General features: G+C 70.4%; 54 protein-coding genes, 1 tRNA gene and 1 other RNA gene (1 of these 56 cut by a window edge). 33 read left to right on the plus strand and 23 right to left on the minus strand.

What is annotated here, in order from left to right:
* Positions 1-263: 263 nt before the first annotated feature.
* Genes ACJJVL_RS08015 through ACJJVL_RS08030 form a run of 4 tightly spaced genes read right to left on the minus strand, consistent with a single transcriptional unit; the run spans position 264 to position 3,378 of the window.
* Positions 264-1,199, minus strand: coding sequence for an ABC transporter substrate-binding protein (locus tag ACJJVL_RS08015; protein ID WP_405218016.1), 936 nt, complete (start codon positions 1,197-1,199; stop codon positions 264-266).
* Positions 1,196-1,894 carry an ABC transporter permease gene (locus ACJJVL_RS08020; RefSeq protein WP_405218017.1) on the minus strand — a complete coding sequence of 233 codons (699 nt, stop codon included), beginning with the start codon at positions 1,892-1,894 and terminating at the stop codon, positions 1,196-1,198. The genes ACJJVL_RS08015 and ACJJVL_RS08020 overlap by 4 nt, the downstream gene beginning before the upstream one ends.
* Positions 1,891-2,535, minus strand: a complete 645-nt coding sequence (locus ACJJVL_RS08025; protein ID WP_405218019.1) for an ABC transporter permease — start codon at positions 2,533-2,535, stop codon at positions 1,891-1,893. The genes ACJJVL_RS08020 and ACJJVL_RS08025 overlap by 4 nt, the downstream gene beginning before the upstream one ends.
* Before the next feature lie 30 nt (positions 2,536-2,565).
* Positions 2,566-3,378: an ABC transporter ATP-binding protein gene (locus ACJJVL_RS08030; protein WP_405218020.1), complete on the minus strand. Its 813-nt coding sequence runs from the start codon at positions 3,376-3,378 to the stop codon at positions 2,566-2,568.
* Between the two features lie 77 nt (positions 3,379-3,455).
* Between ACJJVL_RS08030 and murI the strand changes: the two genes are divergently transcribed.
* Genes murI through ACJJVL_RS08050 form a run of 4 tightly spaced genes read left to right on the plus strand, consistent with a single transcriptional unit; the run spans position 3,456 to position 6,378 of the window.
* Positions 3,456-4,292, plus strand: a complete 837-nt coding sequence (gene murI / locus ACJJVL_RS08035; protein ID WP_405218021.1) for a glutamate racemase — start codon at positions 3,456-3,458, stop codon at positions 4,290-4,292.
* 11 nt (positions 4,293-4,303) lie between these two features.
* Positions 4,304-5,050, plus strand: a complete 747-nt coding sequence (rph, locus tag ACJJVL_RS08040) for a ribonuclease PH (protein WP_405218022.1) — start codon at positions 4,304-4,306, stop codon at positions 5,048-5,050.
* The gene (gene rdgB / locus ACJJVL_RS08045) at positions 5,047-5,673 is read left to right on the plus strand and encodes an RdgB/HAM1 family non-canonical purine NTP pyrophosphatase (RefSeq protein ID WP_405218023.1); all 627 of its coding nucleotides are present in this window, start codon (positions 5,047-5,049) and stop codon (positions 5,671-5,673) included. The genes rph and rdgB overlap by 4 nt, the downstream gene beginning before the upstream one ends.
* Before the next feature lie 51 nt (positions 5,674-5,724).
* On the plus strand, positions 5,725-6,378 hold the full coding sequence (locus ACJJVL_RS08050; RefSeq protein ID WP_405218025.1) for a metal-dependent transcriptional regulator: 654 nt from the start codon (positions 5,725-5,727) through the stop codon (positions 6,376-6,378).
* Positions 6,379-6,517: 139 nt separating this feature from the next.
* Here the strand turns inward: ACJJVL_RS08050 and ACJJVL_RS08055 are convergent, their stop codons facing one another.
* Positions 6,518-7,240: a DedA family protein gene (locus ACJJVL_RS08055; protein ID WP_405218027.1), complete on the minus strand. Its 723-nt coding sequence runs from the start codon at positions 7,238-7,240 to the stop codon at positions 6,518-6,520.
* 30 nt (positions 7,241-7,270) lie between these two features.
* Positions 7,271-7,353 (minus strand) — tRNA-Leu (locus tag ACJJVL_RS08060).
* 64 nt (positions 7,354-7,417) lie between these two features.
* On the opposite strand from ACJJVL_RS08060, the gene ACJJVL_RS08065 reads away from it, so the two are divergent.
* Together ACJJVL_RS08065 and ACJJVL_RS08070 are read left to right on the plus strand one after the other, a co-directional pair.
* The gene (locus ACJJVL_RS08065) at positions 7,418-8,233 is read left to right on the plus strand and encodes an SDR family NAD(P)-dependent oxidoreductase (RefSeq protein ID WP_405218028.1); all 816 of its coding nucleotides are present in this window, start codon (positions 7,418-7,420) and stop codon (positions 8,231-8,233) included.
* On the plus strand, positions 8,230-9,078 hold the full coding sequence (locus tag ACJJVL_RS08070) for a 3-hydroxyacyl-CoA dehydrogenase family protein (protein WP_405218029.1): 849 nt from the start codon (positions 8,230-8,232) through the stop codon (positions 9,076-9,078). Before ACJJVL_RS08065 ends, ACJJVL_RS08070 begins: the two co-directional genes overlap by 4 nt.
* A gap of 45 nt (positions 9,079-9,123) precedes the next feature.
* On the opposite strand, the gene ACJJVL_RS08075 is transcribed toward ACJJVL_RS08070, so the two are convergent.
* Positions 9,124-9,930 carry an isocitrate lyase/phosphoenolpyruvate mutase family protein gene (locus tag ACJJVL_RS08075; RefSeq protein WP_405218131.1) on the minus strand — a complete coding sequence of 269 codons (807 nt, stop codon included), beginning with the start codon at positions 9,928-9,930 and terminating at the stop codon, positions 9,124-9,126.
* 128 nt (positions 9,931-10,058) lie between these two features.
* Between ACJJVL_RS08075 and ACJJVL_RS08080 the strand changes: the two genes are divergently transcribed.
* The 3 genes from ACJJVL_RS08080 to msrA all read left to right on the plus strand — a co-directional run bounded on the left by ACJJVL_RS08080 (position 10,059) and on the right by msrA (position 12,418).
* Positions 10,059-10,763: a flavodoxin family protein gene (locus ACJJVL_RS08080; protein ID WP_405218030.1), complete on the plus strand. Its 705-nt coding sequence runs from the start codon at positions 10,059-10,061 to the stop codon at positions 10,761-10,763.
* A gap of 47 nt (positions 10,764-10,810) precedes the next feature.
* On the plus strand, positions 10,811-11,755 hold the full coding sequence (locus ACJJVL_RS08085; protein ID WP_405218031.1) for a hypothetical protein: 945 nt from the start codon (positions 10,811-10,813) through the stop codon (positions 11,753-11,755).
* Positions 11,756-11,863: 108 nt separating this feature from the next.
* Positions 11,864-12,418, plus strand: a complete 555-nt coding sequence (gene msrA, locus ACJJVL_RS08090) for a peptide-methionine (S)-S-oxide reductase MsrA (protein WP_405218032.1) — start codon at positions 11,864-11,866, stop codon at positions 12,416-12,418.
* A 71-nt stretch (positions 12,419-12,489) separates the two neighbouring features.
* Here msrA and ACJJVL_RS08095 read toward each other — a convergent pair whose 3' ends face one another.
* Positions 12,490-13,677, minus strand: a complete 1,188-nt coding sequence (locus tag ACJJVL_RS08095) for an MFS transporter (protein ID WP_405218033.1) — start codon at positions 13,675-13,677, stop codon at positions 12,490-12,492.
* 116 nt (positions 13,678-13,793) lie between these two features.
* Here ACJJVL_RS08095 and ACJJVL_RS08100 point away from each other — a divergent pair, with 116 nt between their 5' ends.
* Genes ACJJVL_RS08100 through ACJJVL_RS08130 form a run of 7 tightly spaced genes read left to right on the plus strand, consistent with a single transcriptional unit; the run spans position 13,794 to position 18,304 of the window.
* The gene (locus tag ACJJVL_RS08100; protein ID WP_405218034.1) at positions 13,794-15,026 is read left to right on the plus strand and encodes a CpaF family protein; all 1,233 of its coding nucleotides are present in this window, start codon (positions 13,794-13,796) and stop codon (positions 15,024-15,026) included.
* A complete protein-coding gene (locus ACJJVL_RS08105) occupies positions 15,023-15,880 on the plus strand; it encodes a type II secretion system F family protein (RefSeq protein WP_405218035.1) in 858 nt (285 codons plus the stop codon). Before ACJJVL_RS08100 ends, ACJJVL_RS08105 begins: the two co-directional genes overlap by 4 nt.
* Positions 15,877-16,812 carry a type II secretion system F family protein gene (locus ACJJVL_RS08110; RefSeq protein WP_405218036.1) on the plus strand — a complete coding sequence of 312 codons (936 nt, stop codon included), beginning with the start codon at positions 15,877-15,879 and terminating at the stop codon, positions 16,810-16,812. Before ACJJVL_RS08105 ends, ACJJVL_RS08110 begins: the two co-directional genes overlap by 4 nt.
* A gap of 11 nt (positions 16,813-16,823) precedes the next feature.
* On the plus strand, positions 16,824-17,012 hold the full coding sequence (locus ACJJVL_RS08115) for a hypothetical protein (protein WP_405218037.1): 189 nt from the start codon (positions 16,824-16,826) through the stop codon (positions 17,010-17,012).
* Positions 17,012-17,392, plus strand: a complete 381-nt coding sequence (locus ACJJVL_RS08120) for a TadE/TadG family type IV pilus assembly protein (protein WP_405218038.1) — start codon at positions 17,012-17,014, stop codon at positions 17,390-17,392. The genes ACJJVL_RS08115 and ACJJVL_RS08120 overlap by 1 nt, the downstream gene beginning before the upstream one ends.
* Positions 17,367-17,861 carry a TadE/TadG family type IV pilus assembly protein gene (locus ACJJVL_RS08125; RefSeq protein WP_405218039.1) on the plus strand — a complete coding sequence of 165 codons (495 nt, stop codon included), beginning with the start codon at positions 17,367-17,369 and terminating at the stop codon, positions 17,859-17,861. The genes ACJJVL_RS08120 and ACJJVL_RS08125 overlap by 26 nt, the downstream gene beginning before the upstream one ends.
* Complete coding sequence (locus tag ACJJVL_RS08130) at positions 17,858-18,304, plus strand: pilus assembly protein TadG-related protein (RefSeq protein ID WP_405218040.1); 447 nt, start codon at positions 17,858-17,860, stop codon at positions 18,302-18,304. Before ACJJVL_RS08125 ends, ACJJVL_RS08130 begins: the two co-directional genes overlap by 4 nt.
* Positions 18,305-18,325: 21 nt before the next feature.
* Here the strand turns inward: ACJJVL_RS08130 and ACJJVL_RS08135 are convergent, their stop codons facing one another.
* On the minus strand, positions 18,326-20,917 hold the full coding sequence (locus ACJJVL_RS08135; RefSeq protein WP_405218042.1) for a PKD domain-containing protein: 2,592 nt from the start codon (positions 20,915-20,917) through the stop codon (positions 18,326-18,328).
* A 195-nt stretch (positions 20,918-21,112) separates the two neighbouring features.
* Positions 21,113-22,342, minus strand: coding sequence for an MFS transporter (locus tag ACJJVL_RS08140; RefSeq protein ID WP_405218043.1), 1,230 nt, complete (start codon positions 22,340-22,342; stop codon positions 21,113-21,115).
* Between the two features lie 69 nt (positions 22,343-22,411).
* Here ACJJVL_RS08140 and prfB point away from each other — a divergent pair, with 69 nt between their 5' ends.
* Entirely contained in the window at positions 22,412-23,530 is a 1,119-nt protein-coding gene (prfB, locus tag ACJJVL_RS08145; RefSeq protein WP_405218045.1) for a peptide chain release factor 2, read from the plus strand.
* A gap of 10 nt (positions 23,531-23,540) precedes the next feature.
* On the plus strand, positions 23,541-24,965 hold the full coding sequence (locus ACJJVL_RS08150) for a 4-hydroxyphenylacetate 3-hydroxylase N-terminal domain-containing protein (RefSeq protein WP_405218047.1): 1,425 nt from the start codon (positions 23,541-23,543) through the stop codon (positions 24,963-24,965).
* A gap of 54 nt (positions 24,966-25,019) precedes the next feature.
* Here the strand turns inward: ACJJVL_RS08150 and ACJJVL_RS08155 are convergent, their stop codons facing one another.
* The gene (locus ACJJVL_RS08155) at positions 25,020-26,627 is read right to left on the minus strand and encodes a right-handed parallel beta-helix repeat-containing protein (RefSeq protein ID WP_405218049.1); all 1,608 of its coding nucleotides are present in this window, start codon (positions 26,625-26,627) and stop codon (positions 25,020-25,022) included.
* A 462-nt stretch (positions 26,628-27,089) separates the two neighbouring features.
* On the opposite strand from ACJJVL_RS08155, the gene ftsE reads away from it, so the two are divergent.
* From ftsE to ACJJVL_RS08175, 4 genes are all read left to right on the plus strand, one after another.
* Positions 27,090-27,821, plus strand: a complete 732-nt coding sequence (gene ftsE / locus ACJJVL_RS08160) for a cell division ATP-binding protein FtsE (RefSeq protein WP_405218051.1) — start codon at positions 27,090-27,092, stop codon at positions 27,819-27,821.
* A complete protein-coding gene (ftsX, locus tag ACJJVL_RS08165) occupies positions 27,818-28,732 on the plus strand; it encodes a permease-like cell division protein FtsX (protein ID WP_405218052.1) in 915 nt (304 codons plus the stop codon). The genes ftsE and ftsX overlap by 4 nt, the downstream gene beginning before the upstream one ends.
* Positions 28,733-28,836: 104 nt before the next feature.
* Positions 28,837-29,313, plus strand: coding sequence for an SsrA-binding protein SmpB (gene smpB / locus ACJJVL_RS08170; RefSeq protein WP_405218054.1), 477 nt, complete (start codon positions 28,837-28,839; stop codon positions 29,311-29,313).
* Between the two features lie 84 nt (positions 29,314-29,397).
* Positions 29,398-30,426, plus strand: a complete 1,029-nt coding sequence (locus tag ACJJVL_RS08175) for a 6-phosphofructokinase (protein ID WP_405218056.1) — start codon at positions 29,398-29,400, stop codon at positions 30,424-30,426.
* A 132-nt stretch (positions 30,427-30,558) separates the two neighbouring features.
* On the opposite strand, the gene ACJJVL_RS08180 is transcribed toward ACJJVL_RS08175, so the two are convergent.
* Complete coding sequence (locus tag ACJJVL_RS08180; protein ID WP_405218057.1) at positions 30,559-32,253, minus strand: DUF222 domain-containing protein; 1,695 nt, start codon at positions 32,251-32,253, stop codon at positions 30,559-30,561.
* A 181-nt stretch (positions 32,254-32,434) separates the two neighbouring features.
* Between ACJJVL_RS08180 and ssrA the strand changes: the two genes are divergently transcribed.
* Positions 32,435-32,805, plus strand: a transfer-messenger RNA (tmRNA) gene (gene ssrA / locus ACJJVL_RS08185).
* Positions 32,806-32,889: 84 nt separating this feature from the next.
* Positions 32,890-34,260, plus strand: coding sequence for an NAD-dependent succinate-semialdehyde dehydrogenase (locus ACJJVL_RS08190; RefSeq protein WP_405218058.1), 1,371 nt, complete (start codon positions 32,890-32,892; stop codon positions 34,258-34,260).
* Between the two features lie 150 nt (positions 34,261-34,410).
* Here the strand turns inward: ACJJVL_RS08190 and ACJJVL_RS08195 are convergent, their stop codons facing one another.
* On the minus strand, positions 34,411-34,701 hold the full coding sequence (locus ACJJVL_RS08195; protein ID WP_405218059.1) for a rhodanese-like domain-containing protein: 291 nt from the start codon (positions 34,699-34,701) through the stop codon (positions 34,411-34,413).
* Between the two features lie 47 nt (positions 34,702-34,748).
* Here ACJJVL_RS08195 and ACJJVL_RS08200 point away from each other — a divergent pair, with 47 nt between their 5' ends.
* Positions 34,749-35,228 carry a VOC family protein gene (locus ACJJVL_RS08200; protein ID WP_405218061.1) on the plus strand — a complete coding sequence of 160 codons (480 nt, stop codon included), beginning with the start codon at positions 34,749-34,751 and terminating at the stop codon, positions 35,226-35,228.
* Between the two features lie 2 nt (positions 35,229-35,230).
* Here the strand turns inward: ACJJVL_RS08200 and ACJJVL_RS08205 are convergent, their stop codons facing one another.
* The 3 genes from ACJJVL_RS08205 to aroA form a co-directional block, all read right to left on the minus strand.
* A complete protein-coding gene (locus tag ACJJVL_RS08205; protein WP_405218132.1) occupies positions 35,231-36,019 on the minus strand; it encodes an inositol monophosphatase family protein in 789 nt (262 codons plus the stop codon).
* A gap of 107 nt (positions 36,020-36,126) precedes the next feature.
* Complete coding sequence (rsgA, locus tag ACJJVL_RS08210) at positions 36,127-37,167, minus strand: ribosome small subunit-dependent GTPase A (protein WP_405218062.1); 1,041 nt, start codon at positions 37,165-37,167, stop codon at positions 36,127-36,129.
* Positions 37,164-38,495, minus strand: a complete 1,332-nt coding sequence (gene aroA / locus ACJJVL_RS08215) for a 3-phosphoshikimate 1-carboxyvinyltransferase (protein ID WP_405218063.1) — start codon at positions 38,493-38,495, stop codon at positions 37,164-37,166. Before aroA ends, rsgA begins: the two co-directional genes overlap by 4 nt.
* A 44-nt stretch (positions 38,496-38,539) precedes the next feature.
* Here aroA and ACJJVL_RS08220 point away from each other — a divergent pair, with 44 nt between their 5' ends.
* On the plus strand, positions 38,540-39,196 hold the full coding sequence (locus tag ACJJVL_RS08220; RefSeq protein WP_405218064.1) for a sigma-70 family RNA polymerase sigma factor: 657 nt from the start codon (positions 38,540-38,542) through the stop codon (positions 39,194-39,196).
* On the plus strand, positions 39,193-39,450 hold the full coding sequence (locus ACJJVL_RS08225; RefSeq protein WP_405218065.1) for a zf-HC2 domain-containing protein: 258 nt from the start codon (positions 39,193-39,195) through the stop codon (positions 39,448-39,450). The genes ACJJVL_RS08220 and ACJJVL_RS08225 overlap by 4 nt, the downstream gene beginning before the upstream one ends.
* 75 nt (positions 39,451-39,525) lie before the next feature.
* Here the strand turns inward: ACJJVL_RS08225 and aceB are convergent, their stop codons facing one another.
* Together aceB and aceA are read right to left on the minus strand one after the other, a co-directional pair.
* Positions 39,526-41,208, minus strand: a complete 1,683-nt coding sequence (aceB, locus tag ACJJVL_RS08230; RefSeq protein ID WP_405218066.1) for a malate synthase A — start codon at positions 41,206-41,208, stop codon at positions 39,526-39,528.
* A gap of 31 nt (positions 41,209-41,239) precedes the next feature.
* Complete coding sequence (aceA, locus tag ACJJVL_RS08235) at positions 41,240-42,553, minus strand: isocitrate lyase (protein ID WP_405218067.1); 1,314 nt, start codon at positions 42,551-42,553, stop codon at positions 41,240-41,242.
* A 147-nt stretch (positions 42,554-42,700) separates the two neighbouring features.
* On the opposite strand from aceA, the gene ACJJVL_RS08240 reads away from it, so the two are divergent.
* A complete protein-coding gene (locus ACJJVL_RS08240) occupies positions 42,701-44,188 on the plus strand; it encodes an ImmA/IrrE family metallo-endopeptidase (protein WP_405218069.1) in 1,488 nt (495 codons plus the stop codon).
* Here ACJJVL_RS08240 and ACJJVL_RS08245 read toward each other — a convergent pair.
* The 4 genes from ACJJVL_RS08245 to ACJJVL_RS08260 all read right to left on the minus strand — a co-directional run bounded on the left by ACJJVL_RS08245 (position 44,185) and on the right by ACJJVL_RS08260 (position 47,852).
* On the minus strand, positions 44,185-44,655 hold the full coding sequence (locus ACJJVL_RS08245) for an adenylyltransferase/cytidyltransferase family protein (protein WP_405218071.1): 471 nt from the start codon (positions 44,653-44,655) through the stop codon (positions 44,185-44,187). The two genes, ACJJVL_RS08240 and ACJJVL_RS08245, sit on opposite strands and share 4 nt — an antisense overlap.
* Positions 44,656-44,791: 136 nt before the next feature.
* Positions 44,792-45,778: a glycosyltransferase family 2 protein gene (locus ACJJVL_RS08250; RefSeq protein ID WP_405218073.1), complete on the minus strand. Its 987-nt coding sequence runs from the start codon at positions 45,776-45,778 to the stop codon at positions 44,792-44,794.
* A gap of 113 nt (positions 45,779-45,891) precedes the next feature.
* The gene (locus ACJJVL_RS08255; protein ID WP_405218074.1) at positions 45,892-46,806 is read right to left on the minus strand and encodes a glycosyltransferase family 2 protein; all 915 of its coding nucleotides are present in this window, start codon (positions 46,804-46,806) and stop codon (positions 45,892-45,894) included.
* A gap of 11 nt (positions 46,807-46,817) precedes the next feature.
* Positions 46,818-47,852: a glycosyltransferase gene (locus ACJJVL_RS08260; protein ID WP_405218076.1), complete on the minus strand. Its 1,035-nt coding sequence runs from the start codon at positions 47,850-47,852 to the stop codon at positions 46,818-46,820.
* Between the two features lie 115 nt (positions 47,853-47,967).
* Between ACJJVL_RS08260 and ACJJVL_RS08265 the strand changes: the two genes are divergently transcribed.
* The 3 genes from ACJJVL_RS08265 to ACJJVL_RS08275 are packed head-to-tail and all read left to right on the plus strand — an operon-like array spanning position 47,968 to position 50,311.
* Entirely contained in the window at positions 47,968-48,705 is a 738-nt protein-coding gene (locus tag ACJJVL_RS08265) for a CDP-alcohol phosphatidyltransferase family protein (protein WP_405218078.1), read from the plus strand.
* Positions 48,702-49,676: a glycosyltransferase family 2 protein gene (locus ACJJVL_RS08270; protein WP_405218080.1), complete on the plus strand. Its 975-nt coding sequence runs from the start codon at positions 48,702-48,704 to the stop codon at positions 49,674-49,676. Before ACJJVL_RS08265 ends, ACJJVL_RS08270 begins: the two co-directional genes overlap by 4 nt.
* Complete coding sequence (locus tag ACJJVL_RS08275) at positions 49,673-50,311, plus strand: hypothetical protein (RefSeq protein ID WP_405218082.1); 639 nt, start codon at positions 49,673-49,675, stop codon at positions 50,309-50,311. The genes ACJJVL_RS08270 and ACJJVL_RS08275 overlap by 4 nt, the downstream gene beginning before the upstream one ends.
* Here ACJJVL_RS08275 and ACJJVL_RS08280 read toward each other — a convergent pair.
* Positions 50,291-51,358 carry a glycosyltransferase family 4 protein gene (locus tag ACJJVL_RS08280; RefSeq protein ID WP_405218083.1) on the minus strand — a complete coding sequence of 356 codons (1,068 nt, stop codon included), beginning with the start codon at positions 51,356-51,358 and terminating at the stop codon, positions 50,291-50,293. The genes ACJJVL_RS08275 and ACJJVL_RS08280 overlap by 21 nt on opposite strands.
* Before the next feature lie 376 nt (positions 51,359-51,734).
* On the opposite strand from ACJJVL_RS08280, the gene ACJJVL_RS08285 reads away from it, so the two are divergent.
* Together ACJJVL_RS08285 and ACJJVL_RS08290 are read left to right on the plus strand one after the other, a co-directional pair.
* Positions 51,735-52,229, plus strand: a complete 495-nt coding sequence (locus tag ACJJVL_RS08285) for a hypothetical protein (RefSeq protein ID WP_405218085.1) — start codon at positions 51,735-51,737, stop codon at positions 52,227-52,229.
* A 36-nt stretch (positions 52,230-52,265) separates the two neighbouring features.
* On the plus strand, positions 52,266-55,372 hold the 5' portion of the coding sequence (locus tag ACJJVL_RS08290) for a PKD domain-containing protein (RefSeq protein ID WP_405218087.1). It continues 1,819 nt past the right edge of the window; 3,107 of the gene's 4,926 nt are visible here — the first part of the coding sequence; its start codon is at positions 52,266-52,268; its stop codon lies beyond the right edge, outside the window.

The raw sequence follows: 55,372 nt of genomic DNA on the forward strand, positions 1-55,372 counted from the left end.
CGCCGCACCTCCCAAGGCAAAGGCGCCAAAGACATCCAGCGCATCCTCAAACGCTACGTCGCCCGCGCCATCTTCCGACACCTCGAAACCGCCATGGCTTGACAACACCCATAGAAGCGTCGTGACGCGCGCCGGGCTGCGCCCGACCCGTTCCTCGACCAACGAGATCGGTCGAACGGCTGCTGGAGTCGAACGGGTCTCGTGACGCGCGCCGGGCTGCGCCCGACCCGTTCCTCGACCAACGGACCCGTCAAGCAGACTGCTCAGTCGAGCAGGCCCTGCTCCTCCAGCCACGCCTGCGCGATGTCGGCGGCGGGGGACTGCTGCTCGACGCTCTGTCGGTTGAGGTCGATGAGCGCATCCGCGGTCAGCGCGGCGCTCACCTCGTTCACCGTCTCCCGCGCGTCCTCGTCGACGCTGTCAGACGCGATCGGCACGACGTTCGAGGCGAGGAACAGGCCCTCGGGGTCCTCGAGCACGACCAGGTCGTTCTGCGCGATCGTCGGGTCCGCCGTGTACACGATCGCGAGCTGGATGTCGCCATCCTGCAGCGCCTGGATCGTGAGCGGGCCGCCGCCATCCTCGATGGGCGTGAAGTCGACCTCGATGCCGTAGACCTCGGCGAGGCCCATCGGGCCGTTCGGTCGCGTCTCCGCCTCGGAGTTGGCGCCCATCGTCAGCGGCTCGTCGACGTTCGCGAGGTCTGCGACCGTGGTGAGGTCGTGCTCCTCTGCGAACTCTCGCGTCACGACGTAGGAGTCCTGGTCGGATGCCGCAGCCTGGTCGAGGATCGTGAGTCCCTCGGGTGCCGCTTCGACGAGCGCCGCGTAGACGTCGTCGCTCGTGCGCGCCTCCGGCTCCTCCGTCCAGTACTGCAGCAGCGGCCCCGTGTACTCGGGGAAGAGGTCGATCGCGCCCGACTCGATCTCGGGCATGTAGACCTCCCGCTGCCCGATGCGCAGCTGCCGGTCGATCGTGTAGCCGTCGGCTTCGAGCGCCTGTGCGTAGAGCTCGGCGATGATCTCGTTCGAGTAGTAGTCCTGCGAGCCGACGACGAGCGTGCCGGCGTCGCCCTCGCTCGCGGGCGTCGTCTCTCCGCCCTCCGCGAGCGGATCGGCGCTGGCGCAGCCGGCCAGCAGCACTCCTGCGGCGCCGATGGCGGCGATCGTGCGCGCAGCCCTGCCTCGTGTGATGTTCATGCGGTGATCCTCTCAGACGCAGGGGCCTGCGCGCGGTGGGGTTCGGCGCGGCGAGACGCCGCGGATTGGACGATCTGGAACAACAGCTCGACGACGAGGGCGAGCAGCGCGACGAGGATGGATGCGGCGAGCATCATGTCGTACCGCTGCGTCTTGATGCCGAGGAAGAGGATGCGGCCGAGGCCGGTATCGGAGATGTAGGCGGCGAGCGTCGCGGTGGAGATGACCTGCAGCGCCGCGGAGCGCAGTCCGCCGATGATGACCGGTGCCCCGAGCGGCAGCTCGACGCCCGTCAGGATCTGCCGCTCGGTGAGCCCGATCGCGCGCGCGGCGCCGATCGTGGCGCGGTCGACCGATTCGATGCCGGCGTAGGCACCGGCGAGCACGGGCGGCAGCGCGAGTACGAGCAGGGCCAGGAACGGCGCCTCCAGGCCGATGCCGAGCCCGAGGCCGAGCAGCGTGAGCAGGCCCAGTGTCGGCAGCGCTCGCGCTCCGCTGGTGGTCGCGATGATGAGCGCGCGGCCCCGCCCGGTGTGCCCGATCATCGCGCCGATGGGGATGCCGATCACGGCCGCCGCCAGCAGCACAGAGAACGAGAAGCCGATGTGCTCGAGCATCCGCTGGCTGATGCCGCCCGCGCCCGTCCAGTTCGCCGGATCGAGGATCCAATGCACGGCTTCGAGGAACAGGTTCATGTGCGGCTCACCACCCGGTGCCAGGGCATCACCGCTCGGGCTGCCAGCACCGCCAATCCGTCGAGCAGGAACGCGACGGCGACGGTGAGCACGATGCCGGTGACGATGGATGCGTCGATGCCGCGCTGGAAGCCATCCGTGAACAGCGTGCCGAGGCTGGAGATGCCGATGACGGCGCCGACCGTGACGAGGCTCACCGTCGAGACGGTCACGACTCGCAGCGACGAGAGCAGCACGGGGCCAGCGAGCGGCAGTTCCACGCGCCAGAAGAGCGCCCAGCGCGAGTGTCCGGTCGCTCTCGCGGCGAGGCGCACGTCGGCGGGCACCGAATCGAACGCGTCGGAGGCGCCGCGCACGAGCAGCGCGCAGCCGTAGACCGTGAGCGCCGTGATCATCGTCGCAGGCGAGCGCAGCTCGAGCCCCAGAATCGGCGGGATGATGATGAACAGCGACAGCGATGGGATCGCATAGAGGAGCCCTGTGCCGGTCAGCAGCGGCGTGCGCAGTCGCGGGCTGCCCGCCGCGAGCCGCCCGAGCGGCACGGAGATGATGAGGCTCAGCAGGATCGGCGGGATCGACAGCACGAGGTGGTCGGCCAGCAGCTGGCCGACGATGTGCAGGTTCTGGCTCAGCCAGTTCATCGCGCTGTGCCCCTCATCGGCTTGAGCCGCTCACCGCTCGAGCACGCCGGTCGGGCGGTCATCGCCGTCGACGACCACGTCGCGGCCGTCGATCTGCCGGATGCGGAGCGTGCGGTGCGGGGTGCCTGCGCCGACGAAGCTCGCCACGAAGTCGTCGGCGGGGGAGGCGAGGATCTCGGCGGGGGTGCCCTGCTGCGCGATCTCGGCGCCGGTGCGGAGCACCACCACCTCGTCGCCCAGCGCGAACGCCTCGTCGATGTCATGCGTGATGAACAGGATGGTCTTGCCGATGTCGGCCTGCAGCGAGCGCATCTCGCTCTGCAGCTGGTCGCGCACGATCGGGTCGACGGCGCCGAACGGCTCATCCATGAGCAGGATGTTCGGATCGGCCGCGAGTGCTCTGGCAACGCCGACGCGCTGCTGCTGGCCGCCGGAGAGCTGGGCGGGGTAGCGGTCGGCGAGCGCCGTGTCGAGTCCGACGCGCTCGAGCAGGCCGAGTGCGGCTGCCTTCGCCTGCTTGCGGCCCGTACCCTGCAGCACGGGTACGGTCGCGACGTTGTCGGCCACCGTGCGGTGCGGCAGCAGGCCACCGGCCTGCAGCACGTAGCCGATCGAGCGACGCAGCTTCACGCGGTCCATGGAGCGCACATCGACGCCGTCGATGCTGACCGTTCCCTCGGTGGGCTCGACCATGCGGTTCACCATCCGCAGCAGCGTCGTCTTGCCGCTGCCGGACGAGCCCACGAGCGCGACGACCTTGTGGGACGGCACGGTGAGGCTGAAGGAGTCGACAGCGACGGTGCCATCGGGGTACTCCTTGTGCACGGCATCGAACTCGATCACGCGGGCTCCTCCCGTTGCCGGGTGCAGACGATACCGTGCGAGGCTGACACGCACCTGGCGCGACTAGGCTTGCCGTCGTGCAGCGCCCGATCGGAGTCTTCGACAGCGGCGTCGGTGGACTCACCGTGGCCCGCGCGATCATCGATCAGCTGCCGGCAGAGTCGATCACCTACATCGGCGACACCGCGAACGGGCCGTATGGACCGCGCGAGCAGGATGACGTGCGCCACCTCGCGCTCGACGTGCTCGACACCCTCGTGGCGCAGGGCGTCAAGATGCTCGTGATCGCCTGCAACACCGCGACCGCCGCCGTGCATGACCTCGCGGTCGAGCGATACGAGCACGGAATGGGCATCCCGGTGATCGCCGTCATCGAGCCGGCCGTGCGCGCGGCCGTCTCGCAGAGCCGCTCCGGTCGCATCGGGGTGATCGCGACCGCCGGCACGATCGGCTCCGGCGCCTACCAGCGCGCGTTCGCCGATGCGGGCGTGCCGCACATCGCCGCAGCTGCGGCGCCGCGCTTCGTCGAGTTCGTCGAGTCGGGGGTGACGACGGGCGACGAGGTGCTCGAGGCCGCGCACGAGTACCTCGCGCCGCTGCTGGCGGAGGATCTCGACACGCTCGTGCTCGGCTGCACGCACTACCCGCTGCTCGCCGGCGCGATCGGCTACGTCGCCGGCCCCGACGTGCGACTCGTCTCCAGCGCCGAGGAGACGGCCGCCGACGTCTACCGCATCCTGAGCGACCGTCGCATGCTCGCGCCGACAGACGCCGCGCCCGTCTACGCCTTCGAGGCGACGACCGAGGCGCAGGAGCCGTTCCTGCGGCTCGCGCGGCGCTTCCTCGGGCCCGAGGTGACGCACGTGGAGTTCCATCAGACCGGGGTCATCCAGCTGCCCGGTCGCACCGACTGAAGGAGGTCGCCATGGCGACGAACGACAAGGCACGCACGGACGGCAGGCGGCTTGACGAGCTGCGCGAGGTGACTATCGAGCGCGGATGGAGCGAGCAGGCGGAGGGCAGCGCCCTCATCTCCTTCGGGCGCACGCGCGTGCTGTGCACTGCATCCGTCATGCCGACCGTGCCGCGCTGGATGGCGGGCAAGGGCAAGGGCTGGGTGACGGCCGAGTACTCGATGCTGCCGCGCTCGACGAACGAGCGGATGGATCGCGAGAGCGTGCGCGGCAAGGTCGGCGGCCGCACGCATGAGATCTCGCGGCTGGTCGGCCGTTCCTTGCGCGCCGGCGTCGACATGCGGGCACTCGGCGAGCTCTCGATCGCCGTCGACTGCGACGTGCTGCAGGCAGACGGGGGCACGCGCACCGCTGCGATCACCGGTGCCTACGTCGCGCTGGCCGACGCGATCAGCTGGGCGCAGGGCGAAGGCCGCGTGCCCAAGAACGCGAAGCCGCTCACCGATTCGGTCGCGGCGATCTCGGTGGGCATCGTCGACGGCACGCCGATGCTCGATCTGGCCTACACGGAGGACGTGCGCGCCGAGACCGACATGAACGTCGTCGCGACCGGACGCGGTCTGCTCATCGAGGTGCAGGGCACCGCAGAGGGAGCGCCCTTCGACCGCTCTGAGCTCGACCAACTGCTCGATCTCGCGCTCGCTGGCACTGCGCGGCTCACCGAGATCCAGCGCGAGGTGCTCGGGGCCAGCGCATGAGCGTCACCGGCTCCACCGGGCTAGACCTGGCCGGCGGCGGCCTGCAGGTGGTGGTCGCCACCCGCAACCCGCACAAGGTCGAGGAGCTCGGCCGCATCCTCGCGCCGCTGCTGCCCGGCGTTGAGCTGCTGCCCGACGACGGGCCCGAGCCGGTGGAGGATGGCGAGACCTTCGAGGCGAACGCGCTCATCAAGGCTCGCGCGGCGCACGAGCGCACGGGGCTGCCGGCGCTCGCCGATGACTCCGGCATCGAGGTCGCGGCGCTCGGAGGCGCCCCTGGCATCCACTCGGCGCGCTACGCGGGCACGCGCGACGACGGCGACAATGTCGCGCTGGTGCTCGAGCGACTCGGCGATCGCGACGACCGGGCAGCGCTGTTCGTCTGCGCTGCGGCGTGGGTGGATGCCGACGGCGAGCTCGTCGTGCGCGGCGAATGGCCGGGAGCGGTCGCGGATGCGCCACGCGGCGACGGCGGCTTCGGGTACGACCCGATCTTCCTGCCCCACGACGGCGACGGCCGCGCCGCCGCGGAGCTGAGCGCCGCGGAGAAGGACGCCATGAGTCACCGAAGGATCGCGTTCACGGCGCTCGCCGAGCGCATCCTCGGGCAGGAAGCGGGCTAGCCTTGCGGGTCGGGCACCGCCGGGGTGCCGAGAGCTTGAGAGCGAGGCGGCATGCAGTCCACGGCTGCTGAGGACTACGTCAAGGCGATCTACCACCACACCGAGTGGCAGGCTGAGCCGGTCACGCCGTCGCAGCTCGCCGCCCGCCTGGGGCTCGCGAACTCGACCGTGACGGAGATGGTGAAGAAGCTCGCCGCGGCCGGCCTCGTGCACCACCGCCCCTACGGCGCGATCGAGCTCACCGCAGAGGGCAGAGGGCTCGCGATGCGGCAGGTGCGCCGGCATCGCGTCGTCGAGACCTGGCTGGTGGAGCGTCACGGCTATGACTGGGATGAGGTGCACGACGAGGCGGAGATCCTCGAGCACGCGCTGAGCGATCGGCTGCTCGACTCGATCGCCCGCTCCCTCGGCGACCCGGTGCGCGACCCCCACGGGGATCCGATCCCGGCCGCGGACGGCACCGTGGTGCGCCCGGATGCGGTGCTGCTGGCCGAGGCGCCCCTCGGGCACGAGGGCGCGGTGGTGCGGATCGCCGACCACGATCCAGCCATGCTGCGGTTCCTCGCCGAGGCGGGGGTCTCGCTCGACGCCGCGATCACGGTGCTGGGGCAGAAGCCCTACTCCGGCTCCATCCAGGTGCGCACCGCGACGGGCACGGTCGACCTCGGGCCCGACGTGGCGCGAGCGGTGTGGCTCGCCGCGTAGCCGCGCCGCCTGCAGCAGAAATGTCGGCAACGGCTCGATCGATGGCTCGACGAGAGCCGCAAGCGACATTTTTGCGTCGCGGACGATGGCGTGCGACGGTCGTTCGGGGCCGCGAGCGACGTTGCTGCCGCGCGTGCGATCAGCGGTCGAGGCCCTGGTCGTTCGAGCCGGAGAGATCGAGCGTCTGCACCTCGTTCGTCGAGGTCCCATCGCGGATCTCGCGCTCGACCTCGCGGCGTGACTGGATCGCGTGCCACACGATGAACACGATGGCGACGAGCACGACGCCGATGAGCACCAGGTCGATGTACTGGGTGACGACATCCGCGACGCCCGGGATGTGCGCGACACCCCAGCCCAGCAGCGGCAGCCCCGCGCCCCACAGCACACCGCCGATGATGTCGAGACGGAAGAACAGCTGCCACGGCATCTTGCCGACGCCGGCTGCAACCGGCATGAATGTGCGGATGATGCCGATGAAGCGGGCGATGATGACGGCCGCCGCGCCGTAGCGCAGGAAGAAGCGGTTGGTGCGGTCGATGGTCTTGTGCGAGAACAGGCCCGAGGACTTCCGCTGGAAGATCGGCGGGCCGGCCTTCTTGCCGATGTAGTAGCCCAACTGATCTCCTGCCACGGCGCACGCGGCGATGCACAGCATCACGAGCCAGATGGGCTGGTCGATGTCGCCGGTGAACGACAGGATGCCCGCGATCACGAGCAGGGTGTCGCCCGGCAGCAGGAAGCCCACCAGCAGTCCCGTCTCCACGAAGACGATCGCGCAGACCACGACGAGCGCCCATCCGCCCGCGCCGGTGATGAGGCCCTCGATGTCGATGAGGAACTCTGATGGCAGCGGATGCACGCGCGTGCTCCTTCGCGGTGATGCGTCGAGTGCGGGAGAGGGGACTTGAACCCCTACGCCACGAGGGCACAAGGACCTAAACCTTGCGTGTCTGCCAATTCCACCACTCCCGCGTGGCTGCACACAGCGTACCGGCGCAGGACCCCGTCGACATTCAGGTTCTGCCACAGTTGAGCCATGCAGATGCGCGCGCTCGTGACCGGTGCCTCGGCAGGACTCGGCGCCGAGTTCGCCAGGCAGCTGGCGGCCGACGGCTTCGCGCTGGTGCTCGTCGCTCGCAGCGCGGATCGCCTGCGGTCACTGGCCGCGCAGCTGCCCGTCGAGACCGAGGTGCTGGTCGCGGATCTGCTCACCGACGAGGGCCTCGAGCGGGTCGCCGCGAGGCTGGACGACGACGCGCGCCCCGTGGATGTGCTGGTCAACAATGCCGGGTTCGCGGTTGCCGAGCCGTTCCACGAGTCCACGGTCGAGGACGAGCAGCGCATGCACGAGCTGCTCTCGTGGGTGCCGCTGCGGCTCGCGCACGCGGCGCTGCCCGGCATGCGTCGACGGGGCGCCGGCGGCATCCTGAACGTCGCGAGCCTTGCCGGCCGTCTGCCGAGCGGCTCCTACGCCGCGTCGAAGGCGCACGTGATCGCCCTCTCCCGCTCCCTGCACGCTCGCTATCGCCGCGACGGCGTCACCGTCACCGCGCTGCTGCCGGGGTTCGTACCGACCGAGTTCCATGACCGGATGGGCGTGTCGCCCGACGTCGTGCCGCGGGCCGGCTGGGCGAACCCGTCGAGCGTGGTCCGGGAGGGGCTGCGCGCGCTGCGCACCCGGCGAGGCGTCGTCGTGAGCGACTGGCGCTACCGCCTGGCGGCGCCGTTCGCGTCGCTCGTGCCCGACCGACTGATCGCGGGGGTCGGACTGGGTGCCCGCATCGAGCGGGTCGGCACCGCGGACGCCGTGCGCGAGTCGCCTCGGACCGATGCGCAGACGGATCGGCCGTGACCGACACCATCGCCGTCCTCGGCGCGGGCATCATGGGCGCGGGCATCGCGCGCGTGCTCGCACGTGCCGGCCACGACGTGCGCATCTTCGACGTGCGAGCGGAGGCAGCCGCGGACGCGGCCCGATCGGCTGGTGCATCCGCTCACGACTCGGTCGAGGGAGCGGCCGATGGCGCCACGATCGTGCTCGAGGCGGCGCCCGAGCGACTCGAGCTCAAGCGGGCGCTCATCGCGCAGGTCGAGGCTGCGAACCAGCACGCCGTGATCGCCTCGAACACCTCGTCGATCGCGCCGGATGCGCTCGCGAACGGCATGCGGGATCCGTCGCGGCTCGTGATCGCGCACTTCTTCAACCCTGCCGACACGGTGCCGCTCGTGGAGGTCGTGCCCGGTCCCACGACCCCGCAGGCGACCGTCGACCGCATGGTCGCCCTGCTCGAGCACGCGGGCAAGACCGCGGTGCCGCTCGCCCAGCAGGTGGAGGGCTTCATCGCCAACCGGCTGCAGGCGGCGCTCTACCGAGAGGCGATGCACCTGGTCGAGCTGGGCGTCGCGAGCCCTGAGCAGGTCGATGCGACCGTCACCGCGGGTCTCGGGCCGCGCTGGGCGCTCGCCGGGCCGTTCGAGATCATGGATCTCGGCGGCCTCGACGTCTGGACGAGCGTGACCGCGCGCCTCTTCCCCACGCTGGGCGCAGCATCCGCGGCCCCGCCGATGCTGCGCGACCGCGTCGAGCGGGGTGATCTGGGCGCGAAGACGGGCACGGGCTTCCTGCCGCGAGGAGCCGACGCGCCCGCACAGTTCGCGGCCAGGCTCGCGGCGCTCATCGAGGCGCGCGACCGCTGACTCCTCCTGCCCGGGCATGGCACCGGGCGGCCCGCAGCGTGAGGCTCACCGCTGCTGCATGCCCTCGACATCTGGCAGGTCCGTGAACGCGCCGAAGGTGCCGGTGCTGGCGATCTCCTGAGCGGCGCGCAGGAAGCCTCCCCACGCGGTGCGCGCCAGCGTCCCGCCAACGCTGATCCTGCGCACCCCCAGGGCCGCCGCCTCCGCAACCGTCATGAAGGGTGCGTTGATCAGCACGTTGACCGGTCTCGGCGCCACTGCGGAGACGACCGCGCTGACCTGCGCCGCGGTCGTCAGGCGTGGCGCATACAGGCAGTCGGCGCCGACGTCGGCGAACGCCTGCAATCGGCGCACCGTCTCATCGAGGTCGGGCCTGCCGACGACGAAGCCCTCGGAGCGTGCCGTGAGCAGCACGCCGGTGCCGCTGGCGTCGATGGCCTCCCTGGCGGCTGCGACGCGCGCGACGGCGAGCTCGAAGCCGAGCAGCGGGTCTGCGAAGTCGCCGCTCGCGTCCTCGATCGACAGTCCAGCGATCCCCGTCTCGACTGCGCGGCGCACCGTGGCGGCCACCTCCTCCGGAGCGATCGCGAAGCCGCCCTGGAAATCGGCGTTGATCGGGACGCTCACTGCCGCCGCGATCTGCGCGAGGTGGAGCAGCGTCTCCTCGAGTCGAACCGCGTCGTCGGCGCGCCCCAGCGTCCAGGCGAAGCCTGCGCTGGTCGTGGCGAGGGCGGGGAAGCCCAGCTGCTCCAGGGCTCGCGCGCTCCCGACATCCCACGGGTTCGGCATCACGAAGCAGCCGCGCTCGTGCAGCGCGTGGAACCGTGTCACCCGTTCCGCGTCGTCGACCATCACGCACCGACCATGCTCGCCAGGATGGCACCGGCGCGGAAGGCGCGCCAGGCCCGACGTGCGGCACGAGGGGTGTCGACGTGGCGCGCGCCTGGTGCTCCCAGGCCGACCGTGCAAGCATCGGCCCCATGACTGCACCCATCCGCGCCATCTACTTCAACGCCACCCTCACGCCCTCGCCGGGCGAGAGCCACACCGATCTGCTCATCGAGGCGAGCGCCAACATCCTGCGCAAGCAGGGCGTGGAGATCGACATCGTGCGCGCCGTCGACGACGCGATCGCGCCCGGGGTGCAGCCCGACATGACCGAGCAGGGTGCGGCCGAGGACGCCTGGCCGGCGCTCTGGGAGCGCGTGCAGGCCGCCGACATCGTCGTGCTGGCGACGCCGATCTGGCTCGGGCAGCCGTCCAGCCTCGCCACACGCGTGATCGAGCGCCTCTACGCCCAATCGGGGCTCATGAACGACGACGGCCAGTCGATCTTCTACGGCAAGGTCGGCGGATGCCTCGTGGACGGCAACGAGGACGGCATGAAGGCGTGCGCGACGCAGGTGCTCTACGCCATGCAGCACCTGGGGATGACGATCCCGCCGCAGGCCGACGCCGGCTGGGTTGGCGAAGCGGGCCCCGGCCCCAGCTACGGCGACGAGCTCGAAGACGGCTCGCGCGCCGGTGCCGACAACGAGTTCACCAAGCGCAACGTCACCATCATGGCGTGGAACCTCCTGCACCTGGCCCGCATGCTGCGAGGCGGCATCCCGAGCGAGGGCAACGACCGGCGCGCGTGGGAGCAGGGCGAGCGCTTCGGCTTCCAGAACCCCGAGTACCGCTGACGGATTCGCCGCTCGCGCACGTGGGCGGGGAGTGCTTGCATGCTCCCATGCGCACCATCGACTGGCTGATGCAGGGCGATCCGGCGATCCGCTGGCAGGTCATGGCCGACCTGCTCGACGAGGATCCGGAGGCAGTGGCGCGCGAGCGCGCCCGGGTCGCGACCGAGGGCTGGGGCGCTGCGCTGCTGGCGGCCCGCGGGGCGGACGGTCAGTGGGCCGGCGGCGCCCATTTTCCGACGACGCAGCCGACGCTGCCGGGCCAGCCATGGACATCCACGGCGCACGTGCTCACCGAGCTGCGCCTGCTCGGCGTCGACCCGGCGGATCCGGCGGTGCGGCAGGCGATTGGCGACGTGGCGCGCGTCACCCGCTGGGAGTACGACGACGAGCCGTTCTTCGAGGGCGAGGTCGAGCCGTGCATCAACGCGGCGCTCGTGACAAACGCGGTGTACTTCGACCGCGTCGACGCGCGCATCGTCGAGCGGCTGCTGGCGGAGCGGATGGCCGACGGCGGCTGGAACTGCGATCAGGAGCGCGGCAGCGTGCGCTCCTCGTTCGACACCACCATCGCGGTGCTGGAGGCGCTCGCGGCCTTCGAGCGAGTGAGCGACGATCGGTCGGCGCCGACGGCGGCGGTGCGCGAGGCGCGGGCGAGCGGCGAGGCCTACCTGCTCGAGCGCGGTCTGATGCGGCGGAAGACGACCGGCGAGATTCCAAAGCCGACCTACACGCAGTTCGCGTTCCCGCCGCGGCACGAGTACGACGCGCTGCGGGCCCTCGAGCACTTCCGTGCGGTGGGCGCCGACCCGGACGAGCGGATGCGCGAGGCGCTGGACATCGTGATCGGGAAGCAGCGCGAGGACGGCCGCTGGCCGCTGGACGTCGTCCACGGCGGCGACGCCGTCAACGACTACGGCGCTGTCGGAGAGCCGAACCGCTGGATCACGCTGCGGGCGCTGCGGGTGCTGCGCTGGGCGGGGGAGCAGCGCTGAACGCTCCTCTCAGCGAATCCTCGCCGATCGGGACCAGAATCGTCTCGTACGGCGTTGCACCAAGGGACGCCGCAGCGCGCGACGCCAGCAGAGTGAGGAGCATCCATCATGACCAGTGGCATCCACGACACCGGAACGATCACGCAGCGCCCCGGCACCGAGACCGCCGTCCTGGCGGGCGGGTGCTTCTGGGGTCTCGACGACCTGATCCGTCGACAGCCCGGGGTGCTGAGCACGCGCGCCGGCTACACGGGCGGCAGGAACGACCACGCGACCTACCGCAACCACCCCGGCCATGCCGAGGCGGTCGAGATCGTCTTCGATCCCGCGCAGACGACCTACCGCGACATCCTCGCGTTCTTCTTCCAGGTGCACGACCCGTCGACGCTCGACCGGCAGGGCAACGACATCGGCTCGAGCTACCGCTCCGCCATCTTCCCGCTGACGCCAGAGCAGGAGCGGGTCGCGCGCGACACGATCGCGGATGTCGACGCATCCGGGCTGTGGCCCGGCAAGGCGGTGACGACGATCGAGCCTGCTGGCCCGTTCTGGGAGGCCGAGCCCGAGCACCAGGACTACCTGGTCGACAACCCCAACGGCTACACGTGCCACTTCGTGCGACCCGGCTGGGTGCTGCCCGAGCGTCAGGCGCACACCGCCTGACGCATGCGTCGTGAGGCGTGCCCGGCGCTGCTGCGCCAGGCACGCCTCCGTGCTGTGGCGGCGCTCGCGCCTCAGTGCTGCTCCGACACCTCCGCCGTCGTCGGCAGCCACCTCGCGAGGATGAGGAGGACCACGGCGACTGCCGCGATCGCGATCGCCATCCCCGTGAACGCGCCGCCGTAGCCGAGCTGGCCGATCACCCACCCGAGGCCGAAGGCGCCGACGCCCACGCCGCCATCGAAGGCGACGTTCCAGATCGTGCTGGCCGTGCCGCTGCGGGCCGGGCCGAAGACGTGCAGCGTCACCACGAAGGAGTCGTTCTGGGCGGCGCCGAAGCCGGTGCCGATGAGCGCCGCGCCGACGACCAGCACCCAGCCGGGCCCCTCGAGCGCGACAGCCGCGATGCACGTGCCGAGCGCCACCGCCGCGGCGGATGGCACGAGCAGTCGACCCGCACCGATACGGTCGGCAATCGGCCCTGCGGCGAGCCGGCCGAGCACGATCGCGGTCGCGGCCGCCAGCAGCGCAAGCGCCGCGACCGGCGTGGCAGGGCCGGCCAGGGGCAGGAACGTGGAGACAGCGCCGAACACTGCCGACGTCGTCACGAACAGCACAAGTGCCGGCGCGACGCCGAGCAGGTCGCGGCGAGACGCCGCATGGAACGCTCCTCGCGAGCCGCCAGGCAGCATCCACGCCAGGATCGCGCCGAGCAGGGCGGCAGCACCCGAGACGACGAAGACGACCGAGAACCCCCAGGCGTCCGCCGCCCAGACGCCGCCGGCGAGCGCGATGACGTTCGGGAGCGCCGCAGCGACGCCGTAGTAGGAGGCGGCACGGCCGAGCTTGCCCGGGGTTGCGACGTCGGCGATCAGGGTGGCGCCGGCGACCACGACCAGTGCGAAGCCGATGCCTCGGACGACCGTGAGCAGCAGGATGACGGCGGCATCGGATGACAGCAGGTAGAGCGGGGCCGGCGCGCCCAGCAGGGCGGCGCCCACGATCATCATCGCGCGCAGCGAGAGCGCCCGGAACACCCACGGAGCGGCCAGCTGCGTGGCGACGGTCGCCGCCATCATGACGCCGGTCGTGGCGCCGACTCCCGCACTGCCGTGCCCACCGGCTGCCGCCCACAGCGGCACGACGGCGAGCAGTCCGGCGAAGTTGCTGAGCGCGAGGAAGGTCGTCACCAGCAGCACCGCCAGCCCCCGCGTGCGGGATGTCGATGCGCTGCGAGGCGGATCCTGCTCGGTGGCGGCCATCGCACCAGCCTCCGCCAGCAGCGGCGGCTGGTCAACTCGCGCCGCCGCGGCGCGGTGGGGGCGTCGCCTGTGGAGAGTTTCCCCGCAGATCCACCGACGTCGCGTTCACTGATCGCATGCGCCAAGCCGTCGCCGAGATCACCGCCACCGTGCGGGCAAGGGTGCGACGCGACGGCATCGATCTGACGGGCTCCGGCGACCTCGCTGAGCGCTATGTGCGTGACGCCGTGCGCGCCTACGCGGAGCGGTCGCTGGGTGGCAGCCAGCCGATGCTCGCCGACGAGCGGCAGGCGGAGCGCGACGTGCTGGCGGCCGTGTCCGGCTACGGTCCGCTGCAGCCGTACCTCGACGATCCCGAGATCGAGGAGCTCTGGATCAATCAGGGCTCGCGCGTCTTCTGCGCGCGCAGCGGGGTCAGCGAGCCGCTGCCGCTGCGGCTCACCGAGTCCGAGGTGCGGGATCTCGTCGAGCGGATGCTCTCCACCACTGGCCGTCGCGTCGACCTGAGCACCCCTTTCGTCGACGCCTCGCTGCCGGACGGCTCGCGGTTGCACGTCGCCAGTGGCGACGTGGCACGGGGCGCGATGAGCGTGAACATCCGCAAGTTCGCCAGGCGACTCTCATCGCTCGCTGCACTGGTCGAGCGCGGGGCCCTCAGTCAGCAGGCGGCGACGTTCTTGGCGCAATCGGTCGTCGCGGGATGCAACATCCTGGTGTCGGGCCCCACGCACGCTGGGAAGACGACGCTGCTGAACGCTCTCATCGCGGCCGTCCGCCCGGGCGAGCGCGTCGTCACGGTCGAGGAGACCTTCGAGCTCGACCCGCCCGTCGACGACCTGGTCGGGCTGCAGTGCCGGCAGCCGTCGCTCGAGGGCACGGGTGAGATCACGCTCCGCCGACTCGTGAAGGAGTCGTTGCGGATGCGCCCCGACCGGCTCGTCGTCGGGGAGGTGCGCGAGGCGGAGGCGCTCGACCTGCTCGTGGCGCTGAACTGCGGTGTGAGCGGCATGTGCTCGATCCACGCCAACTCCGCGCGCGACGCGCTCGCGAAGCTCACGACGCTGCCGCTGCTGGCGGGGCGCAACATCGACGCCGGCTTCGTGGTGCCGACCGTGGCGCAGTGCATCGACCTCGTCGTGCACCTGGCGATCGATGCGCGCGGCAACCGGCAGGTCATCGAGATCCTAGCGCCGACGGGGCAGTCGACGGCCGGCATCATCGAGGCATCCACCCTGTTCGCGATGCGCGAGGGCCTCCTCGAGCCGACCGGATCGCACCCGGCAAGGGTCACGAAGTTCACGGCCGTCGGCATCGATCCGACGGGGTTGCTCCTGGGGGGCAGCGCATGATCTGGTTGCTGGGGTCGCTGCTGGGGCTCGGGATCGTGCTGTCGGTCAGTCCCTGGCTCTGGCCCCGTGTGCATGGCGAGCACGACCCGCGCCCGCGCGCCGCCATGCTCGACCGACTGACGCATGCGGGGCTCGACGGCATACCGCCGCTCGCGCTCGCGGCAGTGTCCCTGTTGGCCGGCGTCCTGGCGGCGGGGGTCGCGCTTGCGCTCACGCCGGTCGTCGCAGTCGCGTGCGCGGCATTCGTGGCAGCGGCTGCGCCGCCGACGCTCGCCGTCCGCTGGCGCGCGACGCGGCGCCGTCGGGCGCAGGCGGCCGTGTGGCCCGACGTGGTCGACCACCTTGTCTCCGCGGTGCGCAGCGGTCTCGCGCTGCCGGATGCGGTCGCGCAGCTGGAGCACGCGGGGCCGGCGATCACGCGGCCCGCCTTTGCTGGATACGCAGCAGACCATCGAGCGACGGGTTCGTTCAGGTATGCGCTCGATCGACTGAAGGATCGCCTGGCCGACCCGGTCGGCGACAGGATCATCGAGACGCTGCGCATGGCGAGAGACGTCGGCGGTACCGAGGTCACCACCGTGCTGCGGGAGCTCGCGGCCTACCTGCGGGCGGATCTCGCGACGCGGGGCGAGCTCGAGGCGCGACAGACATGGGTGATCAGCGCCGCGCGGCTTGGCGTCGCCGCGCCCTGGATCGTGCTGCTGATCCTCTCCACCCGCCAGGAGGCCGCGCAGGCGTACAACGCGACCGGCGGGCTGATGCTCATCGCCGCGGGCGCGATCGTGACGTTCATCGCCTACCGCGTGATGCTGCGCATCGGTGCGCTGCCGACCGAGGCACGGTCCTTCGCATGAGCACCGACGTCGGCTGGAGCCTGATCCTCGGCGCGAGCCTCGGGCTAGGGCTCTGGTTGCTCGTCAGCCTCGTACCGATCTTCCGGCGCCCGCTGCTTCTGCATCGGGTTGCACCGTACGTGCTCGACGTCTCCGCCGGGGCGCGCGATCTCGTCGCTCGCCAAAGGGTCAACCCTGTGCGGGTGCTCGGGGTGGTCGCCTCGCCCGTCGGCGATCGTCTCGCGCCTGCCGTGCACGCGATCCTCGGCTCGCCTCAAAGAGTCGAGCGTCGGCTGCGGCAGGCTTCCGCTGCCGAGTCGCTCAGCAACTTCCGGGGGCGTCAGCTGCGCTGGTGCGTGATCGGCGGCGCCGCGGGGGCGACGATCGGGGTCGCGGGGGCGATGCAGGGTGGCCAGGTCGTGCTCCCGGCGGCACTCGCCCTGCTCGGAGCCATGCTCGGAGCGTTCGTGATCGACTGGCTGCTGCAGCGACGTGCGAAGCGGAGGCTCGCGCGAATCTCCAGCGAGCTGCCGTCGATCTTGGAGTTCCTGTCGCTCAGCCTCGCGGCTGGCGAGGGGCTGCAGGATGCCCTGCGACGCGTCGGCACCGCGGGCCACAGCGCGCTCGGGCGGGAGCTCGCAGCCGTGGTCGCCGACGCTGCCGCGGGCACGAGCCTCTCGCGGGCGCTTGCGACCCTCGCCGACGATCTCGGTCACCCCGGCGTCTCCCGCAGTGTCGATCAGATGCGCGGTGCGCTAGAGCGAGGAACACCGCTCGCGCAGACGCTGCAGGCACAGGCACTCGACGCACGCGATGCCGCGAAGCGCGACCTGCTCGAAGCGGCTGGCCGCAAGGAGATATCCATGCTGGTGCCGCTGGTCTTCGGGCTCCTGCCCACCACGGTCGCGTTCGCGCTGTGGCCGGGCATCTACGTATTGCAGGTCGGATTCTGAAGGAGGAGACCATGTCGACGATCAGCCGACGATTCCAGCGCCTCGTCGGGCGCATGCACGGTGAAGAGCGAGGAGACGTGCCCGGTTGGGTGCTGGTGACGCTCATGACCGCCGGGCTTGTCATCGTCATCTGGACGGTGGCAGGGCCCGCGCTCACGGGCGTCTTCGAACAGGCGATCGCGCGCGTCACGAGCTTCTGATGCGCCTGACCGACGAGCGGGGCTCGGCGGTCGCCGAGTTCACGATGGTGGCTGGGCTGCTCGTGGTGCTCGTGCTGTCGGTCATGCAGCTGGCGCTCGCGATGCACGTGCGGGCGACGCTGTCGGATGCAGCGAGCGAGGGCGCGCGGCACGCCTCCCTCGTCGGCTCCGACCCGGCCGCGGGCATCGCTCGAACGCGCGCGCTCATCGCGACCGCGGTCGGAGGGCAGTACGCCGAGCACGTCACCGCGTCGACGGCGGCCGTCGCGGGACTGCAGACGATTGAGATCCGTGTCGCGGCCCCGCTGCCATTGTTCGGTCTTCTCGGACCGACAGCCCTGGAGGTGACGGGCCATGCGCCGCTCGAGTCCCTGGGCTGACGTCAGGTCTGCGCTTGCGCGATCCCGGCGAACGCTGCGCGACGAGGGCGGTTCGGCCTCGCTCGAGTTCCTCACCGTCGGGGTGCTGCTGATCGTGCCGCTCGTCTACCTCGTGCTCACCCTGGGCCAGATCCAGCACGCAGTGCTGGGCGTCGAGGGCGGCGCGCGCCACGCAGCGCGGGTCATCGCGCAGGCCGGCACGCACGACGAAGGGCTCGCTGCAGCCGACCGCGCGATCCGTGTGGCAATGGCGGATGCGGGTGTCGCCCACGACGCCGTGTCCGTCTCGATCTCGTGCGAACCGCACGCCGACGCCTGCGCCACGCGGAGTGGATCCGTGACGGTGCTGATCGCAACCTCGGTGCCGCTGCCAATGGCCCCGACCGGCCTCGAGCTCGGTGCAGGGCTCGGCGTGCCGGTCTCCGCGCAGGCGGTGCAACCGGTCTCCGCGTTCGGGGGTGTGCCATGAACCGACTGCTGCGCCGACTCGTGAAGGACGACGACGGCTCGACGCTCGTGCTCACGATCGGCTTCGCGGCGATCGCTCTCGCGCTGATCTTGGCGGTCACGGCGGCGACGAGCCTGCTGATCGAGCGGCGGCGCCTCTTCACCGTGGCCGACGGGGCGGCGCTTGCCGCGGCGGAGGCATTCGCGCTCGAGCAGGTGCGCTTTGACGGCACCGCTGCGAGTCCGACGCTCACGGCGACGGCCATCGACCGCGCCGCTGCGGAGTGGACGAGGCGCGCCGCTGGAGCGCTCGCGGACGTGCGCGTCGATGGAGCGAGCGCCGACGCGCGCAGCGCCACGGTGACCATCTCCAGCGCATGGCATGCGCCGGTCGTCTCGATCCTGCTGCCCGAGGGCATCCGCCTCGATGTCACCTCGACGGCGCGAGCGGTCTTCGTGGATTGACTGCGGCACGCGTGGCCGCTGTCAGGGGGCGGCTGCGGCAGGCGTGGTGATGCGCAGGTCGTCGAAGACGAGCCGCGTGCTGGCGACGGAGGACGACGAGCTGACGGAACCCTTGATCGCCACAGCGCCCGCGCTCTGCAGCGGCCCGGCGCTGTCGGCGGCGACGAGCTGCCAGTTCGCGGGCTCGCTGCCTGCGGTCGGCCAGATCTTGGCCGCGAGCTGGGTGGGGCTCGTGCCGGTGACCGAGAGCCGCGCGGTGAACTCCTCTCCGGCCGTGTACGTGCCGGTGAACGTGCGGAGCGCCGTGTTGTCGCACAGCAGGTAGACGCGCAGCAGCCCGCCCGCCTCGAAGCGCACGTTGAGGCCGTAGGACGATCCTCCGACCTGGCGGCCGAGGAGCGTCGCGTGGGCGGCACCGCCGGAGGACGCGACCTCCGAGCGCAGCCGCACCTCCATCACGGCCTCCGACGCCGACACCGACCCCAGGTTCGCGAACCGGGTCTGGCCGGGGATCAGGGTCATGCGAGCGGCCCCGTCGACGACCGAGAGCGGCGCGCTGCTGCCGGCGCCAACCGTCCACGGGCCGCCGACCTCGGCGGCCCCCCATCCGGACGCAACGGTGCGCGCGAAGGCATCCGCGGCGATCGTGTCGTCACCGCCCGGCGGTGGTGATGGCGGAGGCGGTGGGCTGCTGACGGTGACGCTCCGGGTGGCGCTGGCGGTCGCACCGCCGTCGTCGGTGACCGTGAGCGTGATCGTGTAGGTGCCGGCGGCGGCGTAGGTGTGTGTCGCGGTGGGGCCAGCCGCACCGGTGCCGTCACCGAACTGCCAGGCGTGGCCGACGACCGTGCCATCCGGGTCGGAGGACGCGGCGCCGGTGACGGACACCGACAGCTCGTCGACCGAGGCAGTCGCGATGGCGGCGGTCGGGGGCCGATTCGCCGGCGGCGGCGGTGGTGGAGGCGCGGTCGAGGAGACGACCCGCAGATCGTCGAACGTCAGCGCGGTCGAAGCCACGGTCGATGACGAGCTCACGGCCGACCGGATCGCGACGCTCCCGGGCGCCTGCAGCGCCGCCGTTGCATCGCTCGCCTGCAGCTGCCAGGCGGCCGGCTCGGGGCCGGCAGCCCGCCACACCTTGGCGGCGAGCTGCGTCGGGCTCGTGCCGATGATCGAGAGTCGCGCGGACAGCGGCTCACCGGGCGACCACGTCGCGTTGAAGACGTCGAGCGCGGTGTTGCCGCGCAGCAGGTACAGGCGCAGCCGTCCGCCGGGCTCGAACCGCACGTTCAGACCGTAGGCGGCGCTGCCGACCTGCCGTCCGATGACGGTCGTGTGGGCGGCGCCGCCGTTCGACGCCTGAGCGGAGGCGACGCGCACGTCCACGACCGCGTCGGTCACCCCGATCGTGTCGAGGCTCACCATGCGCGTCTGGCCCGGGACGAGCGACATCCGGCCGACGCCACCGGTCACCGACAGGGGGCCGCTGCTGCCGAGGCTCACCGACCAAGGCCCACCGACGTCGGCCGTGCCCCAGCCCGACGGCGTCGAGCGCTCGAAGGCATCCGTCGCGATCGCGGTCTGCGGCTCGGGTGTCGCCTCGGTGAGCTCGAAGGGGACGGTGAAGGCGGAGTTCGCGTCGGTCTCGAAGCGGTCGAGGGTGGGGGAGTAGGTCGATGCCCGCATCGTGTTCGCGGACGGGTCGAAGGTGTAGGTGCGGAGCCACCCGTCGCCGCCGTTGGCGCGCGACTGGTAGTCGGTGAGGATCTGCTGCACCGGCTGGCCGCAGCTGTTCAGGTCGGCGCGATTCGCCTCGCCCAGGTCGCCGACGTTGGAGTGGCCCGCGACCACCAGCTGGATCTGACAGTGCGTGCTGACGAACTCCTCCCACAGTGCCGCCGTCGGGGTGCCGCCGGGCCGCTGCGGGGTGGTCATGCGCAGGCCGTTGACGGTCAGGAAGCTGTGGGTGGCCATGATGACGGTGCGGTCGGGGTGCGCGGCCAGCACCCGGTCGGCCCAGTCGAGCGCGTACCCCGGTGCCTCCCACTCGAGGTTGAGCACCAGGAAGTCGGTGCCTCCCGCGCTGAACAGCGCGTAGTTGTCAGCGTTGCCGCGATCGATGGGATCGGGACCGAACTGACTCTGGCCGAGGTAGCCGCCGTAGTGACGCTCGGCAGTGTTCCACGCGGCCTCCGAGTGCCGAGACGGCGGGAAGTGGCTGTTGAAGGCGCTCATGTCGCCCGTGGCCTCGTCGAAGTCGTGATTGCCGGGCAGCACCGTGTAGGGCACGTCGGCATCGTCGAGGATCTCGAACGCACCGGAGACGTTGCTCCAATGACGCGAGTTGTCCCAGTCGCTCACGAGGTCGCCGACCTGCATCACGAACGCCGTGTCGAGGTCGGCCATGGAGTCGCGCACCCACGTGAGCTGCGCATCCAGCACAGCCTCATTCGCGTAGCTGTAGTTCTGCGTGTCCGGCAGCACGACCAGCGTGAACGGGTCGGTGGCAGCCGGGGCGGCCGTCGCGGGCGCCGGCAGGCCGAGGCCGAGGACAAGTGCGAGGGTGACGCCCCCGATGAAGGGGGCCTGCCTGAAGCTCGGACGTCGTCGCACGGAACCCTCCAACGCTGGCCCGTGACGCCGTCGACGGCGCAGCGCCGGTGCTGCGCCCTGCAGCGAATGATTCCACCGTGCTCGCGCGGAGACAACGCAGGATTGGGTCAAGGGCGACTTCGGCGAGCGGTGCTCGCGGTGCTCGCAGCCTCACAACGACACCGCTGAGCCCGATGCCTCGAGCTGCGGGGAGCCTCAGACCCGCGGCTTTCGCGGCAGCCAGCGCAGCAGCATCCCCGCTCCGAGCACGCACAGCGCCGTGAGGCCTCCAGCTGCCCACGCGATCGACGCGACCGAGATCAGCAGCGAGATGAGCAGTGGAGCGGCCGCGCCGCCCGCATCCGTCGTCAGCCGCCATGCGCCCAGGAACGGCGCGGGGTTGCGAGGGTCGGCCAGGTCGGCGCCGAGCGTCATGAGGATGCCGGATCCCAACCCATTGCCGAGCGCCATCACCATCGCGGCGACCCAGAACCACAGCACCGCGGCGTCCAGGTCGTGCGTGATCGCGAGCAGGAGGAAGGAGAGCGCCATCAGCGCCAGCGATGGCACCACGCTCCACAGCCGCCCGAAGCGATCCATCACCCAGCCGGAGATGAAGAACAACGCGAAGTCGACGCCACCGGCGATGCCGATGACGAGACCGGTGGTGACCCCGTCGAGCCCGATCGAGATGGCCCACAGCGGCAGCAGCACGTTGCGCGCCTGCCTCGCGAGCGACAGCATCGCGGCGCCCACGCCGACCGTGAGCAGCACCGAGGCGTGCGCCCGCACGACGGTCCAGATGCCCGATCGCTCCTGCCGAAGCTCGATCACACCCGTCGTCGGCGGTGTGCGCTCGAACACCGACGAGGGGTCCGGGAGCACGAACAGCACGACGATCGCGACGACGGTCCCGAGGCCGCACACGATCCACACGGCGCTCAGGCCGAAGCCGAGCCCCAGCACCGCCGAGCCCAGCAGCGGGCCGACGAACATGCCCATGCGGAAGATGCCGCCGAGCGTCGACAGCGCCCTGGCCCGATACCGCAGCGGCACGTAGGTGGTCATGAAGGCGTGCCGCGCGAGCGCGAACACCGCGTGGCCGAGACCGAGGACGAAGATCGCCGCGCCGAGCATCCACACCGTGGTCGACACGAACGCGAGCGCCACCGCCGCAAGCACGAGCAGGCCGGCACCGATCATGGTCGGGCGCTCCCCGAAGCGCGCGACGACGTTGCCGCCGGGCACGTCGCCGACCAGCTGCCCCACGGTGAGCATCGCCGCCACGACTGCGGCGACCGCGAGCGACGCCCCCAGATCGCCGGCGATGAGGGGGATGTAGGGAATGACGGCGCCCTCGCCGATCGCGAACGCTGCCGTCGGCACATAGGCGGCTCCAGCGATCCGGCGCCACGGAAACCGCTCGGACTGATCGAGGCCGCTCACGCGTCGAGCCTACGGTGGACGCGAGCCCCCGTGCCTCCGGCCAGGCTCGCGTCGGTAGGCTGAGGGATCATGGCCGATCTCGACATCGCCGGCGACATCGCCGAGCTCCGCTCCACATTCTTCGACATCAAGTCGGTGCTCGACGCCGATCGCCTGCAGGCCGACATCGATCGGCTCTCCGAGGCCGCCGGGGCCCCCGACCTGTGGGACGACCCGGATGCCGCGCAGCAGGTCACGAGCGATCTGAGCCACGCGCAGGCAGATCTGAAGCGCATCACCGAGACCGAATCGCGTCTCGACGACCTCGAGGTGCTGGTCGAGATGGCCAATGAGGAGGGCGACGAGGCGACGCAGATCGAGGCGAAGAAGGAGCTCGCGGGCCTGAAGCGCATCATCTCCGAGCTGGAGGTGCGCACGCTGCTCGACGGTGAATTCGACCAGTTGCCGGCCGTGGTCACGATCCGGGCCGGCGCCGGCGGCGTCGACGCCTCCGACTTCGCGGAGATGCTGCTGCGCATGTACCTGCGCTACGCCGAGCAGCACAGCATGCCCGTCTCGGTGTACGAGACGAGCTACGCGGAGGAGGCCGGCATCAAGTCGGCCTCGTTCGAGATCAACGCCCCGTATGCCTTCGGCAACATGTCGGTCGAGGCCGGCACGCATCGCCTGGTTCGCATGAGCCCGTTCGGGGCCGCTGGCAAGCGGCAGACCTCCTTCGCGGCAGTGGAGGTGGTGCCGCTGTTCGAGCAGGTGGACGAGATCGAGGTGCCCGAGAACGACATCCGGGTCGACGTCTTCCGCTCTTCCGGCCCCGGCGGTCAGAGCGTCAACACGACCGACTCGGCCGTGCGCATCACGCACATCCCCACGGGAGTCGTGGTGTCGATGCAGAACGAGAAGAGCCAGATCCAGAATCGCGCCGCCGCGATGCGCGTGCTGCAGAGCCGCCTGATGCTGCTCAAGCGCGAGGAGGAGGCGGCGCGCAAGAAGGATCTCGCTGGCAACATCTCGGCGAGCTGGGGCGACCAGATGCGCTCCTACGTGCTCGCGCCGTACCAGATGGTGAAGGATCTGCGCACGCTGCACGAGGTCAACAACCCCTCGGCGGTCTTCGACGGCGATCTCGATGGCTTCATCGCGGCCGGCATCCGCTGGCGCAAGCGTCAGCAGCAGGACTCGGACGACTAGGAAGCGAAGGATGACGGTGTCAGACACGGGTCCCGCCCTGGCGAGCAGGCCCCAGATGGGCAGCGAGTACCTCACCAGCCTCGACGACGGTCGGGTCGTCATCCACGACGGCGTGCCCGTCGAGCGCGTCGTCGACCACCCAGCCTTCGCCGGGGTCGCCCGCACCATCGCGTCGCTGTACGACACGCTGCACGGCGAGGGGTCGGATGCGCTGCTCGTGCCGACCGACGATGGTGCAGGCCTGACCCATCCGTTCTGGGTGCTGCCGCAGTCGCGTGACGACCTGCGCAGGCAGCGCGAGGCGATCCGCAGCTGGCAGCGCGAGACGCACGGCTGGGTCGGTCGCACGCCGGAGTTCATGGCGTGCGTCATCACGTCGATGGCGGCGCACGCGCCGTTCTTCGGCCGCTTCGAGCAGCAGGTGCGCGACATGCTCGCCCGCGATCAGCGCGCGGTGACGCACTACGCGCAGGCTCTCGTGAATCCGCCCGTCGACCGCGACCTGCCGCCGGACGAGGTGGGGGATGTCTTCCTGCACGTCGTGCGCGAGACCGACGAGGGTGTCGTCATCCGCGGGGCCAAGGCGGTCGTCACCGGCGCCGCGACCGCCCAGCGGCTGCTCGTGTCGCACTTCGGCGGCGAGGTGCAGACCGAGGCGTTCGCGATCGCGGCGTCGGTGCCCGTCGCCGCCCCCGGCGTGCGGGTCTACACGCGCGGCACGCCGGCGCGCGATGACCAGCCGCTCGCGCACCGGTTCGCCGAGCACGACGCGCTCGTGGTCTTCGACGATGTGCTCGTGCCGTGGCAGGACGTCTTCATCCGGGATCCCGAGACGATGCTCGCGTTCAACAAGGGCGCTGTCGGCTGGAACGTGCGCCTTGTGTTCCAGGCGACCACGCGGCTCGAGGCGAAGCTCGAGCGCATCGCCGGGCTCGCCGTGCGTGCGACCGAGATCATGGGCACGAGCGAACTGCGCGGTGTGCAGGCGGCGCTCGGCGAGCTCATCGCCTACCGCGACACGGTTGCCGCGCTGCGCGATGCGATGATCGAGCAGAGCGTGCCCTCCGGCGACTCGATCGGGCCGGGCCCGGAGGCCGCGATGGCGTTCGCCGCGTACGGGCCCGACGCGTACAGCCGCATGCGCGTGAACCTGCAGACGATGCTGGCGTCGGCGTTCGCGCATCTGCCGGTGCCGATCGAGAGCCTCGGCAGCGAGCACGTCGCGCCCATCGAGCCGCTGCTGCGCGGCTCGGGCGGTGCCGATGCCCGGGAACGGCTCGAGGTCATGGGTGAGCTGTGGGATGCCGTCGGCACGGGCTTCGGCGCCAGGCACGAGCTCTACGAGCGCAGCTACTTCGGGCAGCCGGAGCGCATGCAGGTCGGCATCCTCGGCGCCGCGAAGGCGACCGGCCGCATCGAACGCTGGCAGCAGTAGTCGCACGCACGAAGGGCCCCACCGCTGCTGCGGCGAGGCCCTTCGTGGCTTGGATCAGCGCTTGACGAACTTCAGCGCGCCACCGTTCGCCGCCTCGTTGCCCGTGAGCGCGATGTTGCTCGACGGGGGGTAGATGACGTGGCAGTTGAACTGCGATTCCTCGCCGAACGTGTTGTTGCTGATGACGATGCCGCGCATCGGACCGTGGGACTTCTCCGAGATGTTGATGGTGCAACCACCGCCGTCCAGGAAGTTGTCGGTGATCCTCACGTTCGAGATCGGACCCGCGTCCTGCGTGAGGATGATGCCCGCGTTGTAGGCGCCCTCGATGCGGTTGCCGGTGAGCGTGATGTTCGACCCGCTCTGAATCTGCACCGTGTCGTCGTGGCTCGGGCCGCCGTTCCAGCCCGGGTCGTTCTCGAAGTGCAGGATGTCGTGCACCCATGAGTTGCGCATCGTGACGTTGCCCGAGCCCCACAGGTGCACACCGTCCAGGACGTGATGGATGTCGAGTCGCTCCGCCGTGATGTTCCAGCCTCGCAGGCCGTCGATGGTCGGCGATGCCACGGTTGCGACGAGCTCACTATCGGTGATCGTCAGGCTTGCGCTGTTGGAGGCGCTGCGCACCAGCGAGTCCTGACCGCCCTCCGCGCCGCCGCGGATGATCGAGTTGCGGATCGTGACGTTCGCAGCGCGCACGTCGACGAAGCCGCGGATGTCCAGGCCGTCGATGACCGTTCCGGCCTGGGTGATGACCATGTCGCCGTTGTGCACGCGCAGGTTCACTCCCGCGGGGACGCCGGTGTTGTCGGGGCCGGGCATGCCGCCCGGGGCCGGGGCCGGGGGCGGAGTCGGGGCCGGGGGCGGAGTCGGGGTAGGCGTCGGAGCGGGGGACGTGCCCTCCGCGACGCGGCGCACACCGAGCGTCTCGCGATTGTCGCCATTCCAGTCGCCCGCGAACGCGGTGTCACCGGCACGGCCATACGTGACCGTGGTGTCTGCGGCGCCGGAGCGGATCGCATTCGCGATGTAGTACGTCGCGCCGCGGCGCACCGCGAACGTGTCGCGCCCGTCACCGTCCCAGTCGCCTGCCAGCACTGCATCGCCGGGTCGGCCGTAACCCACCACCTGGTCTGCGCGGCCGGTGCTCATGGCGTTGCGAACGTGATAGATCGAGCCCCGTCGCACGGCCAGGCTGTCGCGTCCGTCTCCATCCCAATCACCGACGAGGACCACGTCGTCGACGCTGCCGTAGGCCACGACCGCATCCGCCGGTCCGGAGGTCAGGGAGTTGCGGACGTGGAACTGCGACCCTCGCCGCACCGCGAGGGTGTCGCGGCCATCCCCATCCCAGTCGCCGACGAAGACCTCGTCGCCAGCGTTGCCGAACGTCACCGGCTGAGCGAGCTCGGGGTCATCGTTGCTGGAGGTGGTGAAGTACTGAGCGCCTCGCCGGAGCATCGCTGTGTCGACCCCGTCGCCATTCCAATCGCCGAAGTACACGCGATCGTCGTCGCGCCCGAGCTGGAACTCGTGGTTCGCGACGGATGTGAATCGGTCGTTCAGGTGGAAGCTCGTACCGGAACCGCTGATCTCGACCCCCTGCGCCTCCGCGGCGCTCGGGAACGCGAGCACCGTGGCTGCTGCAACTGCGAGGGTCACGGTGGCCGCGGTGATCGTTGTGCGGCTCGCCGAGCCCTGGAGGGGTCCGCGGATGGCTCGGGCGTTGCCGACTGACTGCAGTGCCGAGCGGGACTCGGCAGAGGATGTGCGCTGACGCAATGCGCTCTCACAATCTGATGGGTGGTCACGAAATTTCGCGCGGGGCGCGACTGGGCATGGCGACGCCAGGACCAGAACATAGGGGTGTGGTTGTCGCGCGCTGCTATCGTGCATTCCGCGCGACCCAGCGACGAGCTCGTGACCCTCGTCGGGGTGTGCAGCGGACTGCGAATCATGCATTGACGACGCACGATGGTGCGCGACCCCTCCAACGTAACAGAACGGTAACGCTCAGTAAAGACTGAGGCTTCTCTCGGCGTGGCGTTCGGCACGCTCCCAGGTTGAAGACCCGCCGCGTCGCTGCTGGGCAATGGATCGGGTGCGACGTAGCCTCAGCAGGCCATGATTCGCTTCGACGAGGTCTCGAAGACCTACTCCCGCAAAGCTCGCCCCGCACTCGACGACATCTCCCTGGAGATCCTGAAGGGCGAGTTTGTCTTCCTCGTCGGCGCCTCGGGCTCCGGCAAGTCCACGCTCATCCGCATGGTGCTCCGCGAGGAGACTCCGACGGGCGGCGAGGTCCACGTCCTCGGTCAGCGGCTCAAGGCGCTGCCCAGTCGACGGGTGCCCTTCTTCCGGCGCAACCTCGGGGTCGTCTTCCAGGACTTCCGCCTGCTGAACAACAAGACCGTCTACGAGAACGTCGCGTTCACGCTGCAGGTGATCGGCAAGAGCCGAGGGTTCATCTCCGAGGCGGTGCCCGACGTGCTCAAGATCGTCGGCCTGGCGGGAAAGGCAAGCCGCCTGCCGCATGAGCTCTCGGGTGGTGAGCAGCAGCGCGTGGCGATCGCTCGAGCCGTCGTCAACCGGCCGCCCATTCTGCTCGCCGATGAGCCGACCGGCAACCTGGACCCGTCGACGAGCGCGGGGATCATGGCACTGCTCGCCCGCATCAACGAGGGCGGCACGACCGTTGTGATGGCGACGCACGAGGCCTCGATCGTCGACGAGCTGCAGAAGCGTGTCGTCGAGCTGGATGCGGGCGTCATCATGCGTGACGAAGCGCACGGCAGCTACAAGCGACACCTCGCGGCGCTGGACGCCGACATCGACCATGAGGCGGAACTCGCATGAGGGTGCAGCTGATCGCGCAGGAAGTCTGGAACGGGCTGCGTCGCAACCTGTCGGTCGTCGTATCCGTCGTGCTCGTGACGTTCATCTCGCTGTCGTTCGTCGGTGCTGCGATCCTGCTGCAGCTGCAGATCAACCAGATGAAGGGCTTCTGGTACGACCGTGCCCAGGTGGGCATCTACTTCTGCGGACCGGTGGACGCGACAGAGACGTGCACGCAGACCGCGGCGACGGAGGAGCAGATCGCGTCGGTGCGGGATGTGCTGGACAGCGGCGCGATCGCCCCATACGTGAGCCACGTGGAGTTCGAGGATCGCGAGCTCGCCTACGAGCACTTCATCGAGCAGTTCGGGGGCACCGCGAGTGCGGAGTTCGCCAGCCCCGAGACGATGAATGAGGCGCTCTGGGTGCGGCCATCGACCCCGGCGGACGCCGACCTGATCCGTGAGGCGACCTCCGCGCAGCCGGGGGTGCTCGAGGTGCGCGACCAACGAGCCCTGTTGGAGCCGATCTTCCAAGTGCTGAACACCGCGAGCCTCGCGGCGATCGGCGTCGCCGTCCTGATGCTGGTGGCGGCGGTCCTGCTCATCTCGACCACGATCAGGCTCTCGGCGTTCTCTCGAAAGCGAGAGCTGGGCATCATGCGGCTGGTGGGCGCGTCGAACCGCTTCATCCAGACGCCGTTCATCATCGAGGGTGTCGTCGCCGCGCTGATCGGGGCGGTGCTGGCGGCGGGGTCGATGGTTGGGGTCGTGCATTTCGTCCTGCAGGGGTACGTGGCTCCAATGCTCCAGACGATCGCGATCGTGGCCGTCGATGACGCGCTCGTGGTCGTGCCCATCCTGCTCGGCATCGGGGTCATCTTCGCCGGGGTCGCGGCCGCCGTCGCGATTCGTCGCTATCTGAAGGTCTGACCGAGCGCGAGCCCGGCAGCGCCCGGTCTCGAGTGCAGGGGTTAGACTGAACGGCTGACCCTCGAACGGGCAGCACGACCAGTCACCGAACTCAGGAGCCACGCATGCCTCGCGAACAGGGCCACAAGGTCGTGGCGCAGAACCGCAAGGCGCGCCACGACTACACGATCGAGGATCGCGTCGAGGCGGGCCTGGTGCTGCGCGGCACCGAGGTGAAGTCCTTGCGCGCCGGCCGTGCGTCCCTGGTGGATGGCTACGCGTTCATCGATGGGGGAGAGGCATGGCTCGATGCCGTGCACATCCCGGAGTACGGCCAGGGCACGTGGACCAACCACCCGCCGCGCCGCACGCGCAAGCTGCTGCTGCATCGCGACGAGATCGAGAAGCTGGCCGGCAAGGTCTCGCAGGGCGGCTACACGCTCGTGCCCCTCTCGCTCTACTTCTCGGACGGCCGCGCCAAGGTCGAGCTCGCGGTCGCGAAGGGCAAGCGCGAGTACGACAAGCGCCACGCACTGCGCGAGCGTCAGGACAAGCGCGAGGCCGATCGCGCGATGCGCACGCGCAACCGCATGGGCGACTGAGCCCGCGTTCGACAAAGCCCCCGGCAGTCGGTTGGATGGACGCGTCGGCAGCGTTCACCCAGGGCCTTCCGACAGGAAGGTGAAATGCGAGTCGGCATCCTCACGTCCGGCGGCGACTGCCCCGGACTCAACGCAGTCATCCGAGCCGCCGTGCTCACTGGCATGGTGCACCACGGCCTCGAGTTCGTCGGGATCCGCGACGGCTATCGCGGGCTCGTGGATGGTGACGTGCGCGTGCTCAACCGGTCGGCGGTGCGTGGCACCAGCCGCATCGGCGGCACGATCCTCGGCACGAGTCGGACAAACCCCTACGAGGGGCCCAACGGTGGCGCGGAGAAGATCGCCGAGACGCTCGGGCGGCTCGGCATCGACGCAGTCATGGCGATCGGCGGCGAGGGCACGCTCGCGGCGGCCAACCGTCTCGCGAACGACGGTCTGCCGGTGGTTGGGGTGCCGAAGACGATCGACAACGATCTCGACGCGACCGACTACACGTTCGGGTTCGACACAGCCGTGCAGATCGCCACCGAGGCTGGCGACCGCCTGCGCACGACCGGCGATTCGCACATGCGCTGCATGGTGCTGGAGGTCATGGGCCGGCACGTCGGCTGGATCGCGCTCCACACCGGCATCGCGACGGGTGCGCACGTCACCCTGATCCCCGAGCAGCCGCGCTCCATCGAGTCGATCTGCGAGTACGTCCAGTCGGTCTACGATCGGCGTCGCGCACCGCTCGTGGTGGTCTCCGAGGGCTTCAAACTCGAGGGGATGGAGGAGGCGCACTCGCACAAGGGCATGGATGCGTTCAACCGCCCGCGACTGGGTGGCATCGGCGAGCTGCTCGCCCCGATGATCGAGGAGCGCACCGGCATCGAGTCGCGCTCGACCGTGCTCGGCCACATCCAGCGCGGGGGTGCGCCGAGCGGGGCGGACCGCGTGCTCGCGACGCGCTTCGGGCTCGCGGCGGTCGACGCGATCGTGGACCGGGCTTGGGGCTCGATGGTGTCGCTGCGCGGCACGGACATCGTGCGCGTGCCGATGGCGGATGCGCTGGGCGACCTCAAGCGCGTGCCAGAGCACCGCTACCGCGAAGCGGAGATGCTCTTCGGCTGACGGGCTGACGGGCTGACGGGCTGACGGGCTGACGGGCTGATCGGCTGACCTGCTGATCGGCTGATCTGGTCCGCTGTTCGGTGCACGCGCTCTCGGGCGATGTGCTGCTCGGCAGATCGGCATACCGACTGCTCATCTGCGCAGCACGAGCTGCTGCGGTCGCAGATCGACGTCTGCACGGTGGTGTGGCATGCAGCCTCGCGCTCGGCAAGGGCGTCCGCGACTGCGCATGCGTGCGCGGTCCTCGACGACGCTCGACGCCCGATGGTCCAGGGCCAAAGCGGCTGCGCGCCCCGCATGCTGCCCCGGCCGCGCTTCCAGCCGTGCGTGGCGCAGAGGGACGGCGAGCGAAGGAGGAGCGTCCGCGCCGATGGCCGCGTCTGCTGCGCGCGCCGCGCTCGTGCTCGACGTCGCGACGGCCGTGCTCGCCTCGGCCGCAGCGATACGGGGACGGGCTTCGCCGCGACGCGGAGGGCTCAGCTCGGCAACGACTCTCCAGCTGCCCGGAGTGGGCCCCGCGCGCTCGACTCGAAGGCGGCCGGCATGCACCTCGTGGTGGTGATAGCTGCAGAGCAGGATGCCGTTGGCGATGTCGGTCGGGCCGCCCGCCAGCCAAGGGATGACGTGGTGGGCCTCGCACCAGGCCGGAGGCATGCTGCAGCCGGGGGCGCGGCAGCCTCCGTCGCGCGTCGCGAGCGCTCGGCGCTGGGCGCGACTGAAGAGACGCTGCGAGCGGCCGAGCGTCAGTGCGTGGTGGCATCCGTCGACGACCAGAGGCTGCAGGCGCGCGTCGCAGAGCAGACGATCAATGGTCTCGATGGGGATCAGGTCGCCCGTGTGCTCGATGCGCAGGCTGCGATCGACGTGGGGAAGCCCGTCGCGGTACGCGGCCCAGGCGTCGATGGTGCCGCTGATCACCAGCACGGGTGCTTCCCCGCCGACCGTGGGAGCGTCGCCGGAGGCGGCGTGCGCCTGCACGAGCCCGACCAGCACGTCGTGCCGCAGCTGCTCGGGCGTGCGATCGTCGATCACCTCGGTCTCATCGGCCGCGCTCGGGCCCTGGCCGCCGTCGATCTCGTCGTCGTCGCGGAACGCGACCCGCACGCGCGGACCGGTATACGCATCCAGCAGTGCCTTGATGGCGGAGCCCGCCTCGGGTGTGGCGACGATCGAGATGACCCACATGCCGTCGTCGCGCTGGCCGATGCGCAGGGAGCGCATCGCCCGCTGCCGCTCCGCATTCTGCAACAAGCCGTCGGGATCGAGCATCGCGGCGAACGCGCGCGCTTGCACGAGCAGCAGCTCGGGCACGAGCGGTGCCGCGGGATCGATCGCCGCGTCGACCAGGGTGCGCTCGGCCCACGTGAACTGCTCTGGGTCGGAGCGCGGAGCTACGGGGTCGAGCGTCTGCACGATCGCCTGTGCCTGCGGGAGGGAGAGCTCGCCGGCTGCCAGCGCTGCAGCGAGGCGCGGGTAGCGGATCGGCAGCGTTGCGCCTGAGATGCCCACGGAGGCGGTCGTGCGCGCAGCCATGGTCAGGAGCTCGGTTGCCTGGCGACCTCGCATGCCGAACGCCGACGCAAGCGCCGCCTTGGCGTTGCGTTGACCCAGTCGGCGGCAGAGCGAGTCGTCAACGTGGCCGGCAGAGCGCTCGACGACCGCTGCCGCGAGCAGCACACTCTGCGCGTCGACGATGCGTGCGAGCTCTGCCGTGCGCGCGAGCAGCTCGGCGACCTCGTCGTTCGGCTCGAGCGCGAGCGAGCGGCACGCGTGCAGCATGGTGCGCGCGGAAGCGACCACCGCTGCCGCCTGCTCGCTTGCGTTCATCTCGACTCCCTCGTCCCGATCACGGTAGATGGAGCCACCCACACGCCCGGCGGTGCCACGCTGAGCCCCAGACGCTTGCCCGCGGTGCGCCATCCGCGATACGATGACGGGCTGGCAGAGCCAGCGCGCCGGACTCATCCGGCATTGGAAACTCAACAGCGTGCGACTCGCACCACTCCATGGGGATGATCGGTTTCGACAGCGCCTCAGTCGGAGCGGGAAGCGGGTAGAGGATGCAGGGTTATCTCTTGAACGCCCCCTGCAAACCAATAGGTGCCAATGCAAAGCGCACCGACTTCGCCCTCGCTGCATAAGCGAGCCTGAAGTCCGTCAGACCGGGGTTGCTCTCGCCCCGGACCCTGGCGTCGTTTTGAGAGCTTGCTGCGATCCTGCGTCACAGGGGATCGCGGGACTTTCACTGTGACTGGGCTCGTCGACCTAGGTGCTCAGGACAAAGGTCGGAGCCGAGCAGAACGCCATCCCTGAGCTGCACCCGGAGAAGCCGCACGGTCCGAGCGTTGGACGGGGGTTCGATTCCCCCCATCTCCACCATCGGTCGAGTCGCACGCTGTTGACCACCAGATCACCAACGCCGATACGCTGGAGTCATACCCGACCCCTGCGAGGAGGCAGTTCGTGAGCGAGTACCGAGTCACTGACCCGTACACCGGCAAGATCGTCAAGGAGTACCCGACGGCCACCGATGATGAGGTGCGTGGCGCGATCGAGCGGGCGCACACCGCGTACGCCGATTGGTCGACCACCCCCCTTCCCGAACGTGTGGCGATCATCAGCAAGGCCGCGGATGCGTTCAAGGCCCGGTCGCGAGAGCTGGCCGAGATCATCCAGACCGAGATGGGCAAGCCCATCGACCAGGGCGTGTTCGAGGCGGAGTTCTCGAGCGACATCATCCGCTACTACGCGGACAACGCCGAGGAGTTCCTCGCCGACGAGGTGCTGACGGTGAGCTCCGGCGTCGATGCGCGCGTGCGCAAGGCATCCCAGGGCGTCATCCTCGGCATCATGCCTTGGAACTTCCCGTACTACCAGGTCGCACGCTTCGCGTTCCCGAACCTCGTGCTCGGCAACACCGTCGTGCTGAAGCACGCGCCGCAGTGCCCGTGGTCCGCGACCGTCATCGCCGAGATCCTGGAGGAGGCGGGCCTGCCGGCCGGCGCGTACGAGAACGTCTTCGCCACCAACGATCAGATCGGTGAGATCATCATCCCCGACCCGCGCGTGCGCGGCGTCTCGCTCACCGGCTCCGAGCGGGCGGGTGCGGCCGTGGCCGAGATCGCCGGCCGCAACCTGAAGAAGGTCGTGCTCGAGCTGGGCGGCTCCGACCCGTTCATCGTGCTCTCGGCCGACGATATGGATGCCGTGGTCGAGGCCGCGGTCGCGACCCGGATGGACAACTCCGGGCAGGCCTGCAACGCGTCGAAGCGCTTCATCGTGCTCGACGAGCACTACGACGAGTTCACCGCGAAGCTCAGTGACGCAATGATGGCGCTCGAGGTCGGCGGGCCCGAAGATGAGGACGCGCTGGTCGGGCCGCTCTCCTCCCAGGCAGCTGCGGATCGACTGCGCGAGCAGGTCGCGTCGGCGATCGCTGAGGGTGCCAAGGTGCTTGTGGGCGATGTGGCGGCGTCGGAGGGCACGCGGGTCGCCCCCGCGCTGCTCGGCGGCGTGACGAGCGACATGGACGCGTACCGTGAGGAGCTGTTCGGCCCCGTGGGCACCGTCTATCGGGCGAAGGATGTCGACGACGCCGTGCGCATCGCCAACGACACCCCGTTCGGGCTCGGCTCCAGCATCTGGTGCAACGACCCCGAGCTCGCCCTCGCGGTCGCCGACCGGATCGATGCCGGCATGGTTGCCATCAACGGCGCGGGCGCCGAGGACTACGACATGCCCTTCGGCGGCACGAAGCGCTCCGGCTTCGGCCGCGAGCTCGGCCCCCACGGCATGGAGGAGTTCATGAACAAGAAGCTCATCGTCTCGAGCTGATCCGCGCTCGCGCGCGGTGCGCCGACCACTCGGGGCTCTGCCTCTGCGTCACGACGATGCAGGAGCAGAGCCCCGATGTCGTGGTGCACGCTCGGCTGCGGGTGGCGTCGAGGCGCCATCCGGGCGCGCTGCCGAGGCGCGGGGCGGGCGTCAGTCGACGGTGCCCGTCATCGGTCGACCGTCGGTCGCCCACGCCAGCGTGCCGCCCGCGACGTTCACCGCGTCCCGTCCCTGCTGCTCGAGGAAGGCGACGACGCGCGCGCTGCGGCCTCCCGACCTGCAGATGATGGCGGCGCCGTCGGGCACCTCCGAGAGCCGCTCGACGATCTCGCCCATGGGGATGTGGACGGCGTCGACCGCGTGGCCCTGCTGCCATTCGTGCGGCTCGCGCACATCGATGAGCGGGCGGTCGGCGACCTCGTTGGGCGTGATCTCTTGCATGCCTCCGAGGCTAGCGGGCTGGGCTCCGGCGGAGCATCATGGTCACTATGGCGATGGTCCGCACGGTGCTCTGGTTCGACGGTCACATCGAGGAGGCTGCAGAGTTCTACACCTCGTTGCTGCCTGACTCGGAGATCACCTCGGTCATGCGCCATCCGGAGCGCGACGATCCCTGGCCCGGTGACGGCGCACCGGGCGAGGCGATCGTCGTGGATCTCATGCTCGGAGGCGTGCCGTTCCAGCTGCTGAACGGCGGAGGGCAGTTCCCGCAGTCCGAGGCGGTCTCGATCGCAGTGACGGTCGATGGCCAGGCGGAGGTGGACCGGCTCTGGGACGCGATCGTCGCGGACGGGGGCGCGGAGTCCATGTGCGGCTGGTGCCGCGATCGCTGGGATGTGTCGTGGCAGGTGATCCCGAGGCAGCTGGGCGAACTGATGCAGGGCGCGCGCGGCAGCGAGGTGACGCGGGCGATGCTCGGGATGCGGAAGCTCGACGTCGCGGCACTCGAGGCGGCCGCGGCGGGCTGAGGTCAGCGCGAGAAGCGCGCCAGCAGCTCGTCGTGCAGCAGGCCGTTGGTCGCGAGCGCGCTGCCGTGCCAGGGGCCGTCCTGCCCGTCGATCGATGAGAAGCGCCCGCCGGCCTCCTCGATCACCGGCACGAGCGCCGCCATGTCGTAGGGCTGCAGGTCGAACTCGCCGACGGCGTCCAGCGTGCCCTCCGCCAGCAGCATGTAGCTCCAGGCGTCGCCGTACGAGCGGGCGCGCCACACGTCGCGCTGCCACGCGAGCAGGTCGTCGACGCGCCCGGCGCCGTCCCAGCCCTGGATCGAGTTGTAGGAGACCGCCGCTTCGGACATGGTGCCCACACCCGACACCTGCAGCCGCTCAGGCGACTCGGCGCCGGCGGCGAGCTTCCACGCGCCCTGCCCCTTGGCGGCCCACCAACGAGCGCCGAGCGCGGGGGAGGACACGACCCCGACGACGGGCACGCCATCGACCGCGAGCGCGATGAGGGTCGCCCAGATGGGCGCGCCGCGCAGGAAGTGCGCCGTGCCGTCGATCGGATCGATGATCCACCGGCGATGAGCGTCTGCCCCGCCGGTCTCGCTGCCGAACTCCTCGCCGAGGATGGCGTCATCGGGCCGTTCTGCGGCCAGCACCTCGCGGATGCGCTGCTCGACCGCGCGGTCGGCATCCGTCACGAAGGTGGTGTCGGGCTTCGTGTCGATCGAGAGGTCGCGCGCGCCGAACCGGTCGAGCGAGATGCGGTCGGCGGCGTCTGCGAGCCGCAGCGCAAGGGCGAGGTCATCGTGGTGCATCACGCGTCCATCGTAGGCGCGCGCTGCAGCTGAGAGGGGTGACCCTTGCGGGTCGCCGCCGCGACGCCAGCGCCGAGCCTCGTCCCGGCCCAGGGCCCAGCGCCCGCCTACTCCTGGTGGCGCAGGCCGCGAGCGGTGACGAGCGTACCCAGCAGGCGCTGCATCGAGTCGACCCGTCGGACATCGAGCCTGCCATCGGCCGCTGCCGCCGTCAGCTCGCAGTACTGCTCGTCGGCGAGGTGGGTGCAGCCGCGCGGGCAGTCCTCCGCGACGGCCGCGAGATCGGGGAAGCTGCGCAGCACGCTCGCGGTCGCGACGTGCCCCAGGCCGAACGATCGCACGCCGGGGGTGTCGATGATCCAGCCGTCACCGAGCTTGAAGGAGACGGTCGACGAGGAGGTGTGGCGGCCGCGGCCGGTCACCGTGTTGACGTGGCCGACGGCGCGGTGAGCGCTCGGCACGATCGCGTTCACCAGCGTCGACTTGCCCACCCCGGAGTGGCCGACGGCGACCGTGGTGTGGCCCGCGAGCCGCTCGCGCAGCGCCTCCGAAGGCGGGTCGTCGATCGACGACCGCCAGACCTCGATGTCGAGGCCGGCGAAGTTCGCCAGGAAGGGCTCAGGGTCGGCGACATCCGTCTTCGTCATCACGAGCACCGGCGTGATCCCTGCGTCGAACGCGGCGACCAGGAATCGGTCCACCATGCCGGCTCGCGGCGGGGGATCGGCGGATGCGACGACCATCAGCATGACGTCGGCGTTCGCGACGATGACGCGCTCGACGAGGTCGGCGTCGTCCGCTGAGCGGCGCAGCACGGTGGTGCGCGGCTGGATCCGCACGATGCGTGCGAGCGAGCCCGTCTCGCCGGTGGTGTCGCCCACGACGTCGACGCGGTCGCCGGCGACGATCGACTGCTTGCGCAGTTCGCGCGCCCGCGCGGCGGTGACGACTGCCTCGTCCGACTCACCCACGCGCACGGCCAGGCGGTAGCGGCCGCGGTCGACACCGGTCACGATGCCGGTCACCGCATCGTCGTGCTCCGGCCGGTGCTTCGAGCGGGGCCGGTTCGCCTTCGGGTTCGGCCTCTCGCGCACGCTCGACTCGTCGTACTCCTCGTACGGGTCGTCGAACTCCTGCATCCAGCTCACGCGGCGGGATCCTGACCGCCGAGCATCGCCGCCCATAGCTCGGGGAACTCGGGGATCGTCTTCGCGGTCGCCCCGATGTCGTCGACCTCGATGCCGGGGACGCGCAGGCCGATGACGGCGCCCGCCGTCGCGATGCGGTGGTCGTCGAATGCGGCCCAGGCGCCGCCGGTGAGCGGCGCGGGCTCTACGCGGATGCCGTCCGGCAGCTCGACGGCGGTGCCCCCGAGCGCGGCGATGTTCTCGAGCATCGCCTGGATGCGGTCGGTCTCATGTCCGCGCGTGTGGCCGATGCCCGTCACCTCGACGGGCGCGGCGGCGATGGCGCCGAGGGCGATGACGGTGGGGGAGAGCTCGCCAGCGGCATGCATGTCGAGCGTGGCCCCCGGGATGTCGCCGCCGACGGCCTCGACCGTCAGCGAACCATCCGACACCGCGCTCTCAGCGCCGAACGCCGCGAGCAGCTCCGGCAGCATGGCGCCCACCTGCGTGGTCTGCGCCGGCCAGCCGTCGAGCACGACGCGGCCGCCGACGGCCACGACTGCGGCGAGGAACGGCGCGGCATTCGACAGGTCGGGCTCGATCTGCTCGTCGAAGGCCGCGATAGTGCCCGGCTCCACGCGCCAGCTCGCCTCGCCGACGGCGCGCGCGTCGACGCCGCGCTGGCGCAGGGCGGCGAGCGTCATCTCGATGTGCGGGATCGATGGCAGCCGATGCCCGCGGTGGTGCAGCGTCAGCCCGCGCTCGAAGCGGGGCGCCGCAAGCAGCAGCGCCGAGACGAACTGGCTCGACGCGCTCGCGTCGATCTCGAGCTCGCCGCCGGCGACGCCGCCGGTGCCGTGCACCGTGAATGGCAGGCGCGGCGCATCGGCGTCGATCCGCACGCCCAGGTCGCGCAGCGCCGCGATGGTCTGATCCATGGGTCGCTTGCGCGCGTGCGGGTCGCCGTCGAACGAGACGGCACCGTCGCCGAGCGCTGCGACGATCGGCAGGAAGCGCATCGCAGTGCCCGCGAGGCCGCAGTCGATGTGCCCGCCGCCCGTGACCGGCTGCGGTGTGATGGCGAGATCCGGTCCGAAGGCGCCGTCGCCCGTGACCTCGTCGATGCGGGTGCCGAGCACGCGAAGCCCGTCAGCCATGATCGTCGCGTCACGGCTGCGCAGCGGACGGTGCAGGGTCGACGGGCCGTTGCCCAGCGCGGCCAGCAGCAGCGCGCGGTTCGTGAGGCTCTTGGAGCCGGGCAGCTGCACGCGCGCGTCGATCCTGGTCGACGCGGTCGGGGCGGGCCAGCGGCGCGCGCTGGTCTGGCGGGAATGCTCTGGGTGGCTCATCGGTTGCAATCTATCGGTCAGGAAATGCTGGTGAGGAGGAATCCATGACGACGGCAACGCTCGAAGCATCGCCGGCGACACTAGACTCGCCCGCGATGACCACCGAAGAGGCCGAGGCCAGCAAACGCGACGACTTCGTCGAGCAGGCGATGCAGTATGCCGACCAGCTCTACGCCGCCGCCATGCGCATGACCCGCAACCCGGCGGACGCAGCAGACCTGGTGCAGGAGACGCTGCTGAAGGCGTACGCCGCATACGGGTCGTTCCAGCAGGGCACGAACCTGCGCGCGTGGCTGTACCGCATCCAGACCAACACCTACATCAACACGTATCGCAAGCAGCAGCGCCGCCCGTTCGAAGCACCGCTCGACGACATGGAGGAGTGGCAGATCGGCGATGCCGAGTCCTTCACCGCCAGCACGTCGCGCAGCGCCGAGGCCGAGGCCATCCATCGGATGCCGTCGGGCATCGTGAAGGATGCGCTGCAGCAGGTGCCGACCGACTTCCGCATGGCGGTCTACTGGGTCGACGTCGAGGGCCTCAGCTACGCAGAGACCGCGGAGGTCATGGAGACACCGGTCGGCACCGTCATGAGCCGGTTGCACCGCGGCCGCAGGCTGCTGCGCGGACTGCTGGCCGACTACGCCCGTGAACAGGGCATCGCAGTGCCGGGGAGCACCGACAAGGAGAAGACGTCGTGAGCACGCTGGAGGACAAGACGGACTGCGCCGAAGCGCGCGCCGCGCTGGAGGAGTACCTGCACAAGGAGCTCTGCGCCGAGGACGCCGCCGACGTGCGAGCGCACCTCGAGCAGTGCGAGGAGTGCTCGGCCGAGCACCACGTGGGTGAGACGCTCACGAGCGCACTGCAGGGAGCATGCAAGGACCGCGCACCCGAGGAGCTGCGCGAGCGCCTGCTGCAGAGCCTGCGCGCCGCGCAGGCGCAGCACGGCTGAGCGACGAGCGCTGACAGCAGGAAGGCGGGGCCCGATCGGGGCCCCGCCTTCCTGCGTTCTCGGTGATGCCGGCGCTCAGGCGGCCTCCCGCTCCTCGTCCGACGCGTGCGGCTGCGCGTTCGGCGCCGACGGCGCGCTCTGCACCGCGATGGACCCGGTGCTGGTGCGCTCGACGCCCTCGGCGAGGTAGCGCTCGGTGCCCGCGAGCGTGAGGAACGCGGGGTAGGTCTCCTCCAGCGCGATCTCGCGGAACAGCGCGATCGCCTCGCGGAATCGGTTCCCCTCCGGGCATTCGACGCTGCGGGCGAGCTCCTCGACGATGTCCTCGCAGCGGGCGCGCGTGATCGTCCGCCCGTCCTCGGTCGTCGACTCCGCGTAGATCCACTGCCACACCTGCGAGCGCGAGATCTCGGCCGTCGCCGCATCCTCCATCAGCGAGTGGATGGCGACGGCGCCGTGGCCGCGCAGCCACGCCTCCAGGTAGCGGATGCCGATCTCGATGTTCGAGCGCAGGCCCGCGTCGGTGATCTCGCCGCGCGTGGTCGACAGGTCGATGAGCGCCGCGCCATCGACCGGCACATCCTCACGGCTGCGGTCGAGCTGGTTGGGCCGCTCGCCCAGCACGGCGTCGAACGCCTCGCGGCACGTCGAGACGAGGCCCGGGTGCGCAACCCACGAGCCGTCGAACCCGTCGCCGGCCTCGCGCGACTTGTCGCTCGCGACGGCCGCCAGCGCGCGCTCGGTGGCCTCGGGGTCGGAGGCGCTCGGCACGAACGCCGCCATGCCGCCGATGGCGTGCGCACCGCGGCGATGGCAGGCGCGCACCAGCTGCTCCGTGTAGGCGCGCATGAACGGTGCCGTCATCGTCAGCTGTGAGCGGTCGGGGAGCACGAAGGCCTCCCCGCGCAGGCGGAACGCCTTGATGATCGAGAACAGGTAGTCCCAGCGGCCCGCGTTCAGACCCGCCGAGTGCTCGCGCAGCTCGAACAGGATCTCCTCCATCTCGAATGCGGCCGTGATCGTCTCGATCAGCACCGTCGCGCGGATGGTGCCCTGCGGCAGCACCAGCAACTGCTGCGCCATCACGAACACCTCGTTCCAGAGCCGCGCCTCGCGGTGGTTCTCGATCTTCGGCAGGTAGAAGTAGGGGCCCGTGCCGCGACTGATGAGCTCCTCGGCGTTGTGGAACACGTGCAGGCCGAAGTCCACCAGCGAGCCCGACATGGGCGTGCCGTCGACGAGGATGCGGTGCTCATCGAGGTGCCAGCCGCGCGGCCGCACCACGATCGTCGGCGTATGCGTCGCCGTCACGCGATACTCCTTGCCGGCAGGGCTGGTGAACTCGATCTGCCCGCGGATCGCGTCCTGCAGGTTCACCTGGCTGGCGATGACGTTGCGCCAGAGCGGGCTGGACGCGTCCTCGCAGTCGGCCAGCCACACCTTCGCGCCCGAGTTGAGTGCATTGATCGTCATCTTGCGCTCGATCGGACCGGTGATCTCCACCCGGCGATCCTCCAGCCCGGGCGCGGGCGGCGCGACCCGCCAGCTGGCGTCGTCGCGGATCCGGGCGGTCGATGCCAGGAAGCGCGGGCTGTCGCCGTCGGCGAAGGCGGCGCGGCGTGTACGGCGTTCCTGCAGCAGCTGCTGCCGGGTGCACTCGAATGCGTCGTGCAGCTGGAGCAGGAACTCGAGCGCGTGCTCGGTGAGCACACGGTCCTGGCCCTGGGCGGTGGCGGTGATGCGGATGCGGTCATGCATGGTGGTCGTCCTCCTCGCGGTCGACGCGTGCTCAGTGGAACTGCTCGGACTCGGTGGAGCCGGCGAGCGCCAGCGTTCCCGAGTTGGGGTTGAGGGCGGTGGCGACCTGGTCGAACCAGCCCGTGCCGACCTCGCGCTGGTGCTTGGTCGCCGTGTACCCGTGCGCCTCTGCCGCGAACTCGCGCTCCTGCAGCTCGACGTAGGCCGACATGTGGTGGTCGGCGTAGCCCTTCGCGAGGTCGAACATCGAGTGGTTCAGCGCGTGGAAGCCAGCCAGCGTGATGAACTGGAAGCGGAAGCCCATCGCGCCCAGCTCTCGCTGGAACGCGGAGATCTGGTCGTCGTCGAGGTGCTGCTTCCAGTTGAAGGACGGTGAGCAGTTGTAGGCGAGCAGCTGGTCGGGGAACTCGCTCTTGATCCCCTCGGCGAAGGCGCGCGCGACCTCCAGGTCGGGCTTGCCGGTCTCCATCCAGAGCAGGTCGGCGTAGGGGGCGTAGGCGCGTCCACGAGCGATGCACGGCTCGATGCCGTTGGCGACTTCGTAGAAGCCCTCGCTCGTGCGGCCGCCGGTGAGGAAGGGGCGGTCGCGCTCGTCGACGTCGCTCGTGAGCAGTGTCGCCGCTTCGGCGTCGGTGCGGGCGATGATGATGCTCGGCACGCTCTCGACATCGGAGGCCAGGCGCGCGGCGTTGAGCGTGCGCACGTGCTGCTGTGTGGGGATGAGCACCTTGCCGCCGAGGTGGCCGCACTTCTTCTCGCTCGCGAGCTGGTCCTCCCAGTGCACGCCTGCGGCACCCGCGACGATCATGCTGCGCATGAGCTCGAAGGCGTTCAGCGGTCCGCCGAAGCCGGCTTCGGCGTCGGCCACGATGGGAGCGAACCAGTCGTTGACGGTCGAGGTGCCCTCGCCGCGCTCGATCTGATCGGCGCGCTGCAGCGCGTTGTTGATGCGTCGCACGACCGCCGGCACCGAGTTCGCGGGGTAGAGCGACTGGTCGGGGTAGGTCTGGCCCGACAGGTTCGCGTCCGCGGCCACCTGCCAGCCGGAGAGATAGACCGCCTCCAGGCCGGCGCGCACCTGCTGCACCGCCTGGTTGCCCGTCAGTGCGCCGAGGGCGCGGACCGGCGTCGGGTTTGCGTGCAGGCGCTCGAACAGGCGCCCGGCGCCGCGCCGTGCCAGCGTGTGCTCCTCGACCACCGAGCCGCGCAGTCGCACGACGTCGGCAGCGGTGTAGTCGCGGGTGATGCCGCTCCAGCGGAAGTCTGCCGCCCACTCCAGCTCGAGCTCTGCCGCTTCGGTTGCCAGCGTGCGCTGCGGGGCCGGGGTCCGGTGCTGCTCGGTCATGATGCGCTCCTTGGGTTCGATCCTGTGCTGCTCACCCGACGGGGTGGTGTGACCACTCTGCGGGCAGATCGAGCCCGTAATGCGCCACCGCCGTGATGAAGTTCTGCATTCCTGCCACACGGTGCAGTTCTGCCGTATGGTGCTCGCATGACCCGCGCATCCTCGTCGCCAGGCACTTGGGATCGACCCGCGAGATCGACACCGGAGCCCGAACCGGTCGATGCGCTGCAGCTGGGCAAGTCGCTGCGCCACGCCCGCAAGCAGGCTGGGCTCACGCTCGACGCCGTGCACGATGCCATCGGGCTCGCGCCGTCGCAGCTGTCGGGCTTCGAGCTCGGCAAGCGAGAAGCCCGCTTCTCGCAGCTGCAGCAGCTCTCGTCGCTGTACGGGGTGACGCTCGCGCAGCTCACGGGCACCGTGCCGCCGTCGAAGCGCGCCGCCATGGAGCTGCGACTGGAGCGCGCGATGCAATCATCGACCTGGCAGCAGAAGCGGCTGCCGACCATGCGCATCGGGCCTCGCACGCCCGACGATGTGCTCGAGACGATGCTGGCGCTCGTCGACGAGCTGGATCGCGTGGCCGAGGAGCGGGTCGCGACGCCGGAGGAGGCTCGTCGGGCGAACACGCAGCTGCGCGCCGAGATGCGCACGCGCGACAACCACTTCCCGGAGATCGAGGCCGAGGCCGCCGCGATGCTCGCGAGGGTCGGCTACCAGTCGGGCCCCCTGTCGCAGCACCTCATCGCGGCGATCACGGAGCGACTGGGATTCTCGCTCCATCATGTGGGCGACCTGCCGCACTCGACCCGCTCGGTGATGGACTACAAGCGCAAACGCATCTACCTCTCGCGCTCCACGCGCACCGGCCATGATCCGCGGTCGGTGCTGCTGCAGGCGCTCGGTCACCATGTGCTCGGTCACTCGGTGCCGGCCGACTTCGGCGAATTCCTGCGGCAGCGCATCGAGACCAACTACTTCGCCGCGGCGCTGCTGATGCCCGAGCGCACGGCCGCCGAGTTCCTCGCGGACGCGAAGCGTGAGCGTCAGCTCGCGGTCGAGGATCTTCGCGACGCGTTCGCGGTCTCGTACGAGGCCGCTGCGCATCGCCTGACGAACCTGGCGACCGTGCACCTCGGCATCCCGCTGCACTTCCAGAAGGTGCACGAGTCCGGCATCATCTACAAGGCCTACGAGAACGACGGCGTGACCTTCCCCGCAGACCACACCGGTGCCATCGAGGGGCAGCCGGTGTGCAAGCGCTGGACCAGCCGCGAGGTGTTCGACATTGCCGACAGGGTCAACCCCTTCGAGCAGTACACCGAGACGCCGGCCGGCACCTTCTGGTGCACGGCGATGACCGAGCGCAGCCAGAGCGGGGAGTTCTCGCTCTCGATCGGCGTGCCGTTCTCAGAGGCGAAGTGGTTCCGCGGCAGGGCGACCAAGGAGCGATCGGTGTCGCGCTGCCCGGATCCGTCATGCTGCCGGCAGCCGCCCGCGGACCTCGCCGAGGCTTGGGCGGGGCAAGCATGGCCGAGCGCGAGAGCGCACTCCCACCTGCTCGCTGCGCTCCCGCCGGGCGCGTTCCCAGGCGTCGACGAGACCGAGGTCTACCGGTTCCTAGCCGCGCGCGATTAGAGCACCGCGGCGTGGCGCAGCGGCAGTCGCAGGGCGGCATCCGCCATGTCGTCGAGCTGCGACAAGGCGCGCCTGAGCACGGTGCTCGAGGTGTGTGCCGTGTAGGGGAAGTAGACGATCTCGACACCGACCTCGGCGAACTCGCGCTCGAGCCGGAGGCCGCGCTCGGTGCCGCGCCAGTCGTCCCCCTTGAAGAAGTGCGTGAAGCCGACCTCGCGCCAGGTGTCGAGCTTGTCGGGCACCGTCTCGACGTGCACGCGGTCGACCCAGCGGATCGAACGCACGATCTCGACGCGCTCCAGCGTGGGGATCACCGCTTCGACGCCCTTGACATCACGCAGCATCTCGTCGCTGACGACACCTGCCACGAGCTCGTCGCACTGCTCCCGCGCGTGGCGCAGCAGGTTCAGGTGCCCGACGTGGAACAGGTCGAACCCTCCCGCTGCATACCCGATGCGTTGCGGCATCCTCACCCCCACGTCCGTGAACTCCGACGAACCACATGGAACACGGTTCGCAAACAGTGTTATCGACGCTAGCACGGAGGGTCCGCGGGAGGGGCGCCGCGACCGTCGTTCGGCGCAGGGGAGCCTCAAGATGCGGTCAAGCCGGTCGCTTGTACTCCGGCGTCATGACGCCGAGTGCCCCGAGCACGCGTCCCTGTGCGAACCAGCGGCGGCGTCGATAGACGGCGCCGGCCGGGAGGTCGTGCCGCAGGCGCGCGAGCCACTCGCCAGCCACAAATGACGGCACGCGCAGGAGTCCGCCAACCAGATGACCTGCGCGCTTCGCGATCCGAGCGGCGGCCAATTCATCGCGGCTCATCAGTCGGGCGCGCACCTGCCCCTGGCAGATGGCGCGCCGTCGCACGAAGGCCAGCGTCGTCCTCCGGCTGACGATGTCGTCCCGAGCCACGGATTCTGCCGAGGCAACGATCCTGCCCCCGGCCTTGAGCAGCACGCGACCGAACTCGAGATCGGAGCCTCCGGAGAGTCCGAGCCCGACGTCGAACCGCACGCCGAGCGCGCGAGTCTGCGCGCTGTCGATCAGCACGTTGCCGGTCGCCAGGGCCGACAGCTCGGTGCCGGTGGGGAAGCGCGTGCGGCGCATGAAGCCGCCGGCCGCGATCCACGGATCGGTGCCCTCCCGCCACACGTAGCGCACGAATCCCATGACGGCAGCCGGGCGGTACGTCTGCCAGGCATCCACCAGTCCCGCCAGCCATCCTGGCTCGGGCAGCAGGTCGTCATCGATCATGACGACCAGCTCGTTCGGCGCCGCTGAGTCCAGCGCCGCCTGCCGCGCCGCAGCGATGCCCGGGGTTGGCTCCGCGAGGTAGCCGGCGTCGAGCGTCGCCGCGACAGCGCGCGCCGATTCCTCCGGATCGTTGTCGACGATGAGGATCCGGCGCTCGGCGTCGACGTCGGCCGCATCCTCCTGGATCGCGCACAGCAAGGGCTGGAGCAGCTCCTCGCGCTGGAAGGTGGGAATGGCGATCATCACCCGGGCCCGCGCAGCGCTCTGCGAGCGCGCGGCGCCCTCCATGGGTGCCGCGGGCCGACCCGGTGCGTTGTCGTGACCCTGTGCCATCGTCGCCTCCCTCGGTGTGGCAGCGCGGGACGTCTTCGAGACGCGCGTGTCCGCAATGCGACGGCGCTGCGGATGGTACCACGGGCTGAATCGTGGGCGTTCCATGAGCGCAGTCAATCGCGCGCGTACTCCGGTGTCAGTCGCCCCAGGGCACCCAGTACCCGGCCCTGCGCAAACCAGAGCCGACGCCGGTAGACGGCGCTGCTGCGCGGATCTCGGCGCAGTCTCGCCCAGTGCCCGGCGGCCGCGAACGTCGGAACGCGCAGCAATCCGCCCACCAGGTGGCCCGCACGCTTCGCCGCCCGAGCAGGCGGGTGCGCGTCCCTGCTGAGCAGACGTGCACGGATCTGACCCTGGCAGATCGCACGCTTGCGCACGAATGCGAGGCTGGTGCGCTCCGGCACGATCTCGTCCCGAGCGACGGACTCCGCGGACGCGACGATGGTCCCGCCGGCTGCGAGCAGCGCGCGACCGAACTCGAGGTCGTCTCCACCCGAGAGTCCGAGCGACAGGTCGAAGGTGATGCCGAGCGCTCGTGCTTGCGCGACGTCGATGAGCACGTTGCCGGTTGCGAGCGCCGAGAGCGCGGTGCCCGTGGGAAACCGTGTCCGGCGCATGAATCCGCCCGCTGCGATCCACGGGTCGGTGCCCTCCGGCCACACGTAGCGCACGTAGCCCATGACGACCGTCGGCGTGTGCCCGCGCCATGCCTCGATGAGCCCGCCCAGCCAACCCGGCTCAGGGACGAGATCGTCGTCGATCATGACGACGAGCTCGTCGGCGCGCGCCGCGTCCAAGGCTGCCTGCCGGGCGGCGGAGATGCCTGGCAGGGGCTCCGGCAGATAGGTGACGCCGAGAGCCGCGGCAGCCTGCTCGGCGGAGCGGTCCGGATCGTTGTCGACCAGGAGCAGCCTCGTCGGGGCCCGCACGGTCGCCGCTTCTGCCCGGATGAGGGCGATGAGCCCCGCGAGCCGACCGGCACGCCGGAACGTCGGCACGGCGATGAGGACTGGGCGCTCTTGGGACATGATCATGACGGTCAGGGGTGCGTCGCGCGACGGCGGGCCACGGCCAGGCGGAATGCGTCTCGGTGCGCGAGACCCGCATGGTTCCAGGCTCGGTCGGAGAGGTCGGGTGCCGTCGTCGGTGGGTCGGCGGCTGCGCTGGCGAAGCGCTCGAGCACATCGCCGGTGAGCTGGCCGTCGAAGCAGTGGACCCACCCGGGTCCGACCTCTGCAGCGAGTGCCTCGGCAACGTCGTTGCGCGGCACCAGTACAGGGCGCTGGAGGGACAGGGCCGCCAGCACGGACCCGGAGTTGTGCATGGCTCGGTACGGTAGCACGACGCCAATGGATTGCATAACAGTGTTTGCAAACTCGGTCTCGGAGAGGTAGTGCAGGTCGAGGCTCACCCGGCGATCTGCCTCGGCACGCGCACGCACTTCGCGCTCGATCGCGGCGCCGGTCGGGTTGCCGGCGATGCGCAGCCGCAGCTCCGGCGCGGAGTCCGAGGTAGCGGCAAAGGCATCCAGCAGATCCTCGACGCCCTTGTAGCGGCGCACGAGGCCCACGAAGGCGATGGTCGATTGCGAGGCTTCCAGCGCCGGCAACGCAGCGAACCAGTCGCGATAGTGACCGTGCTTGATGAGCGTCGCGGTGGTGCCCTCCGGCACCGCCGTGTGCTCGTTCAGCACGATGCGGTGGTCGACGCGACGCTCGATCCACGCGAGATAGCGACGCTCCCACGGCGAGACGTCGGTCGGCAGCGCGATGTTGTGCGCCGTTCGGACGACAGCGACCCGGCTGAGCGCGAGCCGAGCAGCCAGCGCGATCGCGAACGTGCGCCGCGCAGTGCGGCGCAGCACCGTCGATCCGCCGAGCATCGTCTCGGGCCAGTGGAAGTGCAGCACGTCGTAGCGGCCCAGGACAGCTCGCCTGCGGTCGAAGCGGAGGTGCTCGACACCGGGCGTCTCCGCCAGAGCGGCATCCAGCATGTGCACGTACGGGTTGGAGGTCGTGCGCGGTGCACCGAAGGACTGCATCACCCTGATCGGACGGTTCGTCTGCGCGCGCATGGCGCCCAGTGTGCCATCTTGCGCGTGAACGGGAGTGTGGGCCTAGACTCGGCGCCAGTCGTGCGCTCGGGCCGTGCGGTCCGCGCGAGGCATGCAGGGGACAGGAGTGCGACGGATGGCTGAAGCGTTCTCCGACACCTACCGCAGGCTCGCGAGCACCCAGAAGGGGCATGCGCGCGGCGCCCCCGGCTATTCCGTCTACGTCAATCGGAGGCTCGGCAGGGTGCTCGCCGCAGCGGCGTTCCGCTGGGGCTGGACGCCCAACGGGGCGACGGCATGCAGTGCCATGCACACATTCCTCGCCATCGTGCTGCTCATCGCGCTTCCCGCGCAGTGGTGGAGCGGCGTGCTCGTGGCCGCGCTCCTGGTGCTCGGCTACGCGTGGGACTCCGCGGACGGTCAGCTTGCGCGGCTGCGCGGCGGGGGCAGTCTCTCGGGGGAGTGGCTCGACCATTTCGTGGACGCGATCAAGATCTCCTCGCTGCACCTCGCGGTGCTGCTCGCCCTGTGGCTGCACACGCCCTATCGCGACACGGGCTGGATGCTCGTGCCGCTCGCCTTCTCGATCGTGGGGGTCGTGACGTTCTTCGGGATGCTGCTCAACGACCTGCTCAAGGGCAAGTCGGGCGTGCACTCGACCCACGAGCGCGGGGGGGGAACCTTTGCTCGGTCGATGCTGCTGCTCCCGACCGACTTCGGCGTGCTGTGCCTCGTGTTCGTGGTCTGGGGATGGACGCAGGGATTCCTCTGGATCTATGCCGCGCTTGCGCTCGCGAACGCCGCGTTCCTGGCGCTCGCCGCGAACAAGTGGTTCCGGGAGATGCGACAGATCGATCGGAACGCACAGCCGTGACCGGCCAGCCAGCCGCGACCGGCCAGCCAGCCGGGCCGCTGCCCGCCTTTGCGGTGGTGATCGTGAACTTCGGCTCGAGCGCGCTGCTGCGTGAGCACGCGGCAACCATCGAGCTCCCGGCCGCGGGCGGGATCGTCGTCGTCGACTGCTTCAGCAGCAGTGCCGAGCAGTCGCGGGTGCGCGAGCTCGCGGACGAGCACGGATGGACCGCGGTGCTGCTGGACGAGAACGCCGGGTTCGGCGGTGGCACCAACGCCGGTGTCGCGCGGGCCGCTGCGATGGGTGCGAGCGTCATCGTGGCGCTGAACCCCGACGCATGGATCGACGAGGCATCGCTGACGGCGCTCGTGCGTGCGGTGCAGCGGGATCCGATGCTGCTGGCGTCGCCGACGATCGTCGGTCCCGAGGGCGAGCCGTGGTTCGCGGGCGCAGACCTGTACTTGGACGACGGCGTCGTGCGCGGCGCGCGCGCCCGTCACCGGTTCCCCGCGGCGCGGCGACGGGAGTGGGCGACTGGCGCGTGCTTCGCGATCTCGCTCGATCTCTGGCGCCGTTCCGGCGGCTTCGACGAGGAGTACTTCCTCTACTGGGAGGACATCGACTTCTCCCATCGTGTGCTCGACCGGGGCGGGCGCTGGGTGCTCGTCGACGCAACGGTCGTGCACGATGCCGGCGGCACGCAGTCGGACGTGGCGTCGGGCCGAGCGAAGTCGGAGACGTACTACTACTACAACATCCGCAACGGCCTGCTCTATGCGGCGAAGCACCTCGACGATGAGCAGGTGCGCCGCTGGCTGCGCGCTGCCCCGCGAGTGGGCTTCGGCGTGCTGCTGCGAGGTGGGCGTCGGCAACTCGTGGTGTCCCTCCGCCCGTGGAAGGCGTACCTCCGGGCGCTGCGGGACGGTCGGCGCATCATCCGGGAGCGTCGAGCGCCGCTCTCGGCTCAGCCGAGTCGCGGGCGCGCCCGATGAGCGCATCGGACGGCGGCATCCTGATCGTGTGCGCGGCGAACGTCTGCCGATCGCCCATGGCCGAGTTCGCGATCCGCCGCGTCTTCGGCACGCGGGACGGCTTCGGCGGAGTCCCGGTCGCCAGTGCGGGGCTGCGCGTGGAGGACGCGCGGTCGGCGTGTCGGGATGTCGTCGCCTTCCGTGACGAGCCCATGTGGCAGCAGACGGCGGCGCAGCACGTGGCGCGCCCGCTCGATCGCGACATGATCCGAGCGGCGACACTGATCCTCGCGGCAACGCGGGAGCAGCGCTCGGCGGTGGTGGCCCAGGCTCCGGAGCGCCGCAGCGCCGTGTTCACGTTGCGCGAGGCGCTGTGGCTCGGCAGGGACTACGAGCGAGCCGCAAACACGCCGATTCCACGCGTCGTGGCTGCATTCGGCGAGCACATCCACGGCATGCGCGGACTGCGACCGCTGCCGACGCCGCAGCGCCAGCGGCTCTGGACGCGTACCGTGCCCGATCCGCTCGACATCCCCGACGGCCACGGTGGTCGGGCCAGGGCGCATCACGCTGCGATGCGGGCCGCGCTCGTGGGTGGCAACGAACTCGCAGAGCGCATTGCCGGCCCGAGGTCGCTAGCCGGCGAACCAGGCTGAGCTGGTCGCTTCGCGGAGCCTGTGCGCTGCGACATCCCAGGTGTAGTCCGCGATAGCGCGCTCGCGGGCCGCATCGCTGGGGCGCCTTCCCCACGTCGCATCCAGCTGCGCTGCCGCTGCGCTCTCGTCGAGCGGCGAGACGAACGCTGCGTAGCCGCCGACCGTCTCCCGGAAGACCGGGATGTCGCTGACGAGCAGTGGAGACCCGAAGCTCGCGGCCTCGACCGACGGCATCCCGAAGCCCTCGTCCAGACTGAGCGAGATCGTCAGGGCGGCGTGCGCGTAGAGCCACGCGAGCTCCTCGTCCGGCACGGGGCCGACCACCACGATGCTGCCGTCGCGCAGCAGTGGTTGCACGCTCTGCGGCACGGTCGACGCTCGGCCCGAGTGCTCGATGCCGCCGACGACGTAGAGCGGGCTCGACGGCGTGATCCGCGTCGAGCGCGCAGCCGCCCGCATCACCGTCTCCAGATTCTTCCGCACGTTCAGGCGTCCGACCGTGACCGCGAACTCGGCACCCGGAGGGACGATTGCCGGTCGCCGCATCTCGCCCTGCAGACCGGGCGGAATCCCGAGCCCCGTGACGACCGGTCGCAGCCCAGGGGCATGCCGGAGCACGCGCGCCGCCTCGGTCTGCGTGGAGACCGCCACGATCGACGCTCGTCGAGCCCATGGCAGCATCGGCGCGAAGTAGGCGCGCTCCGACAACGAGAACCACTGCGGCTGCTCGAGGAACATCACGTCGTGGATGAACACGATCGACGCGCCCGCAGCGGGCGTGTAGTTGTGGCACACGATGATATCGGCGCCGGTACGGGAGGCGATCCGCGGCAGCTCCCAGCGATTCGACACGGCATGAGGCCACAGTCTCGTGGTCGCGAGCGCTGCCCCGTCGGGGAGGCCGACGGGATCTGCGTCTCGCCGCAGGGCGACGATCAGCTCGTCATCGGGGAACGCCCTCGCCCATGCCGCCAGCAGCTCTCGCTGCACCGTTCGATTGGCGCCGGGTCCGCGCTGCCACCAGTACGCGTCGAACAGGACTCGCATGTGACCTCCTCAGGCGGGGCCTCGGATGATGCGCCTCCTCCTGAGGTCATCCTAAGCCAGGGCGCATCGACACGTAACATCGTTATGGCTACGCTCCGAACAGGCGGTACCCCAGGCCGAGATCCGGATGCTCCGGATGGTGTCGGGCAACCGGTAGGTCACGACAGTCTGGAGAGACGTGGACGCGCAACGGTGCGTTCGTCGAGCGAATCGTTCGACGACACTGATTCTGGCCGCGGGTTTCGCTGCGGTGCTCGCGCTCGGGCTGTCGGCCTGCGGGGCGACCGCAGCGAATCCGGCCTCCAGCGCGACCCCCCCACCACAGGCGTCGGCCGCGCCGTCAACGTCGCAAAGCGGTCCTTCCGCTCCGGCAGCGATGCCGACGCCGAGTGCATCGCCAAGGCCGGCCAGCATCGCTGCGCCGGGCGGGGAGGATGTCGATGCCTCGACGCCCGACGGGCCGCTCGAGGCAGCGCCGCTCCCGACCACGGCGGCGGAGCTCGATGAGACCGTCGCGTTCGACACCGGCATCGTGATCGACATCGTCGAAGTCAGTGCGATCACGGTGACGGCGGAGACCCCCGGCGAGGTCGACGGATCCGCCGTGCGCGTCACGGTCTCGGCTCGCAACACCTCCGACGAGCCGCAGCCGGTCGACTCCGCGCTCGTCACGGTCGTCGCTGGCGACGAGCTGGGCATCGGCACCACCGCAGGCGACCCTGCGCCGCTGTCGGGCGAGATCGCGCCGGGCGGAGCCATCACCGGTTCCTACACCTTCATGCTCGACCCGGCAGCTGATCGTGAGATCACCGTGTCGGTCAACTATGCCGCTGGCGAGCCCGTCGCGGTGTTCACGGGAAAGACCTCCTGACAGATGGAGCACGCCATGCCCGCTCACCGTCGCCCCATGCGGGCAGCGCTGCTCAGCACCGCGGCATTGATCGCCGCCGGATCGATGCTGCTCACCGGCATCAGCGCGGTCTCCGCCGCGGACGGCGATGTCCCGCCCGGACCGGTCACGATGCAGCAGCGCACCGCGGACGTCGTCACGGCCGACCCGCTGCCGACGGTGCAGATCGACAACGGGTACGTCTGGGCGCAGACGATGATCGGCAACACCGTCTATGCGGTAGGCAGCTTCGCGAATGCTCGCGCGCCGCTCGCCGCACCGGGGACGAACCTGACCCCGCGCAGCAACATCCTCGCCTTCGACATCACGAACGGCAATCTGCTGCCGTTCGCCCCGCAGGTGAACGGCGTGATCCGCGCGGTCGCGGCGTCCCCGGATGGTTCCCGCATCTACATCGGCGGCTCGTTCAACACGGTCAACGGCGAGACCCGCTGGAACTTCGCAGCGCTGAACGCAGCAACCGGGCAGCTCGTGCCAGGCTTCAACCCGACGATCGGCGGATCCGGGGTCTATGCGACCGCTGTGCTGGGCGACACCGTCTACATGACGGGCCTGTTCACACAGGCGAATGGCGTCGCACGCAGCAACCTCGCCGCGTTCGACACGGCGAACGGCGCGCTGCGCCCGTGGGCACCGACGACCGACCTGCAGGGCGACGCCATGGTCATCGACCCGGGCGGCGCGCATGTGATCGCCGGAGGGCGCTTCTACCGCGTCAACGGGGTGGTGCAGCGCGGCCTTGTGGCGCTCGACCCTGTCAGCGGTGCGATCGACACCACCTGGGCTGCCCCCGACACGGTCATCAACGGGTGGAACTCCGGATCCTCGGCAGGCAAGGCGGGCATCTTCGCACTCAACACCGATGACGGCGGCGTGTACGGCACCGGCTGGGTGTACGCGAACGTCACCGTCGGCAACCTCGAGGGCGTCTTCGCGGCGGAGGCCGGCACCGGAGACATCCGCTGGATCGCGGACTGCCACGGCGACCACTACGGCGTCTACTCGACCGGCGAGATCGTCTACGCCACGAGCCACACCCACCAGTGCGACACCGTCGGGCTCGCGCCCGAGCTGAGCCCGCGCACCTACCGGTACGTCGAAGCATTCAGTGCGACCGCCGAGGGCACGCTGACGCGCAGCCCCTCGGTGAGCAGCATCTACAAGGACTGGAGCGGCGCGCCCGCCCCCGAGCCGTACGCCTGGTACCCGGACTTCCTGATCGGCCACACCTCCGGCCTCAACCAAGCCGGTCTCTCGATGACCGGCAACGGCCAGTACCTCGCGGTCGCCGGTGAGTTCAGTGCGGTGAACAATCAGCGCTACGAGGGCATCGTGCGCTTCGCGACCACGCCTCCTGGCGGACCCAAGCAGGGCCCGCGCATCGCGAGCTCCTCCTGGGGTGCGCCGACCGCGTCCTCCGCGGTCGCAGGCCGGGTGCGCATCTCCATGCCCGCGAACTGGGATCGCGACGATCGTGACCTCACCTACGAGCTGCGCCGATCTGGCACCGCGGGAGTCGTGCAGTCACAGGTCGTCGGTTCGGGATGGTGGCCGCAGTCGCAGCCGCGCGTGCTGTTCGGCGACACCGGGCTGACACCGGGGGCCTCCTACACCTACACCGTGCGCGCGGTGGACGGCGACGGCAACGCGGTCACGAGCCAGCCGGTCAGCGTGACCGTCGGTGCTGGCACGCCATCCGAGTACGTCAACGCCGTGCTCGACGACGGAGCCTCCATCTACTATCCGTTGGGCACCATCGCCACCGACTACGCCGGCGGCGGCAATCCGCAGTTCGGTGCGGGCACGAGCAGCGTGACTCCTGGTGCTGTCGCGGGCGTCACCGGCGAGTCGGCCACCGACTTCGCGGGCAACAGCAACGGTCGTGTCTCGTCACCCGCGAGCGGAGCCGTCACGTCGGAGTTCTCCGCAGAGGCGTGGTTCCAGACCACCACGAACAGCGGCGGCAAGATCATCGGCTTCGGCAACGCGGTGACCGGCTCCTCGTCCAGCTACGACCGACACGTCTACATGCAGAACAACGGCCGACTGACGTTCGGCGTCTACCCCGGTGGTGTGCGCACCGTGAGCTCTGCCCAGTCCTACAACGATGGGGAGTGGCACCACGCGGTGGCGACGCAGAGCAGCGAAGGCATGCGGCTCTACGTCGACGGAGTGCTGGTCGGCAGCGACGCGTCGACGGTCGGCGCGCAGGTCTACAACGGCCACTGGCGAATCGGCGGCGACAATCTGTCTGGCTGGCCGAGCCGACCGACGTCCGACTTCTTCAGCGGTCGCATCGACGACGTCGCCATCTACCCGAACGCGCTCGCGAGCGGCCAGATCATGTCGCACTACACCACCGGTCTCGACCAGGAAGCGCCCAGCCCCGCGTTCACATCGTCGACCGACGACCTGACGGCGACGTTCGACGGCTCCGGATCGACCGCTGACACCGGCGCGACGATCGCCGCATACGCGTGGAGCTTCGGCGACGGAACGCCGGACGGATCTGGCGTGGCACCCGCGCACACCTATGCGTCGGCGGGCACGTACGCGGTCACGCTCACGGTGACGGACAGCCGGGGGGTGAGCGGCGCAGTCACGCAGGACGTCACGGTGCTCGCCGCCAACCAGTCGCCCACGGCGTCGTTCACGACGTCGGTCGACGGCATGGCAGTGGCAGTGAACGCCGTGGGGTCCTCCGATCCCGATGGCTCCATCGCGTCCTACTCGTGGAACTGGGGGGACGGCAGCGCTGCCGCCACCGGCGCCACGGCATCGCACGCGTACACGACACCGGGAGAGCACACGATCACACTGACCGTCACGGATGACCGGGGCGCGACGGGCACGACGACCCGCCAGGTCACGGCGGCGCATGCCGACCCGACGGCATCCTTCACCGCGGCAGCGGCGGGACTGCGCATCGACGTCGATGGCTCGGCCTCGGCCGCCAGCGACGGCGCCTCGCTCAGCTACGCGTGGAACTGGGGGGACGGAGCATCCGGCAGCGGAGGCACCGCCAACCACAGCTACGCGGCAGGGGGCACCTACACGATCACCCTCACTGTCACGGACAGTCTCGGAGCCACGGCGACGACGAC

The sequence above is a fragment of the Agrococcus sp. Ld7 genome, assembly GCF_045064095.1.
Lineage (GTDB): Bacteria > Actinomycetota > Actinomycetes > Actinomycetales > Microbacteriaceae > Agrococcus.

Coding starts and splice junctions, on each gene's coding strand:
- ACJJVL_RS08015 (WP_405218016.1), bottom strand. CDS start 1,199: ATGAACATCACACGAGGCAGGGCTGCGCGCACGATCGCCGCCATCGGC.
- ACJJVL_RS08020 (WP_405218017.1), bottom strand. CDS start 1,894: ATGAACCTGTTCCTCGAAGCCGTGCATTGGATCCTCGATCCGGCGAAC.
- ACJJVL_RS08025 (WP_405218019.1), bottom strand. CDS start 2,535: ATGAACTGGCTGAGCCAGAACCTGCACATCGTCGGCCAGCTGCTGGCC.
- rph (WP_405218022.1), top strand. CDS start 4,304: ATGGCGACGAACGACAAGGCACGCACGGACGGCAGGCGGCTTGACGAG.
- rdgB (WP_405218023.1), top strand. CDS start 5,047: ATGAGCGTCACCGGCTCCACCGGGCTAGACCTGGCCGGCGGCGGCCTG.
- ACJJVL_RS08050 (WP_405218025.1), top strand. CDS start 5,725: ATGCAGTCCACGGCTGCTGAGGACTACGTCAAGGCGATCTACCACCAC.
- ACJJVL_RS08065 (WP_405218028.1), top strand. CDS start 7,418: ATGCAGATGCGCGCGCTCGTGACCGGTGCCTCGGCAGGACTCGGCGCC.
- ACJJVL_RS08075 (WP_405218131.1), bottom strand. CDS start 9,930: ATGGTCGACGACGCGGAACGGGTGACACGGTTCCACGCGCTGCACGAG.
- ACJJVL_RS08080 (WP_405218030.1), top strand. CDS start 10,059: ATGACTGCACCCATCCGCGCCATCTACTTCAACGCCACCCTCACGCCC.
- ACJJVL_RS08085 (WP_405218031.1), top strand. CDS start 10,811: ATGCGCACCATCGACTGGCTGATGCAGGGCGATCCGGCGATCCGCTGG.
- msrA (WP_405218032.1), top strand. CDS start 11,864: ATGACCAGTGGCATCCACGACACCGGAACGATCACGCAGCGCCCCGGC.
- ACJJVL_RS08095 (WP_405218033.1), bottom strand. CDS start 13,677: ATGGCCGCCACCGAGCAGGATCCGCCTCGCAGCGCATCGACATCCCGC.
- ACJJVL_RS08100 (WP_405218034.1), top strand. CDS start 13,794: ATGCGCCAAGCCGTCGCCGAGATCACCGCCACCGTGCGGGCAAGGGTG.
- ACJJVL_RS08105 (WP_405218035.1), top strand. CDS start 15,023: ATGATCTGGTTGCTGGGGTCGCTGCTGGGGCTCGGGATCGTGCTGTCG.
- ACJJVL_RS08110 (WP_405218036.1), top strand. CDS start 15,877: ATGAGCACCGACGTCGGCTGGAGCCTGATCCTCGGCGCGAGCCTCGGG.
- ACJJVL_RS08115 (WP_405218037.1), top strand. CDS start 16,824: ATGTCGACGATCAGCCGACGATTCCAGCGCCTCGTCGGGCGCATGCAC.
- ACJJVL_RS08120 (WP_405218038.1), top strand. CDS start 17,012: ATGCGCCTGACCGACGAGCGGGGCTCGGCGGTCGCCGAGTTCACGATG.
- ACJJVL_RS08125 (WP_405218039.1), top strand. CDS start 17,367: ATGCGCCGCTCGAGTCCCTGGGCTGACGTCAGGTCTGCGCTTGCGCGA.
- ACJJVL_RS08130 (WP_405218040.1), top strand. CDS start 17,858: ATGAACCGACTGCTGCGCCGACTCGTGAAGGACGACGACGGCTCGACG.
- prfB (WP_405218045.1), top strand. CDS start 22,412: ATGGCCGATCTCGACATCGCCGGCGACATCGCCGAGCTCCGCTCCACA.
- ACJJVL_RS08150 (WP_405218047.1), top strand. CDS start 23,541: ATGACGGTGTCAGACACGGGTCCCGCCCTGGCGAGCAGGCCCCAGATG.
- ftsE (WP_405218051.1), top strand. CDS start 27,090: ATGATTCGCTTCGACGAGGTCTCGAAGACCTACTCCCGCAAAGCTCGC.
- ftsX (WP_405218052.1), top strand. CDS start 27,818: ATGAGGGTGCAGCTGATCGCGCAGGAAGTCTGGAACGGGCTGCGTCGC.
- smpB (WP_405218054.1), top strand. CDS start 28,837: ATGCCTCGCGAACAGGGCCACAAGGTCGTGGCGCAGAACCGCAAGGCG.
- ACJJVL_RS08175 (WP_405218056.1), top strand. CDS start 29,398: ATGCGAGTCGGCATCCTCACGTCCGGCGGCGACTGCCCCGGACTCAAC.
- ACJJVL_RS08180 (WP_405218057.1), bottom strand. CDS start 32,253: ATGAACGCAAGCGAGCAGGCGGCAGCGGTGGTCGCTTCCGCGCGCACC.
- ACJJVL_RS08195 (WP_405218059.1), bottom strand. CDS start 34,701: ATGCAAGAGATCACGCCCAACGAGGTCGCCGACCGCCCGCTCATCGAT.
- ACJJVL_RS08200 (WP_405218061.1), top strand. CDS start 34,749: ATGGCGATGGTCCGCACGGTGCTCTGGTTCGACGGTCACATCGAGGAG.
- ACJJVL_RS08205 (WP_405218132.1), bottom strand. CDS start 36,019: ATGCACCACGATGACCTCGCCCTTGCGCTGCGGCTCGCAGACGCCGCC.
- aroA (WP_405218063.1), bottom strand. CDS start 38,495: ATGAGCCACCCAGAGCATTCCCGCCAGACCAGCGCGCGCCGCTGGCCC.
- ACJJVL_RS08220 (WP_405218064.1), top strand. CDS start 38,540: ATGACGACGGCAACGCTCGAAGCATCGCCGGCGACACTAGACTCGCCC.
- aceB (WP_405218066.1), bottom strand. CDS start 41,208: ATGCATGACCGCATCCGCATCACCGCCACCGCCCAGGGCCAGGACCGT.
- aceA (WP_405218067.1), bottom strand. CDS start 42,553: ATGACCGAGCAGCACCGGACCCCGGCCCCGCAGCGCACGCTGGCAACC.
- ACJJVL_RS08240 (WP_405218069.1), top strand. CDS start 42,701: ATGACCCGCGCATCCTCGTCGCCAGGCACTTGGGATCGACCCGCGAGA.
- ACJJVL_RS08245 (WP_405218071.1), bottom strand. CDS start 44,655: ATGCCGCAACGCATCGGGTATGCAGCGGGAGGGTTCGACCTGTTCCAC.
- ACJJVL_RS08250 (WP_405218073.1), bottom strand. CDS start 45,778: ATGGCACAGGGTCACGACAACGCACCGGGTCGGCCCGCGGCACCCATG.
- ACJJVL_RS08255 (WP_405218074.1), bottom strand. CDS start 46,806: ATGTCCCAAGAGCGCCCAGTCCTCATCGCCGTGCCGACGTTCCGGCGT.
- ACJJVL_RS08260 (WP_405218076.1), bottom strand. CDS start 47,852: ATGCGCGCGCAGACGAACCGTCCGATCAGGGTGATGCAGTCCTTCGGT.
- ACJJVL_RS08265 (WP_405218078.1), top strand. CDS start 47,968: ATGGCTGAAGCGTTCTCCGACACCTACCGCAGGCTCGCGAGCACCCAG.
- ACJJVL_RS08275 (WP_405218082.1), top strand. CDS start 49,673: ATGAGCGCATCGGACGGCGGCATCCTGATCGTGTGCGCGGCGAACGTC.
- ACJJVL_RS08280 (WP_405218083.1), bottom strand. CDS start 51,358: ATGCGAGTCCTGTTCGACGCGTACTGGTGGCAGCGCGGACCCGGCGCC.
- ACJJVL_RS08285 (WP_405218085.1), top strand. CDS start 51,735: ATGCCGACGCCGAGTGCATCGCCAAGGCCGGCCAGCATCGCTGCGCCG.